Annotated in this window: 56 protein-coding genes and 3 tRNA genes (1 of these 59 running past the window's edge); 25 read left to right on the top strand and 34 right to left on the bottom strand. The window is 61.7% G+C overall.

All coding sequences use genetic code 11. The annotated features are described in order from the left end of the window. A protein-coding gene (locus HD842_RS09640; protein WP_183553860.1) for a zinc-binding metallopeptidase family protein crosses the window boundary here: on the bottom strand, positions 1-68 show its start. Its footprint begins 1,084 nt before the window's first position; 68 of the gene's 1,152 nt are visible here — the first part of the coding sequence; the start codon lies at positions 66-68; the stop codon falls past the left edge of the window. Between the two features lie 251 nt (positions 69-319). Beyond that, on the bottom strand, positions 320-1,105 hold the full coding sequence (gene aqpZ / locus HD842_RS09635) for an aquaporin Z (RefSeq protein ID WP_183553858.1): 786 nt from the start codon (positions 1,103-1,105) through the stop codon (positions 320-322). Between the two features lie 343 nt (positions 1,106-1,448). On the opposite strand from aqpZ, the gene HD842_RS09630 reads away from it, so the two are divergent. Then, positions 1,449-3,017 carry a PKD domain-containing protein gene (locus tag HD842_RS09630; protein ID WP_183553856.1) on the top strand — a complete coding sequence of 523 codons (1,569 nt, stop codon included), beginning with the start codon at positions 1,449-1,451 and terminating at the stop codon, positions 3,015-3,017. Here HD842_RS09630 and HD842_RS09625 read toward each other — a convergent pair. Further along, positions 2,950-3,111: a DUF2256 domain-containing protein gene (locus tag HD842_RS09625; protein ID WP_183555257.1), complete on the bottom strand. Its 162-nt coding sequence runs from the start codon at positions 3,109-3,111 to the stop codon at positions 2,950-2,952. The two genes, HD842_RS09630 and HD842_RS09625, sit on opposite strands and share 68 nt — an antisense overlap. Before the next feature lie 93 nt (positions 3,112-3,204). Further along, positions 3,205-3,675 carry a hypothetical protein gene (locus HD842_RS09620; RefSeq protein WP_183553854.1) on the bottom strand — a complete coding sequence of 157 codons (471 nt, stop codon included), beginning with the start codon at positions 3,673-3,675 and terminating at the stop codon, positions 3,205-3,207. 319 nt (positions 3,676-3,994) lie between these two features. Between HD842_RS09620 and HD842_RS09615 the strand changes: the two genes are divergently transcribed. Genes HD842_RS09615 through HD842_RS09605 form a run of 3 tightly spaced genes read left to right on the top strand, consistent with a single transcriptional unit; the run spans position 3,995 to position 6,665 of the window. Further along, on the top strand, positions 3,995-5,128 hold the full coding sequence (locus tag HD842_RS09615; protein WP_183553852.1) for a toxic anion resistance protein: 1,134 nt from the start codon (positions 3,995-3,997) through the stop codon (positions 5,126-5,128). A gap of 37 nt (positions 5,129-5,165) precedes the next feature. Further along, the gene (locus HD842_RS09610; RefSeq protein ID WP_183553850.1) at positions 5,166-5,753 is read left to right on the top strand and encodes a TerD family protein; all 588 of its coding nucleotides are present in this window, start codon (positions 5,166-5,168) and stop codon (positions 5,751-5,753) included. A gap of 36 nt (positions 5,754-5,789) precedes the next feature. Continuing rightward, positions 5,790-6,665 carry a hypothetical protein gene (locus HD842_RS09605; RefSeq protein ID WP_183553848.1) on the top strand — a complete coding sequence of 292 codons (876 nt, stop codon included), beginning with the start codon at positions 5,790-5,792 and terminating at the stop codon, positions 6,663-6,665. Positions 6,666-6,672: 7 nt separating this feature from the next. On the opposite strand, the gene HD842_RS09600 is transcribed toward HD842_RS09605, so the two are convergent. After that, positions 6,673-8,454 (bottom strand): DUF885 domain-containing protein, encoded by a 1,782-nt coding sequence (locus HD842_RS09600; protein ID WP_183553846.1) that lies wholly within the window; start codon positions 8,452-8,454, stop codon positions 6,673-6,675. A 175-nt stretch (positions 8,455-8,629) separates the two neighbouring features. On the opposite strand from HD842_RS09600, the gene HD842_RS09595 reads away from it, so the two are divergent. After that, positions 8,630-9,325 (top strand): SDR family NAD(P)-dependent oxidoreductase, encoded by a 696-nt coding sequence (locus tag HD842_RS09595; RefSeq protein ID WP_221290497.1) that lies wholly within the window; start codon positions 8,630-8,632, stop codon positions 9,323-9,325. Positions 9,326-9,331: 6 nt separating this feature from the next. Here HD842_RS09595 and HD842_RS09590 read toward each other — a convergent pair whose 3' ends face one another. The 7 genes from HD842_RS09590 to HD842_RS09560 all read right to left on the bottom strand — a co-directional run bounded on the left by HD842_RS09590 (position 9,332) and on the right by HD842_RS09560 (position 15,426). After that, on the bottom strand, positions 9,332-9,904 hold the full coding sequence (locus HD842_RS09590; RefSeq protein ID WP_183553841.1) for a histidine phosphatase family protein: 573 nt from the start codon (positions 9,902-9,904) through the stop codon (positions 9,332-9,334). A gap of 61 nt (positions 9,905-9,965) precedes the next feature. After that, positions 9,966-10,508: a hypothetical protein gene (locus tag HD842_RS09585; RefSeq protein ID WP_183553839.1), complete on the bottom strand. Its 543-nt coding sequence runs from the start codon at positions 10,506-10,508 to the stop codon at positions 9,966-9,968. Between the two features lie 120 nt (positions 10,509-10,628). After that, complete coding sequence (locus tag HD842_RS09580) at positions 10,629-11,096, bottom strand: hypothetical protein (protein WP_183553837.1); 468 nt, start codon at positions 11,094-11,096, stop codon at positions 10,629-10,631. Between the two features lie 129 nt (positions 11,097-11,225). Next, the gene (locus HD842_RS09575; protein WP_221290427.1) at positions 11,226-12,476 is read right to left on the bottom strand and encodes a DUF819 family protein; all 1,251 of its coding nucleotides are present in this window, start codon (positions 12,474-12,476) and stop codon (positions 11,226-11,228) included. 224 nt (positions 12,477-12,700) lie between these two features. Beyond that, on the bottom strand, positions 12,701-13,657 hold the full coding sequence (locus tag HD842_RS09570; RefSeq protein ID WP_183553835.1) for a fasciclin domain-containing protein: 957 nt from the start codon (positions 13,655-13,657) through the stop codon (positions 12,701-12,703). Between the two features lie 195 nt (positions 13,658-13,852). Continuing rightward, a complete protein-coding gene (gene msrA, locus HD842_RS09565; RefSeq protein WP_183553834.1) occupies positions 13,853-14,368 on the bottom strand; it encodes a peptide-methionine (S)-S-oxide reductase MsrA in 516 nt (171 codons plus the stop codon). A gap of 188 nt (positions 14,369-14,556) precedes the next feature. Beyond that, on the bottom strand, positions 14,557-15,426 hold the full coding sequence (locus HD842_RS09560) for an alpha/beta fold hydrolase (protein WP_183553832.1): 870 nt from the start codon (positions 15,424-15,426) through the stop codon (positions 14,557-14,559). Between the two features lie 345 nt (positions 15,427-15,771). Here HD842_RS09560 and HD842_RS09555 point away from each other — a divergent pair, with 345 nt between their 5' ends. Together HD842_RS09555 and HD842_RS09550 are read left to right on the top strand one after the other, a co-directional pair. Continuing rightward, positions 15,772-17,001 (top strand): hypothetical protein, encoded by a 1,230-nt coding sequence (locus HD842_RS09555; protein WP_183553830.1) that lies wholly within the window; start codon positions 15,772-15,774, stop codon positions 16,999-17,001. Between the two features lie 117 nt (positions 17,002-17,118). Beyond that, positions 17,119-19,146: an acyltransferase family protein gene (locus HD842_RS09550; protein WP_183553828.1), complete on the top strand. Its 2,028-nt coding sequence runs from the start codon at positions 17,119-17,121 to the stop codon at positions 19,144-19,146. A gap of 72 nt (positions 19,147-19,218) precedes the next feature. Here the strand turns inward: HD842_RS09550 and HD842_RS09545 are convergent, their stop codons facing one another. Then, positions 19,219-20,019, bottom strand: coding sequence for an HDOD domain-containing protein (locus tag HD842_RS09545; protein ID WP_183553826.1), 801 nt, complete (start codon positions 20,017-20,019; stop codon positions 19,219-19,221). 525 nt (positions 20,020-20,544) lie between these two features. Next, positions 20,545-21,885 (bottom strand): MFS transporter, encoded by a 1,341-nt coding sequence (locus tag HD842_RS09540; RefSeq protein ID WP_183553824.1) that lies wholly within the window; start codon positions 21,883-21,885, stop codon positions 20,545-20,547. Positions 21,886-22,102: 217 nt separating this feature from the next. Here HD842_RS09540 and HD842_RS09535 point away from each other — a divergent pair, with 217 nt between their 5' ends. Both HD842_RS09535 and HD842_RS09530 read left to right on the top strand, forming a co-directional pair. Continuing rightward, entirely contained in the window at positions 22,103-24,169 is a 2,067-nt protein-coding gene (locus HD842_RS09535; RefSeq protein ID WP_229424698.1) for a sensor histidine kinase, read from the top strand. Then, complete coding sequence (locus tag HD842_RS09530) at positions 24,166-24,768, top strand: response regulator transcription factor (RefSeq protein WP_308638315.1); 603 nt, start codon at positions 24,166-24,168, stop codon at positions 24,766-24,768. The genes HD842_RS09535 and HD842_RS09530 overlap by 4 nt, the downstream gene beginning before the upstream one ends. Before the next feature lie 135 nt (positions 24,769-24,903). On the opposite strand, the gene HD842_RS09525 is transcribed toward HD842_RS09530, so the two are convergent. The 5 genes from HD842_RS09525 to HD842_RS09505 form a co-directional block, all read right to left on the bottom strand. Continuing rightward, a complete protein-coding gene (locus HD842_RS09525) occupies positions 24,904-25,377 on the bottom strand; it encodes a type VI secretion system amidase immunity protein Tai4 (RefSeq protein WP_183553820.1) in 474 nt (157 codons plus the stop codon). Beyond that, positions 25,374-25,874, bottom strand: coding sequence for a type VI secretion system amidase effector protein Tae4 (locus tag HD842_RS09520; protein ID WP_183553817.1), 501 nt, complete (start codon positions 25,872-25,874; stop codon positions 25,374-25,376). Before HD842_RS09520 ends, HD842_RS09525 begins: the two co-directional genes overlap by 4 nt. Positions 25,875-25,910: 36 nt before the next feature. Further along, positions 25,911-27,206, bottom strand: coding sequence for a vanadium-dependent haloperoxidase (locus HD842_RS09515; protein WP_183553815.1), 1,296 nt, complete (start codon positions 27,204-27,206; stop codon positions 25,911-25,913). 331 nt (positions 27,207-27,537) lie between these two features. After that, complete coding sequence (locus HD842_RS09510) at positions 27,538-28,299, bottom strand: ice-binding family protein (protein WP_183553813.1); 762 nt, start codon at positions 28,297-28,299, stop codon at positions 27,538-27,540. A 248-nt stretch (positions 28,300-28,547) separates the two neighbouring features. After that, positions 28,548-28,623, bottom strand: a tRNA-Phe gene (locus HD842_RS09505). A gap of 220 nt (positions 28,624-28,843) precedes the next feature. On the opposite strand from HD842_RS09505, the gene HD842_RS09500 reads away from it, so the two are divergent. Continuing rightward, positions 28,844-29,455, top strand: coding sequence for a hypothetical protein (locus HD842_RS09500; protein ID WP_183553811.1), 612 nt, complete (start codon positions 28,844-28,846; stop codon positions 29,453-29,455). Positions 29,456-29,516: 61 nt separating this feature from the next. On the opposite strand, the gene HD842_RS09495 is transcribed toward HD842_RS09500, so the two are convergent. Together HD842_RS09495 and HD842_RS09490 are read right to left on the bottom strand one after the other, a co-directional pair. Beyond that, positions 29,517-29,592 (bottom strand) — tRNA-Phe (locus HD842_RS09495). 58 nt (positions 29,593-29,650) lie between these two features. Then, a complete protein-coding gene (locus HD842_RS09490) occupies positions 29,651-30,136 on the bottom strand; it encodes an acyl-CoA thioesterase (RefSeq protein WP_183553809.1) in 486 nt (161 codons plus the stop codon). A gap of 182 nt (positions 30,137-30,318) precedes the next feature. On the opposite strand from HD842_RS09490, the gene epsC reads away from it, so the two are divergent. Both epsC and HD842_RS09480 read left to right on the top strand, forming a co-directional pair. Beyond that, complete coding sequence (epsC, locus tag HD842_RS09485) at positions 30,319-31,260, top strand: serine O-acetyltransferase EpsC (protein ID WP_183553807.1); 942 nt, start codon at positions 30,319-30,321, stop codon at positions 31,258-31,260. Positions 31,261-31,269: 9 nt separating this feature from the next. Then, positions 31,270-31,998, top strand: a complete 729-nt coding sequence (locus HD842_RS09480; protein ID WP_183553805.1) for an alpha/beta fold hydrolase — start codon at positions 31,270-31,272, stop codon at positions 31,996-31,998. Here HD842_RS09480 and uvsE read toward each other — a convergent pair. From uvsE to HD842_RS09455, 5 genes are all read right to left on the bottom strand, one after another. Beyond that, positions 31,979-32,893, bottom strand: coding sequence for a UV DNA damage repair endonuclease UvsE (gene uvsE, locus HD842_RS09475; protein WP_183553803.1), 915 nt, complete (start codon positions 32,891-32,893; stop codon positions 31,979-31,981). The genes HD842_RS09480 and uvsE overlap by 20 nt on opposite strands. 94 nt (positions 32,894-32,987) lie before the next feature. Further along, positions 32,988-33,845: a CAP domain-containing protein gene (locus HD842_RS09470; RefSeq protein WP_183553801.1), complete on the bottom strand. Its 858-nt coding sequence runs from the start codon at positions 33,843-33,845 to the stop codon at positions 32,988-32,990. 22 nt (positions 33,846-33,867) lie between these two features. After that, entirely contained in the window at positions 33,868-34,452 is a 585-nt protein-coding gene (locus HD842_RS09465; RefSeq protein WP_183553799.1) for a lipocalin family protein, read from the bottom strand. An 80-nt stretch (positions 34,453-34,532) separates the two neighbouring features. Further along, positions 34,533-34,874: a zinc ribbon domain-containing protein YjdM gene (locus HD842_RS09460; protein WP_183553797.1), complete on the bottom strand. Its 342-nt coding sequence runs from the start codon at positions 34,872-34,874 to the stop codon at positions 34,533-34,535. A gap of 63 nt (positions 34,875-34,937) precedes the next feature. Continuing rightward, positions 34,938-35,013: transfer RNA gene (locus tag HD842_RS09455), tRNA-Phe, on the bottom strand. Between the two features lie 174 nt (positions 35,014-35,187). Here HD842_RS09455 and HD842_RS09450 point away from each other — a divergent pair. From HD842_RS09450 to HD842_RS09430, 5 genes are all read left to right on the top strand, one after another. Beyond that, positions 35,188-36,417: an FAD-dependent monooxygenase gene (locus HD842_RS09450; protein ID WP_183553796.1), complete on the top strand. Its 1,230-nt coding sequence runs from the start codon at positions 35,188-35,190 to the stop codon at positions 36,415-36,417. 12 nt (positions 36,418-36,429) lie between these two features. Next, positions 36,430-37,164 carry a DsbC family protein gene (locus HD842_RS09445; protein ID WP_183553795.1) on the top strand — a complete coding sequence of 245 codons (735 nt, stop codon included), beginning with the start codon at positions 36,430-36,432 and terminating at the stop codon, positions 37,162-37,164. A gap of 5 nt (positions 37,165-37,169) precedes the next feature. Beyond that, positions 37,170-37,772 (top strand): nucleotidyltransferase family protein, encoded by a 603-nt coding sequence (locus HD842_RS09440; RefSeq protein ID WP_183553794.1) that lies wholly within the window; start codon positions 37,170-37,172, stop codon positions 37,770-37,772. A 51-nt stretch (positions 37,773-37,823) separates the two neighbouring features. Then, the gene (locus HD842_RS09435; RefSeq protein WP_183553793.1) at positions 37,824-39,644 is read left to right on the top strand and encodes a M61 family metallopeptidase; all 1,821 of its coding nucleotides are present in this window, start codon (positions 37,824-37,826) and stop codon (positions 39,642-39,644) included. Positions 39,645-39,746: 102 nt separating this feature from the next. Beyond that, entirely contained in the window at positions 39,747-41,072 is a 1,326-nt protein-coding gene (locus HD842_RS09430) for an amidohydrolase (protein ID WP_183553792.1), read from the top strand. 39 nt (positions 41,073-41,111) lie between these two features. Here HD842_RS09430 and HD842_RS09425 read toward each other — a convergent pair whose 3' ends face one another. Next, a complete protein-coding gene (locus HD842_RS09425) occupies positions 41,112-41,498 on the bottom strand; it encodes a Fur family transcriptional regulator (RefSeq protein ID WP_183553791.1) in 387 nt (128 codons plus the stop codon). A 163-nt stretch (positions 41,499-41,661) separates the two neighbouring features. Here HD842_RS09425 and HD842_RS09420 point away from each other — a divergent pair, with 163 nt between their 5' ends. Both HD842_RS09420 and HD842_RS09415 read left to right on the top strand, forming a co-directional pair. Next, on the top strand, positions 41,662-43,758 hold the full coding sequence (locus HD842_RS09420) for a TonB-dependent receptor domain-containing protein (protein WP_183553790.1): 2,097 nt from the start codon (positions 41,662-41,664) through the stop codon (positions 43,756-43,758). A 154-nt stretch (positions 43,759-43,912) separates the two neighbouring features. Next, a complete protein-coding gene (locus HD842_RS09415) occupies positions 43,913-44,377 on the top strand; it encodes a MerC domain-containing protein (protein WP_183553788.1) in 465 nt (154 codons plus the stop codon). A 150-nt stretch (positions 44,378-44,527) separates the two neighbouring features. On the opposite strand, the gene trpC is transcribed toward HD842_RS09415, so the two are convergent. The 6 genes from trpC to rpe all read right to left on the bottom strand — a co-directional run bounded on the left by trpC (position 44,528) and on the right by rpe (position 50,165). Beyond that, the gene (trpC, locus tag HD842_RS09410; RefSeq protein WP_183553786.1) at positions 44,528-45,328 is read right to left on the bottom strand and encodes an indole-3-glycerol phosphate synthase TrpC; all 801 of its coding nucleotides are present in this window, start codon (positions 45,326-45,328) and stop codon (positions 44,528-44,530) included. 16 nt (positions 45,329-45,344) lie between these two features. Further along, on the bottom strand, positions 45,345-46,382 hold the full coding sequence (gene trpD / locus HD842_RS09405) for an anthranilate phosphoribosyltransferase (RefSeq protein ID WP_183553784.1): 1,038 nt from the start codon (positions 46,380-46,382) through the stop codon (positions 45,345-45,347). A gap of 144 nt (positions 46,383-46,526) precedes the next feature. Further along, entirely contained in the window at positions 46,527-47,090 is a 564-nt protein-coding gene (locus HD842_RS09400; RefSeq protein ID WP_183553782.1) for an anthranilate synthase component II, read from the bottom strand. Between the two features lies 1 nt (position 47,091). After that, positions 47,092-48,588: an anthranilate synthase component I gene (gene trpE, locus HD842_RS09395; protein ID WP_183553780.1), complete on the bottom strand. Its 1,497-nt coding sequence runs from the start codon at positions 48,586-48,588 to the stop codon at positions 47,092-47,094. Positions 48,589-48,786: 198 nt separating this feature from the next. Next, a complete protein-coding gene (gph, locus tag HD842_RS09390; protein WP_183553778.1) occupies positions 48,787-49,494 on the bottom strand; it encodes a phosphoglycolate phosphatase in 708 nt (235 codons plus the stop codon). Beyond that, positions 49,494-50,165, bottom strand: a complete 672-nt coding sequence (gene rpe, locus HD842_RS09385; RefSeq protein ID WP_183553776.1) for a ribulose-phosphate 3-epimerase — start codon at positions 50,163-50,165, stop codon at positions 49,494-49,496. The genes gph and rpe overlap by 1 nt, the downstream gene beginning before the upstream one ends. Before the next feature lie 192 nt (positions 50,166-50,357). Here rpe and apaG point away from each other — a divergent pair, with 192 nt between their 5' ends. After that, a complete protein-coding gene (apaG, locus tag HD842_RS09380; RefSeq protein ID WP_183553774.1) occupies positions 50,358-50,732 on the top strand; it encodes a Co2+/Mg2+ efflux protein ApaG in 375 nt (124 codons plus the stop codon). A 2-nt stretch (positions 50,733-50,734) separates the two neighbouring features. Here the strand turns inward: apaG and HD842_RS24275 are convergent, their stop codons facing one another. After that, entirely contained in the window at positions 50,735-50,860 is a 126-nt protein-coding gene (locus HD842_RS24275; RefSeq protein WP_258837389.1) for a hypothetical protein, read from the bottom strand. 19 nt (positions 50,861-50,879) lie between these two features. Between HD842_RS24275 and mltA the strand changes: the two genes are divergently transcribed. The 5 genes from mltA to HD842_RS09355 all read left to right on the top strand — a co-directional run bounded on the left by mltA (position 50,880) and on the right by HD842_RS09355 (position 55,897). Next, positions 50,880-52,091, top strand: a complete 1,212-nt coding sequence (gene mltA, locus HD842_RS09375) for a murein transglycosylase A (protein WP_183553771.1) — start codon at positions 50,880-50,882, stop codon at positions 52,089-52,091. 126 nt (positions 52,092-52,217) lie between these two features. After that, a complete protein-coding gene (locus tag HD842_RS09370) occupies positions 52,218-52,661 on the top strand; it encodes a hypothetical protein (protein WP_183553769.1) in 444 nt (147 codons plus the stop codon). A gap of 115 nt (positions 52,662-52,776) precedes the next feature. Then, positions 52,777-53,475 carry a DUF2145 domain-containing protein gene (locus tag HD842_RS09365; protein ID WP_229424697.1) on the top strand — a complete coding sequence of 233 codons (699 nt, stop codon included), beginning with the start codon at positions 52,777-52,779 and terminating at the stop codon, positions 53,473-53,475. A gap of 103 nt (positions 53,476-53,578) precedes the next feature. Then, entirely contained in the window at positions 53,579-54,355 is a 777-nt protein-coding gene (locus HD842_RS09360) for an enoyl-CoA hydratase (protein ID WP_183553765.1), read from the top strand. 3 nt (positions 54,356-54,358) lie between these two features. Then, a complete protein-coding gene (locus HD842_RS09355; protein ID WP_183553763.1) occupies positions 54,359-55,897 on the top strand; it encodes a phospholipase D family protein in 1,539 nt (512 codons plus the stop codon). The last annotated feature ends 334 nt before the right edge of the window (positions 55,898-56,231 follow it).

The following is a 56,231-nucleotide window of genomic DNA, read 5'->3' as shown; positions in this document are numbered from 1 at the left end:
CAATTGAAGCAAAGGGTGTTCTCGAAGAAGATCTGATGCGAACATTTGTCGCAGTGAAAGGTTTTCATAGCAGCACTGATAGAAGGGTTGGGGGTGAAGGTGTATTAACAATCTAACAGTAAATGCAATGTGGGTTTAATCATGTAAGACAATGCCTCATATCGTGTGCGCCCCCTAGGATACGCGCCTGCTACGCCCCTGGCGCGAGCACCAGGGACTTCAATAAATGTGCAGAAAAAACAACAAACCGCGCCGCCGAAAGACGGCGTGATTCGGCGGCCCGGCGTTCCGCCGCTCCGGTCGGTCAGGTGCCGGGACGTCAATGCTGGGCTTGCTCGCGACCGACGCCGCTGCCCCGTACCTGCCGCTGGCGCCGCTCCACATGGCCGTAGGCGGGCGCGTCGACCGGTTCCGACACGGGCGCCTGCGCGCCAATGACGCGGTAGAGCGCAGCGCCAAGTAATGCGCCGGCGATCGGTGCGATCCAGAACAGCCATAGCTGCCCCACGGCCCAGTCGCCGGCAAACACGGCAACGGCCGTGCTGCGCGCAGGATTGACGGACGTGTTGGTCACAGGGATGCTGATCAGGTGAATCAGCGTCAGCGCGAAACCGATTGCGGCCGGCGCAAACCCTTTGGGCGCACGCTGGTCGGTCGCCCCCAGGATAATCAGCAAAAAGAACGTGGTCATGACCACTTCGCTCAGCAGCCCGGCAAGCAGCGAATAACCGCCTGGCGAATGATCGCCGTAGCCATTGGCGGCAAAGCCGTTGGCGCTGTCAAAGCCGGGGGCGCCGCTGGCAATCACATACAGCACGCCGCCGGCAAGGATGCCGCCGGCGACCTGCGCCACGATATACGGAAACAGCTCGCGCGCGGGAAAGCGGCCCCCGGCCCACAGGCCGATCGAGACCGCCGGATTCAGGTGGCAACCCGAGATGTGGCCGATCGCGTACGCCATCGTGAGCACGGACAAGCCGAAGGCGAGGGCGACACCGTGCAGGCCGATGCCCAGTTCGGGAAATGCGGCAGCCAGCACCGCGCTGCCGCACCCGCCCATCACCAGCCAGAATGTGCCGAGAAACTCGGCGCCGTAGATTTTCATCGTGGTCTCCTTCGGATCACTATTGCAATGTGAAACAGCAGCCGACAGCAGTTGACAGCAGCAGATACCAGCGGATACCGGTGGAGAACGTGGTGGCAGTGTCGACGGCCGCAGGTGTTGATAGGACACCCTGCGCCGCGCGAGGTTCCATAAGCGGCGCATCTCGTGTCTGCAGAAAATTGACCGCCCCCGCGTACATTGGCGCTGCACAAACCAGCGCGAGATTCCAGCGTGCGCCGTACCGTGCGTGCGCGGCGCCGTGCATGATTGGCGCGCTGCCCGACCTCGCCGATGGTGCCGGGTCTCGATCGATTGGCGCTGCTTAACATTGACTGGAGAAATCATGCATTGGATCTGGGGGAAGGTGGTGTCGGTTGCCAGCGCCATGCTGTGGCTGGCGTGCATGGGCTTGCGGGCAGGGTCGCTGGTACTCGCGGCAACCAGTCCCGCGCTGGCGCAGCCGGCACCAGCGTCGATCCATGCCGATGGCAGCGCGGGCGTATCGCCTGTCGCCTACCGCGTGATCAATCTGGGCATGGGCGCGATCGCGACCTATCCACGCATCAATGCGTCCGGGCAGGTCGCGTTCTCGCTGATCCATGGCGATCGTACGGATGGCTACTTTTACGATGGCAATATCGTTCAAGAGATGGGTTCGCTGGGCGGCCGCACCGTGTATGTGAACGACCTGAACGATGCCGGGCAGGTCGCCGGCACCTCGCTCAATGACGCTGGCGTCGAGAATGCGTTCGTCTGGAGCGCACGCGGCGGCATGCTCGACCTGCGCGCCGCCCCATCCCATGGTCGTTCGTATGGCTGGGCCATCAACAACCGCGGTGTCGTCACCGGTGCAATGGGCGATGCGGCGCATCCGTTTCGCTGGAGCGTCGCCAGCGGCGTGGAAGACCTGGGCGTCACGCCCGGGATCCCGGCGCCGGCAGCCGGCCGCATTCTCAACGACGCCGGCCTGGTTGCCGGCGTGACGACGATCGACGACGAATTCACGCGCACCTTCGTCTGGACACGTTCGGATGGGCTCATCGACATCGATACGCTGGGCAGCGCCGAATCGTCACCGGTGGCCGTCGGAGCTGGGGGCGAGGTGGCCGGTAACCGGCTGGCGTCGTTCGACGGCGGCGGCGAGCGCCCGTTCCTGTGGACGCGCGCCACGGGTATGTTGGATCTTGGCACCGGTCGCGGTTCCACGGCATCGGTCATTGCGATGACGCCTGGCCTGCACATTGCCGGGAGCATCGGGTATCCGGATGGGCGTCAACGAGCGATGTCGTGGACGCGTCAGGGCGGCATGCGCGAACTCGGCACGCTGGGCGGGCGGACGTCATCCGCGCGCAATGTTAACACCCGGGGCCAGATCGTCGGTTTGGCCGAGGACCGGCTTGGTGCCACGCGCGCCTTCGTCTGGAGCGCCGCAGGCGGCATGCTCGACCTGAACCGGGCGCTGCGTCACGCGCCACCGGGCCTCTTACTGGACCAGGCGCTGGCGGTCAGTGACAACGGCGCGATCGTCGCAGGCTCGAATGCGGGGCTGGTGCTGCTGAGGCCAGATCGGGAATGCATGTGTGGTCACACGCTGGGGCCGCTGGTCCTGCCTGCGCAGGCCGAGGCCGGCGTGCCTCTACAGGCATTGGTCAGCTTCGTCGATGGCGACCGGACCGGCACGCGCAGCGTCGAGTGGGCGTGGGGTGACGGCAGTAGCGGGGCGGCGCGCAAGATCGTGGAGGCGGATGGCGTCGGCAGCACGAGCGCCAGTCATAGCTTTTCAACGCCCGGCGTGTATGCGGTCACGGCGACGGTGGTGGGGCGCGACGGGCGCAGGACGACCGTCAGCCAGACTGTGGTGGTGACCGGTCCGGCGGCGCCGCACGGCGGCACCGCTCCGAGCAGTATTTGACCTGCTCCCAGTCGCGCGCCCACTTCTTGCGCCAGGTGAACGGCAGCGCGCAGTGGGCGCAGATCTTTGTGGGCAGCTCGGATTTCTTGCGCATTTTCATGGAGGGATTGTACGCACCGCTGGCGCAAGGCGATGCTCTCTTGTGCTGGTCTCGTGCCAGAACGGTATAAAACGATGCGTGATTAATCTACTGAATCCATCCGGCCGCGTCGTTATTCGCGTACTGGCAACCCACAAGGAGCTTGTTTTCCAGCTCCTTGTGGGATAGTTGAAAGGCTACAACGCTGACTGTTGGGCGAATTTCACGACTGGCCGGTGAATACGCTTCTTCTATCAGATTCAGTTTATCAACCGCTTGACTCACTGTCTGCGCAGGCACCGCCAAGAGAACGCGAGCCGGTGTCACCACAACTTCGTCGGACGAATAGCCCAGGGCGCTCACTGGTTTTGGTAACCGGTAAATGTCGGCGGACGGGGCACCAAATTGCTGTGAAGGTTTGACGAAGGCAGGCTGCTGAAGTGCGAGGTCGCGCATCAGCGATGCAATCTGTTCATCCTTGAGCTGGCAGGACAACGCCGTTTCGAGAAGCGTGGGTTTTGTTGCAAAGGCGCTTGCTGAGCAAAAAACCAGGAACACTGCAGTGACGTTCTTCATCATTTGTCCCGAGCGTGGAGGTTGGAAAATAGCGTCTTGACGAGAGCAATCCGATCGGTCGCTAGCCAAGAGCTTCATGATCTGCAAGAAGACCCTTTAGCCAATCCAGGGGCATCCAGCTTCGCCGATGGTAAATGGTTTTGATTCGATTGCGCGATGCGCAGGCCAATTTCATCCATCGAGGGCATCTCATCGGCATCGATACGCATGCTGCATTGGCACAGCCAATTGGAAGCTGGTCCGGCAGCCAACCGATGCGTGCTAGGTGGGTTTAACCGGTGGTAAGCTATCAACATCGTCACCTCACACCTGAAGGATTGCCATGAAGCCGCTGTTCTCCGCCGAAGAAGAAGCGAACGCAGCATCCGCAGTGCCAGCAACACCGGCGCCGGCGCTGCCGCCATTGTTCAGTCCCGCCGGCACCGACACGCTGCCGGCATTGCGGCCCGAGGCGAGCGCGGCGCCGCTGGCGCGCGTTGATATCTCGGGCATTGACGACAAGGCCATCGAGTCCCTCGGCGGCGCCACCGGTGCCAGCGTGGCCAAGGTGTCGGCCAAGCTGCTGGGCACGGTGCGCGCCTCCGACGCCGACGTCTTCGGCGCACAACTGAACGAACTGATTGCCACCGCCAAGGGCCTCGATCCTGCCAAGCTGCGTTCTGGCGGCCTGATGGCACGCGTGACTGGCATGTTCGGCTCGGTCAAGGAAAAGATGCTGTCGCAGTACCAGGTGGTCGAATCGCGCATGGACACCTTGGTGACCGAAATGACGCGCCATGCCAACGTGCACCGCGGCCGCATCAATGATTTCGACGAGATGTACAAGGGCCTGGAAATCTACTACCAGGGCCTGGACGCCGACGTCAAAAAGGGCGAAGCATGGGCCGCCAAATTGCAGCAGGCTGTCGCGCAGCAGGCGGCGCCGGCCAACGCGTTCGAGGCGCAGCAGGCGATCGAACTGCGGCGCCGCCTGGAGCGGCTCGAAAAGCGCATCGATGACCTGCGCCGGGCGATGCTGATGGCCACGCAGATGGTGCCGCAAATCCGGCTGTCGCAGGACAATGCGCGCGCGCTGACCGACACCTTCACCGATATCGTCAACGTGTCGATCCCGGCCTGGCGCAACGTGTTCTCGCTCTACCTGCTGCAGCTCGAAGCCAAGCAGAGCGCAGCTGTGGCCAACGCCGCCTACGATGCGACCGACGCGGCCTTCCGCACCCAGGCCGACATGCTGCTGGAAAACACCGAGACAGTGGCCCGCGTCAAGCAGCGTTCGATCGTCAGCCTGGAAACCGCCCAGCACGTGCAGACGCAGCTGATGACCGCATTCGACAAGCTCGAGCAGATCTCGAACGAAGGCCAGCAGCGCCGCAAGGACGAGTTGCCGAAGCTGCAGGAACTCGAGCGCGAACTGATCACGCGCTTTTCGTCGGCATCAACGCCCGGCGCGCAGTAATCACGACCTGACCCATCACATTCATAAAGGAATATCCATGTCGACCACGCTCGAAACCGGCCACCGCATCAACCTCGAAAAGACGGCGCCGGGCCTGAAGCGCGTTCGTATCGGCCTGGGCTGGAAGGTCAATGCGGCCGAAGGCCAGGCGTTCGACCTCGATTCATCCGTCTTCCTGTGCAGGAAGGACGCGGACGACCACCCGGTCATGATCAGCAACGCCCATTTCGTCTATTACAACCACACCACGTCGCCCGACGGCGCGGTGGTGCACTCGGGCGACAACCGCACGGGCGACAAGGATGGCGACGACGAAGTCATCATCGTCGACCTGGCCAAGGTCGAAGCGGCCGTGGTGGAAATGCCGATCGTCGTCACGATCCACGATGCCGAGGTGCGCAAGCAGAATTTTGGCCGCGTCAGTGGCGCGTACGTGAAGGTGTACAACGACGACACCGGCGAGACGATCGCGCAATACGACCTGAACGAAGACTACTCGGACAAGACCGCGCTGCAGTTTGGCTCGCTGTACCGCCGGGATGGCGAGTGGCGCTTCCAGGCGGTCGGCGCCGGCTTCAAGCTCAATCTGGCGACGTTCATCCGCAAGCTGGGTGGCACGGTCTGAGGCCGACCCCGCGCGCTGCTCGCCCACCGTTTGCTGATGCCCAAGCCATTTGATTTCGGTGAGGCGGCCGAGGCGCCTCCCGATCCGGTGGAGGCGCCGGCCACGCCGCGCGCGCTCGATTTCGGCGACACGCATGCCGAATCGGCGCCGCCCGTGCGCCACAGCCCGCCCAGGCCGCTGTCATTCGACGACCTGCCAGCCGTCCCGGCGGCGTCAGGCGCTACTGCGAAGGCTGCGCCCAGGGCGCTGTTCGACAGTGAAGATCACCCGGCGGTGCGCGACGCGCTGGCCATTACCAGGGCCGACTATCCGGTCTTGTTTGCGCACGCCGAACAACGCTTTGCCGCCTTGTTCCGCCGCATCCTGCCGGTCAAGCTCTCTTTGGTAACGGAATGGGGCGAGGCGCCGCTGATGGAGCAGGCTGCATTGCTGCGGCCCGTGACCGAGCTGGTGCTGTCGTTCACGCAGATGGCGGTGCCGGCGTTGCTCGATGCTGCGCTCGAGACCACCCGCGCGCCGGCGGGCATGTTCGGCAAGCTGTTTCGCCGGGCGACGTCGCCCGTCGAATTCAAGCCGGCCTTGACGTCTGCCCGCGCGCAACTGGTGCAGCTGATCGCCGACAGCGATGTCGCCACGCGCAATCTGGAAGCGTCGGCGCAGAACCTGAGCCTGCATTCGGCCACGCTGGCTGTGGTCTCGACACTGGCCGGCGATTCGGCCGATGTTGCCTTGCTCGACGCGCTCGTGCAGCGCCGCACGCTGCTCCAGCAGGCAGTGCGCCAGGCCGAGCTGTCGATCCTGCAGATGGGGCAAGTCCGGCAGCAAGCTGCCGAACTCATCGGGCAGGTGTCGTCATTTCTGACGGTCACCTTGCCCGCGATCGAGATGGCCCAGGCGCAGGGCGGTAACTAGCCGCAGCTCAGCTTTTCTTCTGCGCCGCGATCCAGCGATCGGTCGCCGCTTCCAGCACGTCGAGCGGCACCGCGCCGTGCGACAGCACCTCGTTGTGGAAGGCGCGCAGGTCGAAGTCCTTGCCCAGCGTCTTTTCAGCGCGGGAGCGCAATTCGCGCAGCTTGAGTTCACCGATCTTGTAGCTCAGCGCCTGGCCCGGCACCGCGATATAGCGCTCGACTTCCTGCACCGCCGTCACTTCGTTCTGCGGCACGTTGTCCATGAAGTAGGCGATGGCCTGTTCGCGCGTCCAGCCTTTCTCGTGGATGCCGGTGTCGACCACCAGGCGCACGCCGCGCCAGATTTCGGCCGTCAGGCGGCCGATCCACTGCCACGGGTCGTCGTACATGCCGATTTCCTGGCCCAGCATTTCGCTGTACAGGCCCCAGCCTTCCGAAAACGCGGTGCTGCCGCCAAAGCGGCGGAAAGCCGGCAGGCCGGTCGTTTCCTGCGCCAGGCTGCGCTCGAAGTGGTGGCCGGGAATCGCCTCGTGCAGGAAGAACGCATTGGTGGTGAAGCGCGTGCGCGTCTCGGGCTTGTAGGCGTTGTAATAGAAGATGCCGGGCCGCTTGCCGTCGACCGAGCCGCGCTGGTACGACGCCGGCGCCGCGCTCACTTCGCGGAACGCTTCGACCGGGCGAATCTCGAACGGCGCTTTCGGCACATTCGCGAACAGCTGGCCTACCTTGGCCTCGACCTGCGGCCGCACGCCTTCATAGGCCGCCTGGATTTCTTCGCGCGACTTGAAGCGCAGCTCGGGCGCATTGTTCAGGTGATCGAAAAACTGCCTGAGCGTGCCCTTGAAGCCCACGCGCACCTTGGCTTCTTCGAACTGGGCGCGGATGCGCGCTACTTCGGACAGGCCAATGTCGTGGATCTGCGCCGGCGTCAGGTCGGTCGTGGTCGACTGGCGCGCGCGGAAGGCATACCATTCCTTGCCACCGGGCAGGGCGCCGATGCCGGCCGTGGTGCGGCCTGCTGGCAAATAGGTGTCGCGCATGAACGCGAGCAGCTTGCGGTTGGCGGGCGCGAGTTGTTCGCGCACCAGCTTGCCGTACGCATCGGTCAGGCGCGCCTTGTCGGCGGCGCTGAACGAAGCCGGGAATTTCTTCACCGGGCCCATGTAGGTGCTGGTCGCCAGATCATCGCTGCCGACACTCTCGAGCTGCGGCAAGACGCGGCTGATCAAGGCCTTCGGCATCACGATGCCCTGCTTGATCCCGAGGCGCATGTCGGCAATCACGTTGTCGACCGCCGGGGCATAGCCAGCAGCGCGCGCCAGCCAGTTGTCGTAATCCTGAACGGTCTGGAACGGCTGCGTCGAGGCGCCGGAACCCAGTTGGGCCATCATCAGGTGCAGGCCCGAGAACTGGTCCACCGGCACCAGATCGGACGGGAACCGCAGGCCGTCGAGCACCTGCTGCAGGCGATAGCGCAGCAAGTCGTAGCTGATGCGGTCTTCGGCCGGCAGCGGCGCCGGATCGAACTTGGCGCTGGCAGCGAGGTATTTTTCCGACAGCGCGCGGCTTTGCTTGCGCTCCTCGGCCGACGAGACAGGGCCGAAGCGATCGTTGTAGCGCGCGTCGCCGTTGAAGGTCGCGGCGATCGGATTTTCGCGCAGGTAGTCTTCCCAGTAGGCAGCGTACAGCTGGTTCATTTTTTCCGGCGTGGCCGGCGTCTTGACTTGGGCAATGGCGGGGAGGGCGGCGCACAGCAGGGTGCACAGGAGCAGGGGAAGCGAGCGGGTCATGGGGTCTCGTGGTGGTCGGGGCGATGCAAGAATAGCATGGGGCTGGCAGGGAATGACCGCGCAGCAGCGCGGGTCAGCCCGCGTATTGACCCGTCGTTATCGTCGCATGACGGTGATGGCACGACCTGCTTTCGGTACACTCGATGCACGTACAACCGCGGAGCACGACATCATGATGAACAGTTTGCCGGATCAATTTCATGCGCTGGTCATCGGCGCCTCGGGGACGATCGGCGCGGCCTTTGTCGATCTGCTGGAACAGTCGCCACGCTGCGCTTCGGTGCGGGGGCTGCATCGCCAGTCGACGCCCGCGATCGACTTCGCAAACGAGGCCAGTGTTGCCGACGCGGCGCAGGCGCTTGCCAACGGGCCGCGCTACCACCTGATCGTGAATGCGACCGGTGTGCTGCACGACGGCGCAACGATGCCCGAGAAGCGCCTGGCCGACCTGAACTATCCGCAGATGCAGGCAACCTTCATGGCGAACACCTTTGGTCCGGCGCTGGCCATGCGCCATTTTGCGCCGTTGCTGGCAGGCGAGCGCGCCATCATGGCCATGTTGTCCGCCAAGGTGGGCAGCATCGGCGACAACCGCCTGGGTGGCTGGTACAGCTACCGCGCTTCGAAGGCGGCCCTGAACATGCTGATAAAAACCGCGGCGATCGAAGTGGCGCGCACGCAGAAGAACAGTGTGCTGGTCGCCCTGCATCCGGGGACCGTGAATTCACGGCTGTCGAAACCGTTTCGTGGTGAGATTATCGGGCGACCGGCCGAGGCCGCTGCTGCCGACATGCTGCAGGTACTCGATGCGCTGACGCCGGCCGACAGCGGCTCGTTCAGGTCGTACAACGGCGCTGAATTGCCCTGGTAGGGAAGGTCAGCCCGTCAGCTGTGCCACCGGCACTGTCGTCTCGATGCGCAAGGCACCATCGGGGCTGCGGGTAGCGATGACGACGTCGCCCTGTTCGACGTACTTGCCAACCAGTGCGCGGATGTTTACGTCATGGGTCACCAGCACCAGGTTGCCGGGATCCTTGTACTGCGCCAGATAGGTGCGCAGCTGCGCCAGCTTGCGCTCGCGCGCCGCATCCTCATCCTGGAACATTGAGTCAACCATCTCGCTGGGCTCGACCCGGCCAAACGCAAGCCGGGCGGTATCGACGCAGCGGCACCAGTGGCTTGACAGCACCGGGCCAAGCGGCACCCCATGCTTGCGAAAGGCTGCGCCGATTTTGGTGGCATCCGCGCGACCCGACTGCGACAGGTTGCGCTGGGTACTGCACACGCCGAGCTTGAAACCGGGCGGATCGCCGATACCCGGCACCGTCGCGGCATGGCGCATCAGGATGACGTAGCCACCGCGCTGGAGCAGCGGCCATGGTGATGTGGCGGCACCGGCAACGGGCGCTGCGCATGCCGCCAGTGCGGCCAGAAAGTGGCGTCGGTCCATGGGGGCTCTCGGTGGCGGGGCCGGTTGAATGATCAGATGGTACGCATCACGCTGTTAAAAATCACTTTCCTGGCGCATCCAGGAAGAAGATGGCGTAGACCTTGGCGCCGGATTTCTCGGTCGGCTTGTCGATCTGGATCTGCGCGCAGTCCTGCGCCACCAGGCTGCGCCAGTTGACGACGCCTGCATTGGCAAACACCGAATTGACCTTGCACGCCAGGCTCATGTCGAGCGCCAGGCGGGCATTGCGCTGCTCTGCTTTTGCGTAGTTGACGCCGCGGATTTCGATGCCGAAGGCGCTCATCCATGGTTCCCACAAGCCCAGTTCCACACCTTGCGCCATGCGGCCCAACATGGTCTCCAGCGACAAGCCTTTCTTGACGACGGCGCGCAGCAATTGCAGTGACGGCGCCTCGCGGATGTCGGTGCTGTGCTTGCCTGCGCCGCTGTCGCCGATGGCCTTGAGCTCCTTCGAAAAGGCGGCGTCGCGCTCGGTGTAGTCGCGCATGCGCTGGTAGAACTCGACGTCGAGGAAGGGATTTTCAGTCCGGCCGGCGGGCGTCTCGGCTGGCTGGCGGGCGGAAGGCTGTTTTTTATTGGTCATGGCATTGGCTTCGGAGTTTAAGGGCGCAGCATACCACTGAGCGCCATCCGGCTTGCATGCAGAGCGATGCGATTGCACCTTCTGCACGCGTCGCCGCCCGTTGTCGGCGGCGCTCAGCCCTTACTCTTTGCGTTCCTTGAATTCACCTTCGATCACCATATCGTCGCTGCGTTCAGGCGGGCGTCGGCCAGGCATGAACTTGAAGAACGACGAGGACACCCGATCGAACAGGGTCTTGCGCAACCACGGGAAGGCAACGAGAAAGGTCGTTACAAACCCGGTGAACAGGGCTGGCACGTACTCGCCTTGCCACACGAAGTACAGCAGGCACAGTGCAACCAGAGTGATGATCAGTGGCCGGCGGACAGGCTTGGGCAGCAGGCCGACGAGGCGCAGCTTGCCCTGGCTAACCGAAGGAAACCTGGCGAACAGAATACCAAGCAGCAAGCCGGCCAAGAACCGGCCCGTGCCGAGATACTCGGCCACGACCCCGATCACGAGGTAGCCGGTATAGGTGATCGTGCCAGCCAACACTGCCAGCAGCGCCACTACCAGGGCAAGCACCAGTTTTGGCTTGCCGATTGCCATTTTGACGAGAAAGCCGAGGATTTGAATACTCCTGCAAATAAATAGGGAAAGAACAGGGAAAGATTGTCGCAAATTCTAACAGCCTGCTGGCGATGTCATCCTTAAGCCGCGCGCGCCAGCGGCCCGTGCTTATCCGCCAGCAATCGCGCGCAGGGAAATCCCCGTGATGTAGGCGCCATAGGTGCCCAGTGCATAGCCCAGCACGGCAAGCAACACGCCTACCGGCGCGAGCGCCGGGTGGAAGGCGCTGGCAACCACCGGCGCCGATGCTGCCGCGCCGATATTGGCTTGCGAGCCGACCGCCATCATGAAGAGCGGTGCCCGGATCAGTTTGGCCATCAGGATCATCAAGCCGCCGTGGAACGCGATCCAGATCAGGCCCAGCAGGAACAGCCAGGGGCGATCGACCAGAGCACTCAGGTCCATCTGCATGCCGATCGTGGCGACCAGCACGTACAGCATCACTGAGCCGATACGCGAAGCCCCAGCGCCTTCGAACGTGCGGGCCTTGGTAAAGCTGAGCAGCAAACCGATGGTGGTGGCGATCACGACGATCCAGAAAAAGCCCGACGTCAGGCTGTAATCCTGCAGGCGCCATTCGGCGGGCAGGGACGTGATCCACCCGACCAGCAGCTCCGACAGAAAATGGGACAGGCCGGTTGCGCCCAGGCCAATGGCAAGAATCACCATGATGTCGGCCAGCGTCGGAATCCGCGCATGCTGCGCCTGGTATTGCTCGATGCTGTCCCGCAAGCGGTTCAGCGCCGTGAGGTCCGCGCCTGTCCAGCGATCGAATACCCGGGCGCGGCTGGCAAGGAACAGCAACACGGCCGTCCACAAATTACCTACCAGCACATCGACCGCGACGAACTGGCCGAACATCGTGGCATCGACGTCGAAGACCTCGCGCATGGCGGCCTGGTTGGCGCCGCCGCCAATCCAGGACCCGGCCACCGTGGTCATGCCGCGCCAGGTGTCACCGGCCACTGTCTCGGGATGGATCACGCGCATGGCCTCGAACGACACGAGGGCGCCAAGCATGACGCCAACCGTGCCGGTCAGGAACATGATGATTGCCTTGGGACCGAGCCGCACGATCGCCTTGAAGTCGATTGCCACGCACAGCAGCACGAGAGAACTGGGCAGCAGATAGTCGCGCGCCATCGGGTAGAGGCTTGAGGCCGCACCGTCGATGATGCCAAGCGTGTTCAGTAGCGAAGGCAGCAGGTAGCACAGCAGCAGGGCGGGTACATAGCTGTAGAACTTTTTCCAGAAACCATCCGGGCGCGCTGCGGTCCACAGGACGGTACCGAGTATGGCGGCAAGCATGCCGAACACGACGGCATCGTTGGTAATCATGGCAGCAGAAACAGGCGGCATGCGCGCTCCAGGTTATTCGCGTCAGGGACCGATGACGAGCATGCAACGTGCATCGTATTGGTCGAAGAGCAACGAGTATCGCCGGGTGCAAGGGTGTCGTCAACGTCATGGACGCTGGCAGCCGGTAGTGTCAGTACAGGCATGCCGCTTAGTCTGTATTGCCTGGTTGGTCTGCGCCCGGTCCTGAACTAGTCGCCGCAGCGCTGCCATGGCTGGACGTGCACCTATCTAGGAATCAACACCTTTCCGATGACATGAATGACGCCGTTGCTGGCGCGGACGTCCGTTGCCAGGATGGTGGCCGGCACCGCCGTAGTGTCGGTGATCGTCAGATTGCGGTTGATGGTGATGGTCTGGGCCGGGACCGTTGACCCGTCGAGGGCTGTCGTCGCCAGAGTCGCCACCGGCGTGCCGAACGGTATGGCAGTAGACAGGACCTGTGCCGGCAGCACGTGATACGTCAGGACCGACGTGAGCTGTGACCTTGTCAGGCCCGTGGGTGCCGAGGCGAATGCGGCATTGTTGGGTGCGAAGACGGTAAAGGGGCCGCTTGCACTGAGCGCAGGTGCCAGACCGGTTGCCACGACTGCGCCGACGAGCGAGCTGAAAGATGCCGGATTGGTCTGGGCCATCTGTACGACATTGAGCACGCCGGGTGGTATCAGGACCTTGTCGATCCCGTGGATGATGCCGTTGTCGGCGTACACATTGGCCGTCGTCACGCTGGCCCTGGCCAGGACGGCGTCGGTGAATGCCACGCCGGATGACGTGTTCAGTGCGAGCCGGGCAGCTGCGCCGTCGAAGACGTAGGCTGTTGCGAGGGTTGCGCCGGCAGTGCTTAGCGCCGCCGAGGACCTGGCCCCGGGGATCACATGGTAGCGCAGTATCTTGCCCAGGTCGGCCGCTGGCAGTGCCGCCACCATGGCGCCGGCGTTGGCAAAGCCGAGCTGTGTCGCCAGTGCGCCGAAGGCCGCGTCGGTGGGGGCCAGAACCGTCAGGTCGGCATTCGCCGCGGTCAATGTACTGGCAATGCCTGCCTTGTCGACTGCCGCCAGCAATGCTGTGAAACCATTTTTTTGAGCGACCTCGGCGACGTTGCCGAGATCGTCGTCACTGCTTCCACAGGACGACAGAAGAACCGCCAGACTCAACGCACCCAGCCACTTCAAGACAGATCTCATGGTTGCACCTCCGGAATGAACGTCCTTTTTGGACTGGAGTTCATCCGTTGGAGTTCCGCTTCAGCGTGCAACCGATGGTCGGGATCAAGCAGATACGGTGTAACTTGACGTCGCTACATCAGCTTTTCCATGGAGTTACCGGCCCGGGGATATTGCATCCTCGTCTGGCAACCCCATGCCCCGGCGGTACTGGGATTACGTCAATTCCTGGCGCGCCGGCAGCTTCCAGTCCGGGCGGATGAAGTGGCAGGTGTATCCGTTTGGAATGCGCTCCAGATAATCCTGGTGTTCCGGTTCGGCTTCCCAGAAAGGCCCCGCTGCAGCGATCTCGGTGACCGCCTTGCCGGGCCAGAGGCCGGAGGCATCGACGTCGGCAATGGTCTGCTCGGCCATCTGCTTTTGTGCATCGTCGAGATAATAGATGGCGGAGCGATAGCTCATGCCCCGGTCATTGCCCTGGCGGTTCGGGGTAGTCGGATCGTGGATCTGGAAGAAAAATTCGAGAATCCGGCGATAGCTGATCTTGCTTGGATCGAACACCAGTTCTAGCGCCTCAGCGTGCGTGCCATGGTTGCGGTAGGTCGCGTTGGGCACGTCGCCGCCGGTGTAGCCGACGCGCGTGGACAGCACGCCAGGCATGCGGCGCAGCAGATCTTCCATGCCCCAGAAGCAGCCTCCGGCCAGGATTGCGGTTTCAGTTTGCTGTGTCATTGAGTTCCTTTGCTTGGATAATCGTGAGTCGATAACGTCTATCTTCCCACGTTGACGCGTTCGTCGTCGCACCTGCCTTCATTTTGAAAAATGACAGCGTCGCAGCCCAGCGGCGTCGTTGCATTCAACAGGCCAGGCAACGACGCAGGCGACGCTGCTTGCCACATCGACGTACCGGGCCTTAAACATCAGCGAGCAGCCAATTGCAGACTCAGGGATTGTTCAACGTGGCGCTCATCGCGCGCATAGGAAAGTCCGGTCGCAGCAGTGGTGCGTGCGCCGCCCAATGCGCTCAAGATCAGTTGCGCGGCTTCCGCTGGCGCATCCCAGTGTGGAAAATGGCCGCAGCGATCGAACCAGTGCAGTTGAGCGTCCGGGAACATGGCCAGTGCCCGCTTGGCCTGCCAGGGGAAGCAAACCCGGTCACGTCGTCCCCAACCAATGACGAGCGGCTGCGTGATGCTGTTGCGGGGCGCACCTTGCTGCTCTTCGCCATAGGCAAGCTGAGCGAGCATTTCGTCAAACACCGGCGAGGCCACATAGCTGCACAATTCATCGGTCACGATGTCCGGGGCCAACTTCGTTGGCCGGGAAGAGAATTGCGCCAGCAGCAAAGCGCGGCAGACTGGATTGGCGCAGACCGCCGGCAACACGGGGCGCAGCAGCCGCAGCAGCCGGATCGACAGGTAGATCGAGCTGAAGAACGCGTGACGCTCCCATCCCTGCCAGAACCCGCCCGGATTGAGTGCCACCGCGCCGCCAATGATGCCACCGCGCCGCGCCAGTTCCAGCACCAGCCGCGCACCCATCGAGCTGCCGACTGCGTCGATCCCCGTCAAGCCATGGGCCTGGAGAAAGGCAGCGGTTTCATCTGCCAGGGTGCCGATCGAGGTTTCGCCAGCCAGTCTTGGCGTCTGGCCAAAGCCGGGGAGGTCCACCGCAATGACTTCGCGCTTGGTCGCAAGATCAGCCAGGATGGGATTCCAGCTCTGCCAATGACCACCGAGGCCATGAATCAGTAGCAAGGGCTTGCCGGTACCGCAGCGAATGTAATGCATGATCGATCTCCCATCGCACGGGTGTGCGTACGAGGCAAGCGTACCGCAGCGTGCAGGACGACTGCGCCCGTTAGGAATGCTTGCCGGTGTTGATCTGCTGGAAATGGACCGGGGCAAAGAGTGCCGCATCCACAAACAACAACGCCACCGGCAGCGGGGTGGCGTTCGTGAATGATGTCCTTGGTAACTCGCACCGGCATCAAAGCACCGACGCAAGGGAAAGATTGTTCGCAATGTTAAAAATTAACCTTGATCTCAAACAGAGAGTTGATCTACTTGCAGCGTCAGGGGAGGCATATGATGAACTCGATGATCACCCAAAGAGAGGACAGGTAGGTAGCGGCTATGGCTGACCATTCTGCCCGGCGACGGTCTCTTCTGATCAGCAGCGTAGCGGCCGGCACCGCAATACTGGTGCCGGCGCAGATCGATGACGCTCCGCCAAGAATGGAAAGACGCGGCAAAGTCGGCGATATCGGTGACGCCGTGGTACCGCCTGCCATCGTCAATCTCGCTGAATTTGGCGGCACACCGGGCGCGGGCAGAATCCGCCTGATCGACGCATTCAACCAGGCTTTCGCTGCGCTGACAAAGAGTGATGGCGGCACACTGCTCGTCCCGGCCGGCGTCTATGATTTCGGCAGGTACGCAGAGCACGCTTATATTATCTTGTGCCGAAATCTGCGTAACGTCGCCATTTCAGCCTACGGTGCCACCTTCATGGCGACGACGTCGGCCAAGGTTACACCTAATATGTTTTATTTTTCCAATTTCTATAACATCACCATAGCGGGAGCAAGCTTTATCGATCCAGGCTTTAATGCGTCGACTAACTGGCAAGGCATGTACTGTGTTGGCATTCAGGCGGACCGGGCAAGTAGCGGATTCAGGCTGGTCGACTGCTATGCCGAGAGGGTGGTTGGGTTATTAGGCTCGAATAACAATGCGGCGAGCCGGAACTATCTGTCGAATGTCAGTGTGCAAGGTGAGGTTCGTTATTCGTACTATGGCGTCGGCGTGAGTTTTATAAGAGAAAACGTCAATGTCGGGCTGGTTTGCCACAATGTAAGACGCGCACTCGTTGCCTCATCATTGAAAAACGCGAACTTCGTGATTTTCGCGTCCAGCAGTTCCAATTGGCCTGGGAGCAATGGATTGGTTTCGCTGGCGACGAGCGGCGCCAGTTCAGGTAACGTGGAAAACGTTCGGGTTCAGGTGGATGTCTCTGGCGCATGCATACACAGCGCCTATATCCATTTCTATCACCAAGGTCACGAAGTTGCCGGGTATATGCGCAACATCGATGCGACAGTCAACGTGATCGATTCGGATTCGACAGGAACGCTGTTTTTGTTTGATCATGAAATCGATGGTGTTCAATCAACGACCCGACGTACCTGGGATCGCATCTCGCTGCATGGAACGGTTTCGCGAAATTTCAGAGGATGCATCATCGTCAATACGTCGGTGCCGATGTCGCCTGGCGTCATCTATCTGGATCGTCACCTCGCGCAATCCCGAAACTGCAAGGGCCTTGGTTCAGGTTGCAACACCTCATTTGTTTTATTGAAATGAAATCAGCCAGTTACGCGCAGATTGACATTAAATAAGGGCCCGTCCTTCCAGCTAAATAAGCTGGTGCCAAAGAGATCTCGATATTGCGATGTAACCGCTGATGAGTGGAATTCCGGCTTGCGTCGTCAGCAAATAAAAAACAAAGTTCTGGCCTTCTGGAAGCGTGGCATGGATAGTGTAGATAAACCACATTACAGACCTGACATCGACGGCTTGCGCGCAATCGCCGTGATTTCGGTCGTTTTGTTCCACTTGGATAAAAAGCTCGTTCCAGGTGGCTTTGTCGGGGTAGATATTTTTTTCGTAATCTCCGGCTACCTGATCACGTTAATTTCTTATAGAAAAATACGGGAAAAGCGCTTTACATTTTCTGACTTCTACCGGCGCCGCATCAATCGAATTATTCCCGCGTTAGTCACAATGCTGATTTGCGTCGTGATTGCAGGCTTGATTGTTCTTTCGCCAGCAGATTTGACAAGATTGGTTAAAGGCGCGGCGGCGGCGATCGCTGCCGTGTCCAACGTGTATTTCTGGCGTGAATACGGAAACTATTTCAGCAGCGGAATCAGTGAGGCCCCGCTGCTTCACACCTGGTCCCTGGGCGTCGAGGAGCAGTTTTATATTGTTTGGCCAATGATCCTGCTCTTGCTGGCACGCTTGAGGGGGCTGGCAAAGTTGATCATAATCCCGCTCAGCCTGGCAGGTGCTGTTGTGATTTCCGAAATCGGTGTCCGGACTGCCGCTTCAGCATCGTATTACCTGCTGCCTACTCGGTTTTTTGAACTTGCAATCGGTAGCTCACTGGCTATTTTCGTTGTCGAGCAGGGCGCATTCATTACACGTCGAGGGGCAAATCTCTGTGGAATTGCCGGTCTCGTACTGATGTATATCAGCCTGTTCGTTCTATCAGACGTCACACCATTCCCTGGAGTTAACGCGCTGTACCCCTGTATCGGTACTGCGCTACTAATCGCAGCAGGTGCAGAGTCGACGAGTTTGACTACGCGCATACTTTCCACCAAGCCCTTCGTGCAAATCGGGCTCATCTCTTATTCCCTTTATCTTTGGCATTGGCCACTGATCGCGTATGCCAATTACCTGGAAGTCAAGATCACTTTATTTTCCGGCGCGATCATTTTTCTGTTCTCGATCATCCTGGCATGGCTGACATGGAAGTTCGTCGAAGTTCCATTCCGCCATACCGGTGCGTCCATGAGCTGTTTCAGGACCACACTGACTCGTTATGCGGCCCCGTTTTCTGCAATTGCGTTAGCATCATTCATTGTGATCGCGAACAATGGCTTTCCCAGCCGTGTCGACTCCCGCGTGGTTGCATATGAGAATATCATCGGTACGGCACCAGAGAAATTGCATGAGCGATGTCATTCGTCAAACTTCTTTTACCGGCGCGAACCCCATCCATCATGTCTTCTTGGCGTTCTGGATAAGCGCGCCGATCTTCTTCTGATCGGTGACTCCTATGCAAACCATTTTACGGGCATGGTGGATGTGCTGGCAAAGCAAGACAGGCTGACAGTGATGCACTATACGATGGATGGATGCTTGCCTGTCAAGGGAATGGGCTTCGGATCGGGTTCTTCTTATATCGAAAAATGTCGGTCGAGGAATAATGTTAGCTATGAATTTATTGCATCCCATCGATTCAAGTACGTCCTGCTTGGGGCATCGTGGCCGAATAGTGGGACGGCTGAAGATTTTGCGCGGCTTCACAAGGGCCTGCAGGATTCGCTAATCAGTATTTTCTCGGCTGGCGCCAAGCCGATTGTCATACTGAATAACCAGGGAACAATGAATGCACAATGTCCGATACGACGCCTGCTGACGGGGAGCACAAAAAATTGTGAAAAGGCACCAGAGCCGAACGGCAAACAGTGGCAGATGTTTCAGGCACTTAAACGTGAATTTCCTGATTTGGTGTATATCGATCCAAACAAGGTAATTTGTGGCAAGGGGATTTGTCATGCGATGATCGGCAACGTGCCGCTGTATCGTGACCGCGGACACTTGAACGACATTGGTTCCCGGCTCATTGGAAAAATACTGGTCGAGAAGGGGATACATTTAACACTGGGCGATGCATCGCCCAGCTTGTTTGAATCGACTGAAACGATGACCACCAATTAATAGGACAACCTGCCCAAGCTGCCGGTCGCACGCATCAACAGACCGCTTTGCTGGTGAGTGCGGGCAGGCCAGTCATGGCGCGGCCGAGAAGGAAGCGTGGGATGGAAACTTTTTGTGCATCCACTCGCGGTTCAGCTGCAAAGCGGTGACGACGTCTTGCGGCAAGCTCTCAAGAATGGCCGGATCGTCGCTCGGTGTGTCGGCCAGCAGGCTGGCCAGGTGGATGATTGCACCGAGTTTGCTGAACGGGTGGGCGGCCATTGGGTCGGATGCGCTTTCTAATGCGCTCACAATGACGACTGGGAAATTCCAGCGACGACAAAGTTCGGCGGTAATGTGCCCCTCCGAAAAGCCCAGCAGTCGCGTTTCGCGTTCCCATCGTCCGCCCGGCAGGTGGGGCTGCTCCTCGATCTCGGCAAAGGTTGCCGGCGCCGCCTGGTAGATCAGCAGTTCGCCAAGCCGCATCATCATGCCTGCGAGCCAGGCATCCTGGCCATCGTCGCCCAGGCAGAATGCCAGCCACTTGGCGTAGCCGGCGCACGCCATGCTGCTTTTCCAGAACTCGTCGGTATCGAGGCCCGGCAGGTCCGGGAAGGTTTCGGCGAAGCAGGCAGCCAGGGCCAGGGTGCGCACGTGCCCAAGGCCCGCCATGGCGATGGCATCGTCGAGTGACGTGACACCACGCGCAACGCCGAAGCGGGCGCTATTGGCCAGGCGCATTAGTTTGGCGGTGAGGGCGGGGTCGCGCGCAATGATCGCGCTGATTTGGGTGGCCGACGCATCCTCATCATCAAGAGTTTTGATCAATGCATGGGCAACTTCTGAAATGACGGGCAATTTTACTGCATGAAAAAACGACGATAACTCGCTCATGACAATTCTCCAACAGAACATCGCCGCTGCGACAGGTTGACGGTCGCGCGATGGAATGGCATTGAAATTTCACGATAGCATAGTTGTTTCTCTTGGGAACTAGTCCAGGAAATTATTTCCTGGACCGGACACAAGGATTGCGGATGCCAGAAAGCCCGCTTGGTCTAGTCTATGCGGTAAGGGCCTTCGCGGCCAGCGTCGCCGCGAAAACGCGGACGATTTCCTGGGGATTTTGCCGATCCAGTGCAGTGGGATGGGGCGAGGAAACCGCCCTGTGTCGTTAGCGAAACAGGGACTGAAAGCCGCTGCAAATTCTTCGGAGCACGCCGCCAGAACGTGGCTTGCAGCGCCAATGTCGATAGCGCCACCCGCCACACCAAAGCCTTCTTTCACCATCTTCGTACCAGGCATGAGACCTCACCATCGGCGGGACAGGTAGTTGCATCCATATGCTACGGAGTGTTCACAGGGAAATTAGCCATGGCTCACTGGTACGTGCGCTTTGTCGCCCCTTGCATTCGCGATTCAATGATCACGTGCCTCCTCATCGATTTTTGAGCTGGAAGCAGTGTCGCGCATAAACCAGCAAACGACCAACGTGCAAGCAATAACGCTGGTGACATACCAGTAGAAGCCGCTTTCCAGATTGATCGACTTGAACCACAGTCCCACATATTCCGCCGTCCCGCCGAATATGGAGACAGCGACTGCATACGGTACGCCGACACCAGTGGCACGAATGGATGCGGGGAACAGCTCGGCCTTCACCAGGGCGTTGATCGACGTATAACCCGAGACGATGAGCCAGGCACATGCGAGTAGGGCAAATGCTTCCCATGGGCCGGACGCATTACGGATAGCGGTCAACAAGGGCACTGTGAAGATCGTTCCGAGCAGGGCAAAGGTTACCAGAAGCGGACGGCGGCCAATCCGGTCCGAGAGCGCGCCGTACAGCGGCTGCAGGCACATGGCGAAGAGCAGCGAGCCGGCGGAGACGGCAGTGGTTTGTCCATCGGTGAGTCCAACCGAAAGTCGCAAGAACTTCTGCATGTACACGGTGTACACGTAGAAGGCCAGGGTACCGCCCATCGTGAGTCCGACAACCAGCAGCACCTCTTTTGGATGCTGTGCCAACTGCTTCAGACCGCCCATTTGCTTGCCTTTCTTGCGTGCGGCCTCGAACGACTGGGTTTCGGGCATGTCATGGCGCATTAACAGCGCGACGAGAGCAAGCAGGGCCCCGATCACGAACGGAATACGCCAGCCCCATGCACGCAGCTGTTGATCGTCGAGAAAGTAGTTTTGCAGGACCAGCAGCAGGACCAATGCCAGAAGCTGGCCACCGATCAAGGTGACATACTGGAAGCTTGCATAAAACCCCCGTCGTTTTGAATCTGCCATTTCGGAGAGATACGTCGCGCTCGCACCATATTCGCCCCCCAGGCTGAGGCCTTGCAACAGACGCGCCAACAGCAAAATGCATGGGGACAGAATGCCCGCCGTGGCGTAAGTCGGCGCACAGGCGATCAGCAGGGAACCCGCGCACATCAGCAGCACGGACGCCATGAGCGCAACCTTGCGGCCATGCCGATCACCGAGATGACCGAAAAGGACACCACCAATCGGACGCACGAAGAAACCCAACGCAAAAATGCCCGCAGTGGACATCATCTGGGCAGTGGGATCTTGCGAAGGAAAGAATGAGTTTGCGAAATACAATGAAAAAGCGGCATAGCAGTAAAAGTCGAACCATTCGACCAGATTGCCTGACGAACCAACGAAGATAGCGCGCAGCCTCGCGCCGGAAATTTTCTCGACGGAGTGAGGGAGGGAGGTGCCACCCGGCTTGCTTGTGACTGTGTTCATGGATTGTCTCCTTTATTATGAAGAGTCACAGTGTGGTCATCCACCTGGCGTCGAGCATCCGCAATTCCATCGTGTGCTTCTGCGTAGAATTACGGATGGATTTTTATGCGGTTCGTGCAACCGTGAATGTCCGCTGTTCAGAGAGTTATAGTCTGCGATGGGAATCTGGTTGAACCGACGTCGAGTGTTTTACTTCCTCGCAGCGATTGGCGCGATCATGTTGATCGTCGCCTCGGGACGCTGGGCCGAACGGCTTGAGCTGGAAGTCAAAACCAACGCACTGCGGCAGGCTGCAGCAGCGCAAGCGCTGGGTCTGAGGGGGCTGGTAGAGAAGCATGATTTTCTACCCCACGCAGCCGCGCGCCATCCTGATGTGCGTGATTTGCTGCGCGCGCCTGAGGATGCAATGTTACGAAGCAGAGTCAACGATTATTTCGCTGACATGCAACGAACGACTGGTGCTTCTGCGCTGTATTTGATCAACGACGCAGGACTGACAATCGCTACCAGCAACTGGAATTTGCCGTCGAGCTTTCTCGGCCACTCGTATCATCAAAGGCCGTATTTCGAAGATGCAATGCGGGGAAAACGCGGCATATTCTACGGGCTTGGCATGACGACGGGTCAGTCAGGATTATTCATCGCCGAACCTGTCACGTCGGCTGGCAAGATTCTTGGTGTCGTCGTTGTTAAAATCAGTCTGGAGCCACTGCAGAGCACTTGGATCGCCAGCAGTGATCCCGTCATGTTGCGAGATCGCCATGGCATCGTTTTCCTGAGCAGTATTCCGGACTGGCTGTTCCATAGCACATCCGCTGTCTCTGCTGCCAACGTGCGCTGGATCGCGGAGCACGTTCAATATGGCAATCGAAAACGTTTTGACGTCTTGCCATGGCGCGTCGAAGCGTCACGAGACAAGGATAGTTTTGTCCTGCACACGACGCTGAAGGGGCAATCCGCAAGGCTGCTGGCGGTGGATACGCCTCTGCCCGAGCTGGGGTGGACGCTGACGGTCACGTCCAGTATGAAGGAAGTGATCCAGGCACGTGAGGCCGCAGTGATGCTCACGGCACTCATTGTCACGCTTGTTTTTGTCGGCACCCTGTACTGGCGCCTGCGAGAAAACCGTTTCGCGGAACAACAATCGGCGCGGGTGGAGCTTGAGCGCCGCGTCGAAGAGCGTACCCGTGACCTGCAAAAGGTACACGCATTCCAAAAAGCCATGGAGAACTCTCTGCTTGTCGGCATGCGGGCACGCGATCCCGAAGGCAAGATCATCTACGTCAATCCTTCCCTTTGTGCCATGACTGGATATAGCACTGAAGAACTGCTTGGGTGCCGGCCGCCATATCCTTACTGGCACCCCGATGACCTGGAAAAACAGGCACGAGAGAGCGCTGCTGCGCTGCAAGGGCAGGCGACCCCGCACGGATTCGAATCGCGGATTCGGCACAAGGACGGGCACGATGTGATCACGATGGTCTACACCGCCCCGCTTGTCGATGCACAGGGGTTGCACTGCGGCTGGATGAGCTCGGTCGTCGACATCACCGAGCAAAAGCAGGCTGAAGCGCGCCAGCGCGAGCAAGACCTGCGACTCCAGCGCAGCGCCCGGCTGGCAAGCATCGGCGAAATAGCATCCACCTTGGCCCATGAACTCAATCAGCCACTGATGGCACTCTCCAATTTTGCCATTGCAGCGCGGGCGCTTGCTGCACAGGGATCGTCCGACATGCTTGCTGACGCGCTAAACGAGATCGTCGGCCAGTCGACACGCGCCAGTGAAATCGTCAAGCGGGTACGTACTTTTATTAATCCGCAACGGGCGCTTTATGAGAAGGTATCCATCCTGACCATCATTTCGCACGCAGAAACGTTGTTGAAGCCAGAATTGCAACGTAATGGCGCGTACCTGTCCATATCGCCAAGCGATTCTGGAGCATTGGTACGGGGAGACCAGGTTCTGCTCGAGCAAGTGATCGTAAATCTGATTCACAATGCCGTCCAAGCCATCTGCCATCTTCCGACGCAGTATCGCTGCATCGAACTGGCCGTCGAGCATACTGGGCAGGCGGTACGCCTTACCGTTTCAGACCAGGGCCCTGGTATTCCGATCGAGCGCCTAGACCAGGTTTTCACACCTTTCTACACCAGCAAGCCAAATGGTCTGGGACTCGGATTAAGTATCTGCCGTACGATTGTTGAGGCCCACGGCGGTACCATCACTGCCGAAAACAGCCCAGGCCGCGGTACTGCATTTTCTGTGACACTACCAACCGTATGATGAAAGATATTCCACTTACCCTATACGTGGTCGATGACGATGAAGCTCTACGCCGATCCCTGCTATTGCTCCTGTTTTCACAAGGATTGGCGGTGCAGGCGTTCGACTCTGGCGAGTCATTTTTTGATGCGATCGATATGCGTCAACCCGGCTGTGTGATACTTGATTTGAGAATGGGTGGCATGAGCGGCTTGTCTGTCTTTGAACGGCTATCGGCCGGACATAGTCCGCTTGTGACATTGTTTCTATCGGCTCATGGGGACATCTCGACTGCGTTGGAAGCAGTGCGGCGCGGCGCCTACGATTGGGTGGAGAAGCCAGATACTCAGCAGCTCCTCGAAAAGCTTCCGGCTGCGATAGGACTTGCCCGATCCCGCGCCCAGGCATTGGGACAATGGGCGCAACTAACGCCTCGCGAACGCGAGGTCGCTCGCTTGGTTGGCGTTGGCGAACAAAACAAAAAAATCGCGCGCGTTCTTGTTCCACCGTGTAGTTCACGTTCTGTCGAAACCCATCGGGCGAATATCTTCAGTAAATTGAACTGCCAAAACGATAACGAACTGGGCCGATGGTTATCAGCACATCCCTGGCTCGATTAACCGACAGCGTCCACTGGTTGCGCATGGTCACGACTGTCGTTAAGCAGTCATTTCGTATGGTGTTTGGAATATTTCGGCACGCGTTAAATTATTCGCCAACGCCGCATTATGACGGTGTTCGTAGCCAGCCAGTTGTTACCTGGCGGCTGCGCCTAGAGCCGTTGCCCGCGAAGGATTTTCCTGTCTGTAAGTACGCTTCGGGTGAATGACCAACCGCTTGACCAGATCTTCCAGCGCTTTGCTATGGTACAGGTCCATGCACTTCAGGAAATCGAACCTGACTCCCTTGATGTCTGATTCGACGAGCGGATTAGAATAGTCCCGCGCCAGATAGCGGTTCACCAGCGACTTGACCGCATTGGGACTCTCCTCCATATCGAAGTAGGTCCAATCACGCAAGGCATTGGCACTGCTTCCAGCATCAGTGGCCGCACCCGTGTCATTCTGGTAAGCCTGTGTCATACAGGTTGCCAGCACCATGTCCTTATAATTTTGTGCATAGGTACGGGCGCCAGCCTGTGGAGAAATGAGGGCTTGATCGGCGGCGTGGACTGTGAATGACAGCAATGTGGAGGTCACCAGCGCCAGGCACAACGGGATCGACTTCATCGCAGGCCCCAGAAGTTCGCACGGTCCGTGCGATATTTCGCTTCCGGCTCATTGAAGTAACAGTGGTCATAGCAGGATTGGCCGTTGAAAAGGGTGGCATGCCCCTGCGCATCCGACCAGCCAGATACCTCAAACAGAATGACACCTTTCTTGCCAACCAACGCGCCGCCGCCGGAAGCAGGATATTTCACAACCTCAGCTTTGCCCCATTGCTGTTTCAGAAAACCAATCAGGTCCCGTACACGGAAGAAGTATTTTCGCCCGTCCGCCCCGGATACTGTCTGTCCGAGAATGCTCGGAATCATCAGGCCTGCCTCGCCAAGGAGATAACTCATCCGCACGGCGCAGGTGTTATTCCAGCGCTGTTCAGCAGTGGAATGATTAATATTCTTCTCAACATTTCCTCCTATCACCTTTGCGACCCTGGCGCCCGAATTGACGGGGTCATAAATTCGATGCGAAGCTGCCCATGCAGCAATAAAGGAGGGGCGAGGCATTTTGTTTATCCTTGTTTGAGATTGCTGTGCGCGTGATCAATTGCGTTTGCCAAACTGATGCTGGAGTGTCCAGTTCGCAACTTGCTTACCGAGCTCGGCTCCAGCGAGCGTCGAGTAGCGGAAGTGCATGCCGCCGTAAATGCGGGCGATCCTGCTTTCTTCGGCGAAGGCGTCGGTCTTCGTGTAGGTACGCGTGGTGCCAGTCACGGTGCTGTCGAAACTGAAGCTGACTTTCTCGGTTCCATAGTATTGGCGCAGCAATTCTCCCAGTGCGCCGGCGGTGCAGGAGTGCGCGGCCGGATATTCTGGGTGGTTCGGCGTCGGCATGCTCGGCATCCAGCCAGGATCGGGGACGGTGGCGGGATTGTTGTCGGTATCGGCCAGCGGGATCGCGCTGAGCGGGCGCCAGGCCTCATAAAAATATTTGGCCTCGAAACAGGCTCCGATTGCATCGGCATAACCGACGTAGATGATCGCCATCAGGCGCGCGGCATCGGCAACGTCTGGGGTGGTACGGGCGAATTTACCGAAATTGCGCGTCAGGAAAATTGCCGGCGCTTCGGTATGGAAGCGCGCTGTTTCGAACTGGGCGGATGTGCGCGTGGCACTGACAGCGCCGCCCAGTGCCTTGACCTCGTTCAGGTCGGTCGCATAGGCCACGCTGTCGAGCGCGGGCGGCGCCGGTGGGCGGAACTGCGAGGTACTGGTCAAGGTGAAGGGACGGATAGAGGGGAAGAAGCGGCTGACGGGATTAAGCCCGCGAAATGCTCCTGGTGCGGTGCCAGGCACGTACGGGGCGAGGGCGATCGCACGGCCGTCGTTGCTACGGTTGGCAACGATCGCCGCAGCCACCTCGGCTCCCAGCGCCAGGCCTCTTGTTTTCGCTTCGCCGGCGGGGATGGTCGCGACATAGCTGTCGTAGGCCGCCTGGTACTGGGCGGTGCGGTTGGGAAACAGGGCGCGCAACACGCCGTAGGAGGCGGCGCTGACGGCCGCGTCCATCGATGCGCCGGGCGCCGTCGACATCGACGTCCCCTGCAGGAAAGGCTTGTAATGCCCGTCGATGGCGCTGACCGCATCGTAGATCGCCAGGTGCATGGTGGCCAGATCGGTGGCGAAACTCGGACGCTGCTCCTCGGGCGTCGTGGCGACGGCGGCGCTGGCGTTGACGGTGGCGGCGCCGACGTCGTGCCAGTACGACACGGCATGATTGTTGGTCGGATCGAGGATGATGTCGTCCCGCTCGTTGTGGCCGCAGGCGGCGAGCAGCGCGACGAGCAAGGCGGCGCGGGCAAAAAGCGTTAGATTGGGGCGGGCGCGAAGGATCAGCATGACGTTCTCCTTGTTAAGTATCTGGAGAGCTCGCAGGGGTCGCTTGCTTGATGCCGTCACAATTGGTGAGCTCTATTCATCATAGCGCGACGATATTGCGGTCACCATGCCGAACGTAGTACGCAATGACGCAGCGTAGGGAAGGTCGAAATAAGTTCTACGACGGGGAGAGGCGGACGATTCGGTCGAAACGTCGCAGTCCGGGACCGTTTGTTTCGAGTACCGAAATGGACCGGACGCAAGGATTGCGAACCGAAGAAACGACAACGCCAACCTGCATCGGTTGGCGTTCGATTTGAGACTGTTCCTGGCGCTTGCCAGGCGCGTGTTATTACGGGGTTGGCTGGGTGATGCTGTTCTTTTGAAGGGTAACGGCGGTCTGGGCCAGCAGGCGTCCGTTGACCGATGCGCCGGTTTTCACAGCGACCATTGTCTTGGCCAGCATCACGCCTTCAAAGTGGGCGGTGGTGCCGATCGACACCGCGCCGGCCGACTGCCAGAAGACGTTCTTGGCCAGTGCGCCGCCCTTCAATGTGACACGGGTTGCGCTGGCCTGCTGGATGCCACCGGCAACCTGGAAAATCCAGACGTCGTTTGGACTGCCTGCCAATGTGACATCGGTCGAGATCTTGACATCGGTACCCCATTTGTACAGGCCCGGCCCCAGCGTCTTGCCGCCAATTTCGCCGGAACCCAGTTCAGTAAAGTCAGGATTGACCCGGCCGGCCGCATCGGTGTAGGCCGCTTCCATGTCGCTCACCGCCGCAGTCAGCAGGGTAGCTGCCGTCACGCTGCACGGCAGCGGACCGGCGGCATCGACAGTGTAGAGGATGCCCGCGGCAATTTCTCCACAGGTCAGTCCGATTGCCGCGCCGGTAATCGGGCTGGCGCCAATGTCGCCGTTAATCACCGAAGCGTAGACATTAGTGATGCCAGTTTTGCTCAGAAGCGCAAACGTCCCCGCCGAGCCGAGCTTGACTGGTGCCTGAATACGGGACGAGTCGCCCGCGCTTGCAATTCCCGGCGCCGCCAGCAGGGCGCTCAGGATCGTTGCCATCAGGATGGCTTGCGGCTTGGTAGCGAATCGTTTCATTGTTTTTCCTTTTTATGATTTGCGCATTCAGAGCCTGGTTTTTCAGGGCAGAGTGAATTCGCCGGCGCTAAGACCGTTTGCATACAGCCGTTTATACAGTTCCTATCAGCAATCCCTGTGACTTAGCGTACATAGTTACAATTATTCCAAATGGAGGTTACGGCGTTTGCCGGGCGTCGGCTGGGATGTCGTACCTGAAAGCAAAAACGCCAACCTGCATGGGTTGGCGTTTTGTTTGACACTGATCTTGGTGGCCCGGGGCGGAATCGAACCACCGACACAAGGATTTTCAATCCTCTGCTCTACCAACTGAGCTACCAGGCCAAGGGCGGCGAATAAACCAAACTTTTTGCTTTTTGCAATCCCCTGTTAGTTTTCCAGATGCCTATACCTGACTGACTGATCAGCGAAACTCTGCATTGAGAGAGGAAATTTTGCTTTAAGGCAAAACTGTTTTTCCGGGCCGATCCAGAATACGCTTTCCCCTGCCTTTGTCGACACATCAGCTACTGCAGATTAATAAAGTCAATCTCAAGGAGGTAATGTGCATCATCACTACAAGTTGATCGGCCAATTCCGTTGGTACCGGGTGTGGGTAGCAATGATGGTATTGCTAGCAATGGGCTGGAGCGCTGCAGCTGGTGCTGCGGTTCCTGCGCTGTTACAGGTGGCGGAAAAATACATATCATGTAGCAAACCCATCTTGCGAGAGCACGGACATTACACTAGCCAGGGAAGAGGGGGATTTGGCGCAGTCATCCAAGGCGAGCCCGTTTACTTTGATCTGGCTGACCGCATTCTTGTCGCGTTTGACTCAGTTAACCATGCTGAGACCGTGGTACATCTCAAAATCGATCGGCCCTTAGTAAACGAGTTCAACGAGCAAGCAGTCTGGCGCGAACGCATGCTTCAAGATGTCGCAGATCGTTCAGGGGTTGTCTTAGACCGTAGCTCGCCCCGTGCGGGAATAACGCTCTTCACCATCAATAAGACTAGTTTGACTGGCAAGTTTGCTGGTCAGTCCATGCTGATAGATCAAGATCGGAACGTCATGGTCGAATGGGACTGGAACATCCTTGAGCGCTATCGTGGACCCAACGATGTGAAAGCCTTGCAAACGGAAGTGTGGAAGTACCTGATTCCTTGCCTTGACTGAGGGCAGGGCGCGAAGTCCCATAACAAAAAACGCCACCCGAAGGTGGCGTTTTTTTTGTTCTTGGTGGCCCGGGGCGGAATCGAACCACCGACACAAGGATTTTCAATCCTCTGCTCTACCAACTGAGCTACCAGGCCAAGAGCGCGCAATTATAGCAGCGTTTGTGGCAAGCAGACAATCCTTCCGCGCCGACCCTCAAGCCTTGCTGCTGATCCGCTGCGCATGATCGCGCTCGAGCGCCAGGCGCAGGTCGCGGCGTCCCTTGGCTTCTTCAAAGCGGCGTACTTCGTCCGGCGTCGCCGGCACCAGCGGCGGGATCGAGGCCGGCTTCTTGTCGTCGCCCACCGCCACCATCGTGAAGAAGCAGCTGTTCACATGGCGCACGGCCTTGCTGCGGATGTCTTCGGCAATCACCTTGATGCCGATTTCCATCGAGCTGCGGCCGGTATAGTTCACCGCAGCCAGAAAGGTCACCAGTTCGCCGACATGGATCGGCTGGCGGAAGGTCACCTGGTCGACGCTCATCGTCACCACATAGCGCCCGGCGTAGCGGCTGGCACAGGCATAGGCTGCCTGGTCGAGCAGTTTCAGGATGGTGCCGCCGTGCACGTTGCCGGAGAAATTGGCCGTGTCGGGCGTCATCAGCACTGTCATGCTGAGCTGGTGGGAGGGCAGGTTCATGGTTGAATCAATGCAAGTGGCTGGCTGAGTGCTGATGTTGCCTTAGAAACTGCCGCGCGGCAAGGTCAGCCGTGGCCGTCGTGATCTGCTGACCCGGCGACAAAAAGATAGCCCGACAAACGCGCTGACCGAAATACCCATAAAATCGTGGCATCACCATGCAAACCCGCTAGGCTCGGCAAATGAACAGCGAACTCCCATACCAAGGTGGATCGGTGCAGTGGCACCTTGGTCCCGTTATCGATGCATTGCGCACCTCGCGCGAGTCGACCCACAATATCCGGCATCAGGGCCGCGTGCGCGAGCTGCCGTCGCGCGATGTGCTGCGCCAGATCGTCGATGGCCTGTCAGCCGCGCTGTTTCCCACGCATTACGGGCGGCCCGACCTGAACGATGAGAGCATCGACTACTACGTCGCCGATACGCTCAACGTGGCGCTCGATCGCCTGGTCGAGCAAGTGCGGCGTGCGCTGCGCTTTTCGCCGGCGGCGCCGTCCGAATTGACCGGTGCGGACGCCCAGCGTGAAGACCTCGTGCTGGCCGAGCGCGCCCGTGCGATCACGCGCGAGTTCGCGGCCCGCCTGCCGGCCTTGCGCGCATTGCTGGTGTCGGACGTGCAGGCCGCGCTCGCGGGTGACCCGGCCGCCACGTCGGTGGCAGAGATCATGCTGTGCTATCCCGGCACCATCGCCATCCTGTACCACCGCATCGCGCATTGCCTGACGCGCCTGGGCGTGCCGTTCCTGGCGCGCGTGGTGGCCGATATCGGCCACTCGCTCACCGGTATCGACATCCACCCCGGCGCGCAGATCGGCGGCAGCTTCTTCATCGACCACGGCACCGGTGTCGTGATCGGCGAAACCGCGATCCTCGGCGAGCGCGTGCGGCTGTACCAAGCGGTCACGCTGGGCGCCAAGCGCTTCCCGGTCGACGACAGCGGCGCCCTCGTCAAAGGCATTGCACGGCATCCGATCGTCGAGGACGACGTCGTCATCTATGCCGGCGCCACCATCCTGGGCCGGATCACCATCGGCGCCGGGTCGACCATCGGCGGTAATGTCTGGCTCACGCAGAGCGTCCCGCCGGGCAGCAATGTGTCGCAGGCGCAGATGCGCAATACCTGAGCCTCAAGGATGACGATTCTGCTGGTACCCGGCTACATGGCCGATGACACGCTATGGGCCGATCTGCGCGCGCCGCTCTCGCCATTCGGCCCGCTCGTGCATGCCGACCTGCGTCACGACGCATCGCTCGAAGCAATGGCGGCACGCGTGTTGCGCGATGCGCCGCCGTCGTTCATCCTCGTCGGCTTTTCGATGGGTGGCTACGTCACGCGCGAGATCGTGCGCCAGGCGCCCTCACGGGTGGAAGCGCTGGCCCTGATCGCCAGCTCGACCCGGCCCGATACCGATGCGGTCAGGCAGGGCAAGCGCGCGGTGGCGCGCTCGGCGCCGTCGGTGTCGTTCGCGGGCCTGAGCCGCACGGCGATTGCTACATCGCTGCATCCTGAAAATGCGGGCGATGACGCGTTAATCGAACGTGTACGCCAGATGGGTGTGCGGCTGGGCGCGGAGGCGTTTCGCAACCAGTCAATGGTCGAGCGGCCGGGCGACCTGCATCTGCTGGAGCAGATCCGGTGCCCGACGCTGATCGTCGCGGCTCAGTACGACCGCTTGCGCAGCCTGGAAGAATCGCAGGAACTGCATGCGGGGATTGCCGGGTCCACGTTTGCCATCATCGAGGACAGCGGCCACATGATCCCGATCGAAGCGCCGCAGGCGCTGGCAGACGTGCTGGTGCCGTGGCTGGAAAGCGTGTCAGCCTTGCGCGCCGGCCGAACGGCTACGTTGCGGCGGGCGTGATTTTCTCGCACCAGCCGTGCAGGCCGCGGATCGCGTCTTCCTTATGCTTGGCCTCGATCTCGATCCAGGGCGCTTGCAGGTAAGACGACGGCATCACCGAAATCAGGTCGGAATGCTGGCGGTCGTTGAAACCTTCGCGGCCGTTCGAGATATGCACCAGCTGGTGCGCCGGATCGGGCCAGGTGGCGCGGGCCTTGGCCAGCGTTTCGGCGACGCTCGGGTGGTCGTAGCTGTCGAGCTTTTCATGAACGATGTGGTGGTGGGCGTCGAACACCATCGGCACACCCGCACGCACGCAGACGGCGTGGATTTCGTCGGCGCTGTAGGCGTATTCGTCATTCTCCAGGCACAGGCGGCTGCGGATTGCCTCGGGCAGTTCGGCGATGCGGGCCACCAGCTGGTCTTCGCGGTCGGATTTGCCACCGTGGATCTCCAGCAGCGCCCAGGGCGAACGCGGTTGCTCCAGCAAATCCATGATGTCGGCGTGCATTTGCAGGATCTTGACGCTGTTGGCAACGACGTTCTCCGAGTCCGAACTGAGTACCACAAACTGGTCGGGATGCATCACCAGCCGGATGCCGCGTTCGGTCGCGCGCCGGCCCGATCGGCCCAGGGTGTCCTTGAATTTTTCCAGAACCGCCAGGCCGAACGGCTCGTCGGCGAACGGGAAGATCGACGACGGCATCCGGTACAGCTTGATACCTTCGCGCTCGCAGTAGCGCAGGGCGTTGTCGAGCGTCTGGATATTGTCGCGGTAGATGTCTTCCAGCGCGCGCTGCTGGCCGTCTTCGGACAGGTCGAGCAGGCGCTTGCGCGTGATCGTGCGATACCGCACCTCTTTCGAGACGGTGATGCAGACAAGGCCGAGGTGTGGTTGGGTGGCGATCAGGGTCATGGTGCAGGCAAGTCTAGCCGAAGCAGCGTTGACGAAGAGCGCGCCTGGGGTTGGAACCAGGGTCGAAAGCGGGGCAGGGCGCGTTTTTGTCACCTTACCGCGGCGTGCCGAACACCTGGGTCCAGTAGATGATGCCAGCCTGCCGGTCGGCCGTGACGCCATAGGCCGCGCCCATTTCGGTGAAGTCCGCTTGCATGATGTTGGCGCAGTGCCCCGGGCTGTCGATCCAGCCGTCGACCGCTTCCTGTGGCGAGTGCTGGCCGAAGGCGATGTTTTCGCCCAACCGGTGCCAGCGATATCCGGCGCGCGTGGCGCGATCGGCCGGGTCGCTGCCGTCCTGTGCGTAGTGGTTGAAGTAGCGGCGGGTGGCCATGTCTTGGCTGTGGGCCAGCGCGGCCTCGCCCAGCACCGCGTTCCACTGCAAGGGCGGCGCCGGCGCAAATGCGCGGTCGCCGCACATGCGTGCGCTGGCGCGTGCAAGATTGACCGCTTCGAGGATGGCGCGGCCGGCATCGCGCCAGTCCGGGTAGGTAGTCGATGGCAAGGGCGGCGCCGGGCGAGCCAGCACGACGGTCCAGGTTGCGCCTTCGCGGTAGCTGCCCACGGCCGAGAATTGTTCGCTGCGCAGCACCTTGCAGTACTTCTGCTGCAGCACGCGCATGGCGGCCACGGCATCTTCCGGACCGGTAACGTCGACGGAATCCGCGTTATCGGCAGCGTAGCCGGCCTGCGCCAGCGCTGATTCGATGAAGGTCCCGAAGCCGATCCGGATCTGCGCCAAAGCCGGCTCGGCGACCAGCGCGGTCACCGGCGCGACGGGTGCGCCATCGCAGTCAGCCGGGTTGGCGCGGTAGGCATTGATCAGTGCTGCCAGTGGATCGGCAGCAAGGGGCTGGGCCCAGGCTGGCGCGATCGATGTCAGCAGGCCGAGCCCGAAGAGGGCAGCACGCATGACTGATCGCTTCACCAGATGGTCACTGCCCGGATTGCGGCGCCACCGTATGCGGGGTGAGCACGAGTTTCGAGGTGTCCAGGCCTTGGGCCTTCAGGCGTGCCAGCAAGGCGTTGTATTCGGCCGGGGCGACCTGGGGCGTGCGCGACAGGATCCACAGGTATTCGCGCTTGGGTTCGCTCACGGCGGAGAGCTGGTACTTGTTGTCCAGATCGATCACCCAGTAATCGCCCCATACCATCGGGATGAAGGACAGGATGGCCGGTGCAAAGCGCACCTCGAGCTTGGGCGACGTGGCCGCGCCCGGCTGGCGCGCGACGCCTTCGGCGGTATCGACCTTGCCGTCGGCTGTGCGGCAGCGGTTGATCACCTTGACCCGGCCGTCCTTGTCGAGGTTATAGGTAGCGCTGGTGTCGCCCACGCATTTCTTCTGGAACTCGTTCGGGAACTTGGCGATTTCGTACCAGACGCCCATATAGCGGGGCACCGCGAGCGATTCGATCGGCTGCAATGGCTTGGCAGCGTCAGCAGCCAATGCCGACCCGGCGCAGAGGCCAGACAGGGCGAGCGTGGCGCACGCGGCAAGGAACGATGGCTTGGCAAACATGGGAACCTCTTGTGATCTTCAAGGTTCACAGAATAATGACAAAACCGCCATGATGTCGCATGGTTTACAGCGCCACGCTATTACACCTTGCGCACGAACTCCGTCTTCAGGCTCATGGCGCCGAAGCCATCGATCTTGCAATCGATATCGTGGTCAGCGTCGACGAGGCGGATGTTCTTGACCTTGGTGCCCTGCTTGATCACGCCGCCCGAGCCCTTAGGCTTGAGGTCCTTGATCACGGTGACGGTGTCGCCGTCCTGCAGGATGTTGCCCGACGCATCTTTGTAGACACGCGCGGTCTCGGCGGTAGCCGCACCCGCGATCGGCCACTCGTGCGCGCATTCCGGGCAGACATACTGGCCGGCGCCGTCGTCATAGGTATAGGCCGATTGGCAGAGAGGGCAGGGCGGAAGGGTATGCATGAGTGGCCTTGGAATGCAAAAACGCCACTCGGTGGTGGCGTTTTTTGCGTGTTGCTGAATTCTTGGTGGCCCGGGGCGGAATCGAACCACCGACACAAGGATTTTCAATCCTCTGCTCTACCAACTGAGCTACCAGGCCAAGAGAGGCACGATTATAGCCAGCGTTTTTCAGTTGCGCAAGTGCTCTTGCGCGCGCGATCGCGCAAACGTGGTCTGCAGGTGGCTGCCCAGCGCATCCGCCTGTCCCGCTCACCTGCGCGGGTGCGAGTCCGCCGCCCGGCCCCCGGCACCGGCATATCGCTATAATGTCCCCATGACCACGCCCTCGACTTCTACCATCCGGACCGACGTCTGCATCGTCGGCAATGGCGCCATCGCCAAGACGGCAGCCCTCGGCTTCGCCCAGGCCGGCCACAGCGTGACGCTGCTGGCGCCGCCGGCCCGGCAAGCGCCCGCTGCGGCCACTGCACCGGCCGTCGAGCGACCGTGGGACGTGCGCGTGTATGCGCTCAACCACACGGCGCACGACCTGCTGGCGTCACTGAAGGTATGGGACGCCCTCGACATGGCGCGCATCGCGCCGGTCGATGAGATGGACGTGCATGGTGACGGCGCCGATGGCGGCAGCCTGGGCTTTGATGCCTTCGGCGCACGGGTCGGCACGCTCGCATGGATCGTCGAAGACCAGAACTTGAACGGCGCGCTCGATGCCGCGCTCCGCTTCGCGCACAATGTGCAGCGCGTGGAGGGGCGCGCCTGCGAACTGACCTGCAGCGACAGCGGCGCCGCCGTGCGCCTCGAAGACGGCCGCCGTGTCGAGTGCGCGCTGCTGGTCGGCGCGGACGGGCGCGAATCGTGGGTGCGCGGGCAGTGCGATATCGGCGTCGACTACCGCATGTATCACCAGAGCGCCATCGTCACCAACTTCGCCTGCGACAAGCCGCACCACGGCGTCGCGCACCAGTGGTTCACCGGCTCGGACGGGATCATCGCGCTGCTGCCGCTGCCGGGCAACCGCGTCTCGCTCGTATGGTCGGCGCCGGAAACGCTGGCCGCCACACTGATGGAAGAGTCGCTGGGCGAGCTGGCGATCCGGCTGGGCGCGTACGCCGACGACATCCTGGGCACGCTGCGCCCGTTGCAGCCGGACGCCGTGGCTGCACTGCCGCTGGCGCTGGTCAAGCCGCATGCGATGGTGGCGCCGCACGTGGCGCTGGTGGGCGACGCGGCGCACGCCGTGCATCCGCTGGCCGGCCATGGCATGAACCTGGGGTTTGGCGACATCGTCGACTTGCTTGCGATCGTGCGTGACCGCGAAGAGCGGCGCGCCATCGGCGACGAGCGGGTGCTGGCGCGCTATGCCCGCAAGCGCAAGGAAGAGGTGCTGCTGATGCAACTGGCCACCGATGGACTCGAACGCCTGTTCGGCGCGAACCTGGAACCGCTGCGCGTGGTCCGGAATATCGGCCTGAACCTGCTCAATAACATGCCGGCACTGAAGCGGCGCCTGATGGCCCATGCCATGGGCAAGTCATCAATCTAAGGAATTACAAGCATGCTTAAAATGAAGCTCGCCGTCCTGCTGGCGACTGGCCTTCTCGCCTCGTGCGTCGATGCGCAGACCAATGTCGAATCGACCATCAAGAAGGCGCTCGAGCCAAGCTTGAGCGGCGCGAAGATCGAGTCGGTCAAGGAAACCCCCTATTCGGGCCTGTACGAAGTGCGCGTCGCGGGCGACATCCTGTACACCGACAAGAAGGGCGAGTACCTCGTCATCGGCCAGATCTACGACGTGAAAAGCTCGCGCAACCTGACGCGCGAACGCATCGATGACGTCAACAAGATCAAGTTCTCCGACCTGCCGCTCGAGATGGCGCTCAAGCAGGTCAAGGGCAACGGCAAGCGCGTGATCGCGGTGTTCGAGGATCCGAACTGCGGCTACTGCAAGCGCCTGCGCCAGACCACGCTCAAGGAGATCGACAACGTCACGATCTACACCTTCATGTACAACATCCTGTCCGAGGATTCGTTCGTGAAGTCGAAGAACGTCTGGTGCGCGTCCGACCGCAACAAGGCCTGGGACGACTGGATGCTCGCCGGTAAAGTGCCACCGACCGCACCGGCTGCGTGCGAAACGCCGAACGACAAGATCGTCGCGCTGGGCCAGAAGCTGCGCATCACGGGCACGCCGGCGATCTTCTTTGCGGACGGCTCGCGCATCCCGGGCGCGATCGACCTCAAGGCGCTCGAAGGCAAGTTCGATTCGCTCGAAGGCAAGGGCGGGAAGTAACCGGCGTGCCGCCGCGCGAGGGCAGCACGCTCACCGGCATCCTGCTGGCCGCAGGGCGCGGCCGGCGTTTCGATCCGGCCGGCGTGCAGAACAAGCTGCTTCAGCGTTTGCCGGGCGGCGACTTCGTCGTCGTGGCCAGCGCGCGCAGGTTGCTGGCGGTGCTGCCGCACGTGGTGGCGGTGGTGCCACCACACGATGGCGGCGTGGCCGATGCGCTGCGCGCGCTTGGCTGCACCGTCACCGTGTGCGCGGATGCCGACAGCGGCATGGGGCTGTCGCTGGCGCATGCGATCCGCCATGCGCCGCTTGAGACGCATGGCGCCAGCGGCTGGCTCGTGGCGCTGGGCGACATGCCGTTCGTGGCCGAAGCGACGCTGCAGGCGCTGGTGCGCGCGATTGGCGACGGTGCCGGGATTGCGGCGCCGCTGTTCGATGGCCGCCGTGGCAATCCGGTTGCGTTTGGCGCCATCCATCACGCCGCCTTGCTGGCGCTGGACGGCGACCAGGGCGCGCGGCGCCTGCTCGCGAGCAGCCCGGTGACCACGATCGCCGTGCCGGATCCTGGCATCCTGCGCGACATCGATACACAAGGCGATCTGCCAGCCTGAATCCGCTTACACTATTGTCCATACGGCGCGACCCGAGACCAACCCCAGATCATGAAAAAGCCATCGCAAAAAAAACAGAGCGCAATTTTCTACACCATCGTCCCGCGGGACCTGGCCGGTCACCTGTTCAACGTCACGCTGACGGTGGCCAATCCCGATCCTGACGGGCAGATCTTCGCGCTGCCGGCCTGGATCCCGGGCAGCTACATGATCCGCGAGTTCGCGCGCAATATCGTGCGCATCCGCGCCGAGCAGGCCGGGGCCGCGGTGGCACTGACAAAACTCGACAAGCACACGTGGCGCGCAGCACCAGGCGCCGGCCCGCTAACGCTGCATTACGAGGTGTATGCGTGGGACCTGTCGGTGCGCGCTGCGCACCTGGACCAGACCCACGGCTTCTTCAACGGCACCAGCGTGTTCCTGCGCGTGGTGGGGCAGGAAGCGACGGCGCACCAGGTCGACATCCAGCGGCCGGCCGATGCGGCTGCCCGCACCTGGCGCGTGGCGACCTCGATGAAAGAAGCGGGCGCCAAGCGCTATGGCTTCGGCACCTATGGCGCGGCCAACTACGATGAGCTGATCGACCACCCGGTCGAAATGGGCGATTTCGAACTGGCCACGTTCGAGGCGCACGGCATCCCGCACGACATCGTCATCACGGGCCGCGTGCCCAACCTGGATATGGCGCGCCTCCAGGCCGACCTGAAAGCCATCTGCGAAACCCAGATCGCGTTTTTCGAACCACTGACCAAACGCGCGCCGCTGGAGCGCTACGTGTTCATGACGATGGCCGTGGGCGACGGTTACGGTGGCCTGGAACACCGCGCCTCGACCGCGCTGATCTGCGCGCGCGCCGACCTGCCCACCACGGCAAACCAGAAACCCGGCGAGCCGGGCGAAGGCTATCTGCAGTTTTTGGGCTTGTGCAGCCACGAGTACTTCCACACCTGGAACGTCAAGCGCATCAAGCCGGCCGTGTTCGCGCCATACGACCTGCAGGTCGAGAACTACACGCCGCTCCTGTGGCTGTTCGAGGGTTTCACTAGCTACTACGACGACCTGATGCTGGTGCGCGCCGGGATCATCGGAGAAACGACGTATTTCAAATTGCAGGCCAAGACCATGTGCGGCGTGCTGCGCGGCAGCGGGCGCCTGAAGCAGAGCGTGGCTGAGTCGAGCTTCGACGCCTGGAGCAAGTACTACCGCCAGGACGAGAATTCGCCCAACGCGATCATCAGCTACTACACCAAAGGTTCGCTGATCGCGCTGGCGTTCGACCTGACGATCCGCGCCAAGACAGGCGGGGCCAAGTCGCTCGACGACGTGATGCTGGCGCTGTGGGACCGCTACGGCCGCGACTTTTATCCGAGCGTCGGGCGCGGCGTGACCGAGCACGAAGTCGAAGCGCTGTTTGATGAAGTCAGCGGCCTGAAACTCAGGAACCTGTTCGAGCGCTACGTGCGCGGTGTGGAGGACCTGCCGCTGGCCAAGCTGTACGCGCCGTTCGGCGTCAAGCTGGTCGACGAACGCAAGACCGGCAAGGCCTCGTTTGACGCCGGCATCGGGCGCGATCCGCTGGGCGCCAAGCTCACGCAGGTGCACGAAGGCGGCGCCGCGCATTTGGCCGGCCTGTCGGCGCTCGACGTGGTCATTGCGATCGACGGGCTGCGCGTGAACGGCAATCCGTCGAATGTCGATGCGCTGCTGGCGCGCTACCGCGTCGGCGACCGGATACCGGTGCACGCGTTCCGGCGCGACGAACTGATGGCGTTCGACGTTACGCTGCAGGGCGACCGCGTGCCGGTCATCACGCTGTCGCAGGCAGCGGCAGGGCGCAAGCCGGCAGCGCTCAAGCGGCCGAGCGCCGTCTAGCCCGTCTAGCCATACCGGGCGGCGGGCACGACCCGCCGCCCGCATCGGATCGCAGCGCAGCATGCTATCGTTGTGGCTTGTTCAACACGACCGCAAGAGCCCATGCCGATCCTGACCCGCATCGCCGCCGCAGCCTGTGCGCCGCTCCTGGCACTGTCCGCAACCTCCGCCCTGGCCCAACCGGCCGCGCCGCTCAAGAACGATGTCGTCACGCGCGTGGACGCCATGTATCCGTGGCTCGACACGATCTACAAGGACCTGCATGCGCATCCCGAGATCGCGTTCCAGGAAGTGCGTACCGCCGGCAAGCTGGCCGCCGAGATGCGCAAACTCGGCTTCACCGTCATCGAGAAGGTCGGCAAGACCGGCATCGTCGCGGTGCTCAAGAACGGCGCCGGCCCCACGGTCCTGGTGCGCACCGACATGGATGGCCTGCCGATGGAAGAAAAAACCGGCTTGCCGTACGCCAGCCGCGCCCGCGCCACCAGCGAAGGCCGCGACAGCTTCGTGACCCACAGCTGCGGTCACGATATCCACATGACCAGCTGGCTCGCCACCGCGCGCACGCTGGTTGAACTGAAAGGGCAGTGGAAGGGCACGCTCGTGTTCATCGGCCAGCCGGCCGAAGAAATCGTTTCCGGCGCCAAGGCCATGCTGGACGACGGCCTGTTCAAGCGCTTCCCGAAACCCGACTACGCGTTCGCGCTGCATTCGTGGCCACTGGCGTATGGCACGATCGGCTACAACGACGGCCCGGTGTCGTCCAATTCCGACTCGCTCGAGATCACCTTCAAGGGCCGTGGCGGCCATGGTTCGGCGCCCGACAAGACCGTCGATCCGATCGCGATTGCGGCGCGCTTTGTCGTCGACGTGCAGACGGTCGTCAGCCGCGAGAAGGACCCGAAGGAATTCGGCGTTGTCACCATCGGTTCGATCCAGGGCGGCACGGTGGGCAACATCATCCCCGACAGCGTCCAGGTGCGCGGCACTATTCGCTCATACAGCCCGCAGGTACGGGCCAAGCTGCTCGAGGGCGTGCGCCGCGTGGCGGAAGGATCGGCCGCAATGGCGGGCGCACCGAAGCCCGAGATGCTGATCGGCGGCGGTGGCCAGGCGATCGTCAACAGCACGGAGCTGGTCAACAAGACCGAAGTGGTATTCAAGGAAGCGTTCGGCGCGGACAAGGCCCATCGCATGCCGGCCATGACGGCCAGCGAAGACTTTTCGCTGTACGCCAACGAAGGCGTGCCATCGATGTTCTTCTTTACCGGCGTGTATGACCCGAAGGATGTCGCCGCAGCCGAACAAGCAGGCGGCAAGCCGATCGCGTTCAACCATTCGCCGTTCTACGCGCCGGTGCCGGAGCCATCGATCAAGACGAGCGCCCAGGCGATGACGCTGGCGGTGCTGAACATGCTGGGTAAATAGAGAGCAACAACGCGCGGCCCTTCACGGGCCGCGCTGCTGTTACGGCGAGGCCTTGATGCAATCGGCGCAGCGGCCGTACAGCGTGAGTTCGTGGCGCTCGACGCTGAAGCCTTTCGGGGCCATGTGGTCGATGTCGCCCGGGCAGGCGTGCACGTCGAACACGCGCTGGCAGTTGGTGCACTGGAAGTGGTGATGATGGTGCTCGGCCACGCTGGTCGATTCGTAGCGGGCGCCGTCGCCCGGCAATGTGACGACCTTCAGCGCGCCGTCGTCCACCAGCGACTTGAGGTTGCGGTAGATCGTGGCCATGCCGATCTGGCTGACGGCCTGGCTGGCTTCGGCCAGGATCTCTTGTGGCGACAGTGGACGGCGCGCATGCTCGATCGCGTGCAGGATGGCTGATTTTTGGCGTGTATTGCGTTGCATAGCCGAAGAATACCTGAAAGCGCGACCCTTCGGCCAGAAGGGGGTTGAATCCTTATTGATAATGGCCTATCATCTCGACGTTAATGATAATGGCTTATCACTAGACGCGACTGCGCCCGGTGACCTGCCGCCTGCCGTTCATCTCATCACCAAGGATTTCACCATGTCGCATTTCACCTGCAAGCGCACGCCACTGACCCTGGCGCTGATGCTGGCCTTCGGCGCGCCGCTGGCCGTCCATGCCCAGACGACGACGGGCCGCATGGCGGCCGATCCGGACAGCGTACCGACCGTGGTGGTGTCGGCCAGCGCCCTGGGCGTGGTGCACGACGACATGATCACGCCGGTCACCTCGCTCGGCGGCGCCGAACTGGTGCGTGCGCGCGAATCGACGCTGGGCGAAACGCTGGCCCACCAGCCGGGGATCACGTCGAGCCACTTCGGCGCCGGCGCGAGCCGCCCGGTGATCCGCGGCATGGATGGCCCGCGCGTGAAAATCCTGTCGGACGGCGCCGAGATCCAGGATGCCTCGACCATCAGCCCCGATCACGCTGTCGCATTCGAACCCGTGCTGGCCGAGCGCATCGAAGTGCTGCGCGGCCCGTCCGCGCTGGCCTACGGAGGCGGCGCAGTGGGCGGCGTCGTCAACATCATCGACCGCAAGATCCCGACGGCGATGCCGGAAAATGGCCTGGAAGGCAGCGCGGAAATCCGCGCCAACTCGGCCGCGCGCGAAAAGACGGGCGCTTTTGAATTCACCACGGCCGCCGGCAGCAACGTCGCGCTGCACCTGGAAGGCGTCAAGCGCGATGCGGGCGACTACCGCGTCGGCAAGGACTGGGTCGATGGCCGCCGCGTGCTGGGCAGCTACAAGGAAGGCGAGACCGGCACGGTCGGCCTGTCGTGGATCGGCAAGAATGGCTACCTTGGCGCGGCCTTCACGAAAGAGCGCACCGAATACGGCATCCCGGGCCACAACCACGAATTCGAAGGCTGCCATCCGCATGGCGTCCAGCTGCATTGCGGCGGTCATGAAGAAGAAGAGGGGCACGACCACGACGAAGAAGGGCACGAGCATGAGCACGAGCACAGCGACGTCCCGGTCGTGAAACTCGACAGCAAGCGCTGGGACGTGCGCGGCGAGTACCGCAATCCAATGGCCGGCATCGAGCGTGTACGCATGCGCGCCTCGTTCACCGAGTACGTCCACGATGAGCTGGAAGAGAACGTGGTCTCGACCTCGTTCCGCAACAAGGGCATTGATGCCCGCCTCGAAGCGGTGCACGCGCCGATTGCCGGTGTGCGCGGCGTGTTCGGCCTGCAGACCACGCGCCGCGATTTCTCGGCGCTGGGCGAAGAAGCGTACGTGCCGCCGACCCTCACCAAAAAGCATGCGGCGTTCCTGACCGAGGAATACAAGCTGCAGGACTGGCGCTTCGAGGCCGGCCTGCGCCACGAGTGGCAGGACATCGAGGTCGATGCACCTGGCCTGGCCAACACCGATGCGCGCGGCACGTCGGCATCGGTCGGCGCGGTGTGGAAGCTCACGCCAGGCTATTCGCTGGGCACGTCGCTCTCGCGTAGCCACCGCCTGCCGACCGCCGAAGAACTGTACGCGGACGGCGCCCACCTGGCCACGTCCACCTACGAGATCGGCAACCAGAACCTGGACAAGGAAACCTCGAACAACGTCGACCTCACGCTGCGCAAGTTTGACGGCGACACGACGTTCTCGGTGAGCGCGTTCCGCAACAAGGTCGACAACTACATCTATGCGCGCACGCTGGACAGCCAGGACGGCTTCCAGCTGGTGCAGTACACGCAGCGTGACGCGCTGTTCACCGGCGTGGAAGGCGAAATCCGCCAGAAGCTGTCGTCCAGCCTGAGCGCAACCGTGTTCGGCGACTACGTGCGCGCCCGTTTCGATGGTGGTGACGGCAGCCGCAACCTGCCGCGCATTCCAGCCAGCCGCATCGGCGTGAAGTTCGACGGCGACTGGAACGGCTGGCACGGCATGGTCGAGCTGTACCGCGTCGGCAAGCAGGACAAGCTGGCCGAGTACGAGACCGAAACGGGTGGCTACAACATGCTCAATGTGGGCACCCATTACTCGACCCGCATCGGCGGCGTGCCGACGCAGTTCTATGCGCGCCTGAACAACCTGACCGACGAACTGGCGTTCAGCCACACGTCGTTCATCAAGAATGCGGCGCCCCTTACCGGCCGCAATATCACGGCAGGGATTCGCGTGATGTTCTGACGCTGATTGCAGACTCTCTAGCGGCGCACGGCAGATTCTGTCGTGCGCCGTTTGTCTTTTGGGGCCTGATATCGCATGCACGATTCGTCATGTGCGTTGAATCACTAACGATAATGGGTTATCATTAGATTCTAATGATGATTGGAACAGGGCTATGAATCACCCAGGCAAGAACGCTCTGACCAAAACTGCACTGATCAAATTCGGCGATATCGCCGGCATGACGGCATCCGTCCTGTGCCTGCTGCATTGCCTGGCAATGCCGCTCGTGATCCTGGCGTTTCCGATGCTGGGGCTCGCCCACGCGCACGACACCTTCCACGACACGTTGATCGCAGCGATCACGCTGCCGGTGCTGCTGGCGCTGGTGCCTGGCTATCTGCGGCACCGTGACAAGACAACGCTGCTGATCGGCTGCGCTGGCCTGGCGCTGTTCCTGGCGGCCGTGTTCATCGTCAGCCCGCTGCTGGGCGAGCACGCCGAAGCGGCTGTCGCTGTCCTCAGCGGTTTCATGCTGCTGTACGCGCACCTGCGCAACCGCCGGTTCTGCAAGCGCTGCACGACGCGTACGCAGCATGACGGCTGCCATGCGGCGCCTGCGCCGTGCAATGTGCGTTAAGCGCTTATCGTTTAGTTGAACGCGTGGACGGGGGACCCGTCCACCCTACGCGAACAGCTCGTAGGGTGGGCGGCTGTGCCGCCCACGCGTTTGATTGAGCCTGATTCGTGGCGCACCAAATTTCGTTGAACCCGTCCACCCAACAATTTTTTACGCGAACAGACGCGCCAGCTCTTGGCCAGGGTTTTCAGCGCGCATGAAGGCTTCGCCAACGAGGAAGGCATGCACGTTGGCGTCGCGCATGCGCTGCACATCCTGCGGTCCGAGGATGCCCGATTCGGTAACCACCAGGCGCTCTGGCGGAATCGCTTGCAGCAGGCCGAGCGTGGTGTCGAGCGTGACATCGAACGTGCGCAGGTTGCGGTTGTTGATGCCCACCAGCGGGGTACGCAATTGCAGGGCCGCGTCGAGTTCTGCGCCGTCGTGCACTTCGACCAGCACGTCCATTCCCAGCTCCAGCGCGCATGCTTCCAGTTCGGCCATCAGGCCGTGGTCCAGCGCCGCCACGATCAGAAGGATCGCATCGGCGCCCATCGCGCGCGCTTCATAGACCTGGTACAGGTCGACCATGAAATCCTTGCGCAGGATCGGCAGCGTACACGCGACGCGCGCCTGGCGCAGATACTCGCTCGAACCCTGGAAGAAATTCACGTCGGTCAGCACCGACAGGCATGCTGCGCCATGTTCGGCGTAGCTCTGCGCAATCGCGGCCGGCTGGAAGTCGGCGCGCAGCACGCCCTTCGATGGCGAGGCTTTCTTGACTTCGGCGATCACGCCGGCCTGGCCCGCGGCGATTTTCGCGCGCAAGGCTTGCTCGAAGCCGCGCAGGCTGCGGCGCGCGTCGCCATCGCTTTCCACTTCGTGGCGCAGGCTGTACAAATCGCGGTGCTTGCGTGCGGCGGCCACTTCGTCGGCCTTTACGGCCAGGATCTTGTCGAGGATGTCGGACATGCTGGTGCTTTCGGTATCAGTTGGCCGCGCCGAGCTGGCGCGTGACCTGGACGAACTGTTCGAGCTTGGCGACTGCCGCGCCCGAGGCGATGGCGGCGCGCGCCTGCTCCAGGCCTGCGCCGATCGAGTCGGCCACGCCGGCGGCGTACAGTGCGGTGCCGGCGTTGAGCGCGACGATGTCGTGCGCCGGGCCAGGCTCGCCGCGCAGGGCTTCGAGCACGCGCGCCTTGGATTCTTCAGCGTTGGCCACCTTCAGGTTGCGGCTCGAGACCATTTGCAGGCCGAAGTCTTCCGGGTGGATTTCGTATTCGCGGATCTCGCCGTTGACCAGTTCACCGACGATGGTGCCGGCGCCCAGCGAGACTTCGTCCATATTGTCGCGGCCCCAGACCACGACCGCATGCTGGGCGCCGAGGCGCTGCAGCACGCGCACCTGGATGCCGACCAGGTCGGGGTGGAACACGCCCATCAGGATGTTCGGCGCGCCGGCCGGATTGGTCAGCGGGCCCAGGATGTTGAAGATGCTGCGCACGCCCAGCTCGCGCCGCACGGGCGCCACGTGCTTCATCGCCGCGTGGTGGTTCGGTGCGAACATGAAGCCAATGCCGGTCTGCGCGATCGATTGCGCGATCTGCTCGGGCGTCAGGTCGATGTGGGCGCCGAAGGCTTCGATCAGGTCGGCGCTGCCGGACGATGACGAGACGCTGCGCCCGCCATGCTTGGCCACACGCGCACCGGCAGCGGCGGCGACGAACATCGCCGCGCTCGAGATATTGAAGGTGTTAGCGCCGTCGCCGCCGGTGCCGACGATGTCGAGCAGGCCGGTGGTGTCGGCCATCGGCACCTTGGTCGAGAACTCGCGCATCACTTGCGCGGCGGCGGTGATTTCGCCGATGGTTTCTTTTTTCACGCGCAGGCCGACGGTCAGCGCCGCAACCATGGTCGGCGACACATCGCCCGACATGATCTGGCGGAAAAGCGACAGCATTTCGTCGTGGAAGATTTCGCGGTGTTCGATACAGCGCAGCAGCGCTTCTTGTGGGGTGATCGCCATGGCGGGGTCCAGTATGGTGTCAGTATTCGCTCGTACGTCGTTCCCGCGCAGGCGGGAACCCAAGTTTGTTGCGTGTCCGGGGTGCTGATGACGGACAGGCTGCGGTGCTGACTTGGATTCCCGCCTTCGCGGGAATGACGTGCATCAGCGCGTCAGGAAGTTCTTCAGCAGCGCGTGGCCGTGCTCGGACAGGATCGACTCGGGGTGGAACTGCACGCCCTCGATGTCGAACGTCTTGTGGCGCACGCCCATGATCTCGCCGTCGTCGGTCCATGCGGTCACTTCGAGGCAGGCCGGCAGCGACGCGCGCTCGATCGCCAGCGAGTGGTAGCGGATCACCGTGTAAGGGCTCGGCAGGTCCTGGAACACGCCTTCGCCGATGTGCGCGATGGTCGACGTTTTACCGTGCATGACCTGCTTGGCGCGAATGACCTTGCCGCCGAATGCTTCGCCGATGGCCTGGTGGCCGAGGCATACGCCCAGAATTGGCAGCTTGCCGCCGAATTCGCGCAGCACGTCGAGCGAGATGCCGGCATCCTTCGGCGCCTTCGGGCCCGGCGAGATGCAGATGCGGTCGGGCTTCATGGCCGCGATCTCTTCGAGCGTTATCTCGTCGTTGCGCACGGTGCGTACGTCTTCACCCAGTTCGCCGAAATACTGCACGATGTTGTAGGTGAACGAGTCGTAGTTGTCGATCATGAGCAGCATGTCAGAACTCTCCATCCAGGCCATCTTGCACTTGCTCGGCCGCGCGCAGCACGGCGCGCGCCTTGTGTTCGGTCTCTTGCCATTCCATCTCGGGGATCGAATCGGCGACGATGCCGGCGGCGGCCTGCACGTACAGGTTGCCGTCCTTGATCACGCCGGTGCGGATCGCGATCGCCACGTCCATCTCGCCGCCAAAGCTCAGGTAGCCGCAGGCGCCGCCGTAGATGCCGCGCTTCACGGGCTCCAGCTCGTCGATTACTTCCATCGCCCGCACCTTCGGCGCGCCGGTCAGGGTGCCGGCCGGGAAGGTCGCGCGCAGCACGTCCAGGTTCGACATGCCGTCTTTCAGCTTGCCCTCGACGTTCGAAACGATGTGCTGCACGTGCGAGTATTTTTCGATGACCATGCGGTCGGTGACCTTGACGCTGCCGGTATCGGCGATGCGGCCGATGTCGTTGCGCGCCAGGTCGATCAGCATCACGTGTTCGGCCACTTCCTTTGGATCGGCCAGCAGTTCGGCCGCCAGTGCGGCGTCGCGTTCCGGCGTCGCGCCGCGCCCGCGCGTGCCGGCGATCGGGCGCAGCGTGACCTTGCGGCCGCCTTCAGGCAGCGTCTCGTTGCGCACCAAAATCTCGGGCGACGAGCCGACGATCTGCATGTCGCCGAAGTTGTAGTAGTACATGTACGGCGACGGGTTCAGCGAACGCAGCGAGCGATACAGCGACAGTGGCGAATCGACATACGGCTTGCGGATGCGCTGGCCGATCTGCACCTGCATCAGGTCACCGGCCATCACGTATTCGTGGGCTTTGGCGACGGCCTTCAGGTAATCCTCTTTGCTGAAGTCGCGCACCGATTCGGTTCGCACCGAGGCCGACGTCACCGGCGCATCGACGCTCCGGCGCAGCATCATGCGCAGGTCTTTCAGGCGCTGACGCCCGCGCGAATATGCTTCGGGCTGGCCCGGGTCGGCGTACACGATCAGGTACAGCTTGCCCGACAGGTTGTCGATCACCGCCAGTTCTTCGGTCACCATCAGCTGGATGTCGGGCAGGCCCAGCTCATCGCGCGGGGTGCTCGCGGCCAGCTTGTGCTCGATGTGGCGCACCGTGTCGTAGCCGAAGTAGCCGGCCAGGCCACCGCAGAAGCGCGGCAGGCCAGGGCGCAGCGCGACCTTGAAGCGCGCCTGATACGCTTCGATGAAGTCGAGCGGATTGCCTTCGTGCGACTCGATCACTTCGCCGTTCTTGACGATCTCGGTCAGGTTGCCGGTCGTGCGCAGCAGCGTGTGCGCCGGCAGGCCGATGAACGAGTAGCGGCCAAAGCGTTCACCGCCCACCACCGATTCGAGCAGGAAGGTGTTCTTGCCGGTGTTCTGCGATTGCGCCAGCTTGAGGTACAGCGTGAGCGGGGTTTCGAGGTCGGCGAAGGCTTCCGCGATCAGGGGGATGCGGTTGTAGCCCTGGTTTGCCAGGGACTTGAATTCGAGTTCGGTCATGTTTTCTCCAGACCGCCACGGGGAAGAGGGCGGTGGTGTGCTTCAAAAAACCCGCCGGTGGCGTGCAGTCGCACGCACACCCGGCAGCAATCGGTACGGCTTAGTCAGCCCAGGATTGCCAGCGTCGCCAGACCCAGGCCTCAGGGGCGCCGGTTTGGTTGACAGTGAGTTTTTTGGTGAAAAACATGGTGAGAAAAGTTAGTTGGTTAAGCTGGCCGTTGCATTGTGCGCGCCGATGCGGCGTGCTGCATCCAGCAGCGAATCCACTATACCATCGGATTGAATTTCTTGTACAGGACGCCCGTGGTTGTAGCCGTACGGGACCGTGAGTACGAAACAGCCGGCGGCGCGGGCGCTTTCGGCGTCGTTCGACGAGTCGCCAATCGCCACCACCTGCGCTGGCGGGATGTCCAGCGCCGCGCAGGCGCCCAGCATCGGCATGGCGTCCGGCTTCTTCTTGGCGAACGAGTCGCCGCCGAACACGTGCTCGAAATACGGCGCGAGGCCTTTCTGGGCCAGCAGAGGCAGTGCGAATGCAATTGGCTTGTTGGTCACGCAGACCAGGCGCAGGCCCAGCGCCTGCATTGCGGCCAGACCATCGAGCACGCCGTCATACAGCGTGCTGCGATCGCCATTGATGGCCAGGTAATGCCGCTGGTAGCCGGCCATCGCATCGGTATAGGCCGCGTCGACCCGCGCCGCATCCCAGTCGAGCAGCAGCGCGTCGCGCACCAGTTTTTCGGAGCCCTTGCCGACCAGCGGCTTGATGATGGCCTGGCTGATGGGCGCCAGGCCAAGGTCATGGCGCATGCCGTTCAGCGCCGCCTCGAAGTCGGGCACCGTGTCGAGCATGGTGCCATCGAGGTCGATGATGACGGCCCGGATACCTGCTGAGCCGGCCCGCATCAGCGCGCGACCGTGGCCAGTTCGGCGCGCATGGCGTCGATCACGGCTTTGTAGTCAGGCTTGCCGAAGATGGCCGAGCCGGCCACGAACGTGTCGGCGCCGGCAGCTGCTGCGGCGGCGATGTTCTCGGCCTTGATGCCGCCGTCGACTTCGAGCAGGATGTCGCGGCCCGATTCGTCGATCAGGCGGCGCGCGATGGCGATTTTCTTGAGTGCTTCGGGGATGAACGACTGGCCGCCGAAGCCCGGGTTGACCGACATGATCAGAATCATGTCGATCTTGTCCATCACGTGCTCGAGGTAGTGCATCGGCGTGCCCGGATTGAAGACCAGGCCGGCCTTGCAACCGTGATCGCGGATCAGCTGCAGCGTGCGGTCGATGTGCTCTGACGCTTCCGGATGGAAGGTAATGATGTTGGCGCCGGCCTTGGCGAAATCGGGAATGATGCGGTCGACCGGCTTGACCATCAGGTGCACGTCGATCGGCACGTCCACGTGCGGGCGGATCGCCTGGCAGACGAGCGGGCCGATGGTCAGGTTCGGGACGTAATGGTTGTCCATCACGTCGAAGTGGATGATGTCGGCGCCGGCGGCAACGACATTGCGCACTTCTTCACCCAGGCGGGCGAAATCGGCGGACAGGATGCTGGGAGCGATGCGGTAGGTGGTCATGGGGCGACGATGCGTGTTTTGGTGGGAATCCGCTATTCTACGCCGGTCGCGCTGGCGCCTCCAGCGTTGGCGATGCCATGGCGCGTCGGCGCTTGGCGGCCACAGGCGGTATGATTGTTATTTGCGCCACATGGCGCGCCGGCCCCTGCGAATGGCGCAGCGGCCGAGTCCACGATCACGCAAGGAACCTCGATGCCCGCCTACGATTTCGCTGTCACCGTCAGAACGCAATACCTGGCGGAGCAGTCCGACCCGGACCGGAGCCAGTTCGTGTTCAGCTACACGATCACGATCAAGAACACCGGCAGCATTCCTGCCCAGCTCATTTCCCGTCATTGGGTGATTCTCGACGCCAATAACCAGATGCAGGAAGTCAAAGGGCTGGGCGTGGTCGGTCACCAGCCGTTGCTGGCGCCGGGCGAGCAGTTCGAGTACACGAGCGGCACGCACCTGGGCACCGCGCAGGGCTCGATGCGCGGCGAATACTTCTGCGTGGCCGAGGATGGCCATCGCTTCGAGGCGACCATTCCCGAATTCGTGCTGTCGCCGCCGCGCTCCCTGCACTGAGCCTACGGGGCGGGGGTGTCGTCGCCGTCGTCCCGGTCGCTGTCTTTGCGGCCGGCGAACATGGTCCACCAGACGATGAACACGAACAGGAACAGCGCGACGCCGGCTTCCACCATCAAGATCCACATATCGGTTCCCATGGTTCCCATGTATACAATACGCCGCAGTGTACCCGTCCTGATCGCGCTCGTCAGCCTGCTGAGCGCCTGTTCGACCGAACCAAAGCCCACGGCGCCCTCCGCGCCGCCGCCGGTCACGATGCCGCCGCCGGTCGGCCCGGTGGTGGTGCCGCCGCCGGTTCAGCCGCCAGCACCGACCGCGCCGACAGCGCCGCTCACGCCTGCCACCTTTGCCGCGCTGCCGGGCTGGCAGCAGGACGACGTGCGTCAGGCCTGGCCGGCCTTCCTCCAATCGTGCAGCGTACTGGCGTCGCGCCAGGCGCCGTGGAAAGCCCCGTGCGCGGCGGCCGGCGCGGTCGACGCCAAAGACGTCGTTGCCGTGCGCCGTTTTTTCGAGACGTATTTCGTGCCGAACCAGTTGCGTAATCCTGATGGCGCCGACACCGGATTGATCACCGGCTATTACGAGGCGATGCTGTATGGCGCGCGCAAGCGGGGCGGGGCGTTCCAGACGCCGCTGTACCGTGTACCGGACGATCTGGTGACGGTCGACCTGGGCAGCATCTATCCCGATCTGCAGAACCGGCGCCTGCGGGGCCGGCTGTCCGGCAAGACCGTGATCCCGTATCAGAGCCGCGCCGACATCGACCGCGCGCCATTGAGCGGCAAGGAGTTGCTGTGGGTGAGCGATCCGGTGGATGCGTTCTTTCTCGAAGTGCAGGGATCGGGCCGCATCAAGCTCGATACCGGCGAAACGGTGCGCTTGGGCTATGCCGACCAGAACGGTCATCCCTACAAAGCCATCGGGCGCTGGTTCGTGGAGCAGGGGATCATGACGCCGGACCAGGTATCGGCCCAGTCGATCCGGGCCTGGATTGCGGCCAATCCGTCGCGGCGCCAGGAACTGTTGAATGTGAACCCGAGCTATATCTTCTTCACGGAGACCAAAGTTTCTGACCCGGGCGTCGGGCCGCGTGGCGCGCTCAATGTGCCGCTGACGCCGGGCCGCTCGATTGCCATCGACCGCACCATCCTGCCGTTGGGGGCGCCAGTGTGGCTGTCCACGACTCTGCCGAAGGATGGCGCACCATTGCAGCGGCTGGTGATGGGGCAGGATGTGGGCGGTGCGATTCGCGGCGCGGTGCGGGCCGATTTCTTCTTCGGCTTCGGGCCGGAAGCGACGGAAAATGCCGGACTCATGAAGCAAAGTGGGACGATGTGGGTGTTGTTGCCGAAGTGAACCTTCGTTGCATTAATGAGAGAATCGGGCTACTCTGACTTTTGATTCAATTTCCACGTTGCAATTTTCCGCTGTGATTGATGCGCGGTGACGTGGTGGTGCTTTCATTTTTGACAGGTTCTATTCATGCGTCTGCATTCCCTTCTTGCCATTACCCTTGCCGCTGCGATTGCCGCGCCCAGCCAGGCCGCCGCGCCTGGTCCTTCCGATACCGTACTGTCGGTGGGCAGCATCGTGCTGCTGGTGCCGTTCAGTGTGGTTTATCTGAGCGCGAAAACAGTGTCAGAAGGCTCGCAGGCTGCAATCGACGTTTCCAAGCGCTGGAGCGTCGTGACGGTCCGGCCCGAGGGCGACAAGACTGCGCTCGAACTGCACAGCAACGACCAGCAGTTGAAGATCGATATGGCGATCCAGACCCGGATCGCGCAGAACGAGGCAATCAAGGCTGGCGATCGCATTGATATCGAAGCAATCGGCAAGGCTGGCTATGCCGTCAAGAAAGGCAAGGCGACGATTGCCCTGCTGGCCGAACCAGGCACCGGCATGGCCCACTCGCGCCCGCGCAGCTAGGATGCGCCGCGCCGTTGCTGCGGCCGCACTGGCGTTGGCGGTGCCGACGGCCTTCGCCGGCACCCCCTGCGAGGAGCAGGTCGCCTCTCCAGAGCTATTGGTCCGAAGCATGCAAATGGCCGATCTCACGCGCACGGCGCTGGAAGGCATCGGCGACGATGTCGTGCTGATCGCGCGCGTGGGGCAGGATCTGTCGGCCTACCGGCTGACCTATTCGCACGCGGCATTTGCCGTACGCACACATCCGGCTGGCGCCTGGTCGGTGGTGCACAAGCTCAACACGTGCGGCACGGCGACGTCGGCACTGTACGACGAAGGGTTGATCAATTTCTTCTCTGACGCGCCAGTGCGTTATCAGGCCGGGATCTGGCGCTTGGCGCCTGCCGTGCAAGCCCGGCTCAAGAATGCGCTGCTTGGCAACAAGGCGCGCGACTACCACGAGCCGCACTACAGCTTGGCTGCCTATCCGTTCAGCACGCGCTATCAGAATTCGAACGGCTGGGTGCTGGAAATGCTGGCCTACGCCATCGCACCCGAGGGCGCGGCAACGACCCGCGCCACGGCGCAGACCTGGCTGGCGTCGACCGGTTACCAGCCAACCGAGCTGGCGTTGGGCACGATGACGCGCCTGAGCGCGCGGATCTCGAAGGCGAATATTGCGTTTGACGACCATCCGTCCAGCTTGCGCTGGAAGGGCAGGATCCAGACCGTGTCGGTGGAGTCGATCGTGACTTGGCTGCGAACATTGCCCAATGGTTGCCAGGCCATGGGCTGTCCCGAACTACCAATCGTGCTGCCGCCGGCAGGACCGTAATGGGCGGCGTCGCATGCATGTCGGCCGATCGGGGCGCTCTACTTGACGTGCACGGAAAGCGCTACAATCGCGACGATACTATCCAACCAGATGAGGGTGTCCCATGGAATATGCTGACCTGTTGATCGAGAACCACGGCAAGGTCGCCGTGGTACGGCTGAACCGTCCGAAGGCGATGAATGCGCTCAACGACAATATGATGAATGAGCTGGGCCATGCGCTGCGCGCGTTCGACCAGGATCTGGCCATCAACGTCATCGTGTTGACGGGTAGCGAGAAAGCCTTCGCTGCCGGCGCCGACATCGCCGCCATGGCACAGTACGATTACCAGGAAACCTACGGCAATAACTATATTGGCCGCAACTGGGAACACATCCTCGACATCCGTAAGCCGGTCATCGGCGTGGTTTCGGGCTATTGCCTGGGTGGTGGTTGTGAGCTGGCGATGATGTGCGACTTTTTGATCGCCGCCGATAGCGCGAAGTTCGGGCAGCCCGAGATCAAGGTTGGCGTGACACCGGGCGCCGGCGGCACCCAGCGTTTGCCGCGCGCCATTTCCAAGTCGAAAGCAATGGACATGCTGCTCACCACGCGCATGATCGACGCCGCCGAGGCAGAGCGGACCGGGCTGGTCTCGCGCGTGTACCCGGCGGCCGAGGTGATGGACGAGGCGATCAAGATCGCCCAGGGCATTGCCGAGATGCCCGTATCGGTTGCCATGCAGATCAAGGATTGCGTCAACCAGGCCTATGAGATGACGCTGAGCCAGGGCGTGGCCTACGAACGCCGCTACTTCCATGCCGGTTTCGGCACCCCTGCGCAGAAAGAAGGCATGTCGGCATTCCTTGAAAAACGCAAACCTGACTTCGAAGGACATTGAACCATGAAGAAGCGCGCCAAATTATGGCTGCTCTTGCCAACGGCGCTGCTTGCAGGCGCATTGACGCTGTCGAGTTGCTCAACGCTGCCACCGCTTGAGGGGCGCGTTGCCAGTACCGCCTTGACTGATACGGACAATACCCGGCTCGGCCAGGCGCTGTTGCCACTGACCACGGCGCATCCCGGCCTGGTCGGCATTCACAGCCTGCCCGATGGGCGTGACGCGTTCGCCGCGCGCGCCGTGCTGGCGCAGGCGGCCGATCGCAGCCTGGACGTTCAATACTATATCTGGCGCAACGACACGACCGGCATGCTGATGTTCAACGCCTTGCGCAAGGCGGCGGACCGTGGCGTGCGGGTGCGCCTGCTGCTGGACGACAATAACACGGGTGGCCTGGACGCGATCTTGGCCCAGCTCGACGCCCATCCACAGATCGAAGTGCGGCTGTTTAATCCGAACGGTATTCGCTCGATGCGTCCGCTCGGCATGGTCGCCGATTTCTGGCGCATGAACCGGCGCATGCACAATAAATCGTTCACCGCCGACAACAAGGCCACGATCATCGGCGGCCGCAATGTGGGCGACGAGTATTTCGGCGCAGCGGGCGATATTTCGTTTGCCGACCTCGACGTGATCGCTACCGGTCCGGTGGTGAAAGAAGTTTCCGCGGATTTCGACCTGTATTGGAATTGTCCGTCGGCGTATCCGCTGGCGCTGATGGTCAAGGATGCGAAGGCGCCGCCGCCGGCCACGGTCGATGCCGAGACCAAAGAATATCTGGATGCGATCGGACAATCGGCATTCTTGAACAAAGTCATGAGCGGGACGCTGCCGCTGGAATGGGCGCATGCGCGTTTCCTGAGCGACGATCCGGCCAAGGTGCTGAACCAGTCGTCGCCGGATGAGAATATTGCAGCCAGACTCGCGGTGTTGTTCGGTCAGCCCGAGCGCAATCTGGATCTGGTTTCGCCGTACTTCGTGCCGGGCAAGGATGGGGCAGCCGCAATGGTCGAGATGGCCAAGAAGGGCGCAAAAATCCGGGTACTTACGAATTCGCTTGAGGCGACTGACGTTTCTGCCGTCCATGCGGGTTATGCAAAGTGGCGCAAACCGTTGCTGGAGGCCGGCGTGGCGCTGTATGAACTGCGCCGTGCGTCGACCGACGAACCATCGCGCAAGAAGAAGCGCAGTGGCCCCGGCTTTGGCAGTTCAGATGCGAGCCTGCATGCCAAGACATTTGGCGTGGACGGTAACCGGATCTTCGTCGGCTCGTTCAACTTCGACCAGCGGTCGATTCACCTGAATACCGAAATGGGGATGGTGATCGACAGCGTCGAGCTGGCCCACCGCCTGAGTACAACGCTGGACGAGACCTTGCCGATGCGTGCCTATGAAGTGTTGCTGGATGAGAAGGGGAATGTCTACTGGCTGGAGGGCCGCGACGGCAAGATCATCCGGCACGATGTCGAGCCTGGAACGACGTGGTGGAAGCGGGCCGTCGTACATGGTCTGGGTTGGCTGCCGATCGACTGGCTCTTGTAGGACAAAATCTTTTCCTTGTAGTCCCTTGCGGACTGCGTGGCAGGTTTGGTATAGTTCGCCTCCGCTTCGGCACTGACCGAAAACGTTAACGTAATCAAGTGGTTACGAGAACAGGTCCCCAGAGAAATCTGAGACGAAGCGAAAAGAAGGGGTTGACGAGATTGTAGGATTGCAGCATAATCTCTCTTCTCTGCTGCAGCGAACAAAACGATTCGCACCATGCGGCAAGGCAGTGCCAGATAAAGTTCTTTAAAAATTAACAGTCGATAAGTGTGGGCGTTTGATGAAGGTGCCAAGAACTTCGGTTCTTGATTACTTAAATTATCAAATGTTC

Source organism: Massilia aurea (genome assembly GCF_014200505.1).
GTDB lineage: Bacteria > Pseudomonadota > Gammaproteobacteria > Burkholderiales > Burkholderiaceae_D > Telluria > Telluria aurea_B.
Note: the sequence above shows the minus strand (reverse complement) of the source record. Positions and strands in the feature narration are given on the sequence as shown.

Coding starts and splice junctions, on each gene's coding strand:
- aqpZ (WP_183553858.1), bottom strand. CDS start 1,105: ATGAAAATCTACGGCGCCGAGTTTCTCGGCACATTCTGGCTGGTGATG.
- HD842_RS09630 (WP_183553856.1), top strand. CDS start 1,449: ATGCATTGGATCTGGGGGAAGGTGGTGTCGGTTGCCAGCGCCATGCTG.
- HD842_RS09625 (WP_183555257.1), bottom strand. CDS start 3,111: ATGCGCAAGAAATCCGAGCTGCCCACAAAGATCTGCGCCCACTGCGCG.
- HD842_RS09620 (WP_183553854.1), bottom strand. CDS start 3,675: ATGATGAAGAACGTCACTGCAGTGTTCCTGGTTTTTTGCTCAGCAAGC.
- HD842_RS09615 (WP_183553852.1), top strand. CDS start 3,995: ATGAAGCCGCTGTTCTCCGCCGAAGAAGAAGCGAACGCAGCATCCGCA.
- HD842_RS09610 (WP_183553850.1), top strand. CDS start 5,166: ATGTCGACCACGCTCGAAACCGGCCACCGCATCAACCTCGAAAAGACG.
- HD842_RS09605 (WP_183553848.1), top strand. CDS start 5,790: ATGCCCAAGCCATTTGATTTCGGTGAGGCGGCCGAGGCGCCTCCCGAT.
- HD842_RS09600 (WP_183553846.1), bottom strand. CDS start 8,454: ATGACCCGCTCGCTTCCCCTGCTCCTGTGCACCCTGCTGTGCGCCGCC.
- HD842_RS09595 (WP_221290497.1), top strand. CDS start 8,630: ATGAACAGTTTGCCGGATCAATTTCATGCGCTGGTCATCGGCGCCTCG.
- HD842_RS09590 (WP_183553841.1), bottom strand. CDS start 9,904: ATGGACCGACGCCACTTTCTGGCCGCACTGGCGGCATGCGCAGCGCCC.
- HD842_RS09585 (WP_183553839.1), bottom strand. CDS start 10,508: ATGACCAATAAAAAACAGCCTTCCGCCCGCCAGCCAGCCGAGACGCCC.
- HD842_RS09580 (WP_183553837.1), bottom strand. CDS start 11,096: ATGGCAATCGGCAAGCCAAAACTGGTGCTTGCCCTGGTAGTGGCGCTG.
- HD842_RS09575 (WP_221290427.1), bottom strand. CDS start 12,476: ATGCCGCCTGTTTCTGCTGCCATGATTACCAACGATGCCGTCGTGTTC.
- HD842_RS09570 (WP_183553835.1), bottom strand. CDS start 13,657: ATGAGATCTGTCTTGAAGTGGCTGGGTGCGTTGAGTCTGGCGGTTCTT.
- msrA (WP_183553834.1), bottom strand. CDS start 14,368: ATGACACAGCAAACTGAAACCGCAATCCTGGCCGGAGGCTGCTTCTGG.
- HD842_RS09560 (WP_183553832.1), bottom strand. CDS start 15,426: ATGCATTACATTCGCTGCGGTACCGGCAAGCCCTTGCTACTGATTCAT.
- HD842_RS09555 (WP_183553830.1), top strand. CDS start 15,772: ATGGCTGACCATTCTGCCCGGCGACGGTCTCTTCTGATCAGCAGCGTA.
- HD842_RS09545 (WP_183553826.1), bottom strand. CDS start 20,019: ATGAGCGAGTTATCGTCGTTTTTTCATGCAGTAAAATTGCCCGTCATT.
- HD842_RS09540 (WP_183553824.1), bottom strand. CDS start 21,885: ATGAACACAGTCACAAGCAAGCCGGGTGGCACCTCCCTCCCTCACTCC.
- HD842_RS09535 (WP_229424698.1), top strand. CDS start 22,103: ATGTTGATCGTCGCCTCGGGACGCTGGGCCGAACGGCTTGAGCTGGAA.
- HD842_RS09530 (WP_308638315.1), top strand. CDS start 24,166: ATGATGAAAGATATTCCACTTACCCTATACGTGGTCGATGACGATGAA.
- HD842_RS09525 (WP_183553820.1), bottom strand. CDS start 25,377: ATGAAGTCGATCCCGTTGTGCCTGGCGCTGGTGACCTCCACATTGCTG.
- HD842_RS09520 (WP_183553817.1), bottom strand. CDS start 25,874: ATGCCTCGCCCCTCCTTTATTGCTGCATGGGCAGCTTCGCATCGAATT.
- HD842_RS09515 (WP_183553815.1), bottom strand. CDS start 27,206: ATGCTGATCCTTCGCGCCCGCCCCAATCTAACGCTTTTTGCCCGCGCC.
- HD842_RS09510 (WP_183553813.1), bottom strand. CDS start 28,299: ATGAAACGATTCGCTACCAAGCCGCAAGCCATCCTGATGGCAACGATC.
- HD842_RS09490 (WP_183553809.1), bottom strand. CDS start 30,136: ATGAACCTGCCCTCCCACCAGCTCAGCATGACAGTGCTGATGACGCCC.
- epsC (WP_183553807.1), top strand. CDS start 30,319: ATGAACAGCGAACTCCCATACCAAGGTGGATCGGTGCAGTGGCACCTT.
- HD842_RS09480 (WP_183553805.1), top strand. CDS start 31,270: ATGACGATTCTGCTGGTACCCGGCTACATGGCCGATGACACGCTATGG.
- uvsE (WP_183553803.1), bottom strand. CDS start 32,893: ATGACCCTGATCGCCACCCAACCACACCTCGGCCTTGTCTGCATCACC.
- HD842_RS09470 (WP_183553801.1), bottom strand. CDS start 33,845: ATGCGTGCTGCCCTCTTCGGGCTCGGCCTGCTGACATCGATCGCGCCA.
- HD842_RS09465 (WP_183553799.1), bottom strand. CDS start 34,452: ATGTTTGCCAAGCCATCGTTCCTTGCCGCGTGCGCCACGCTCGCCCTG.
- HD842_RS09460 (WP_183553797.1), bottom strand. CDS start 34,874: ATGCATACCCTTCCGCCCTGCCCTCTCTGCCAATCGGCCTATACCTAT.
- HD842_RS09450 (WP_183553796.1), top strand. CDS start 35,188: ATGACCACGCCCTCGACTTCTACCATCCGGACCGACGTCTGCATCGTC.
- HD842_RS09445 (WP_183553795.1), top strand. CDS start 36,430: ATGCTTAAAATGAAGCTCGCCGTCCTGCTGGCGACTGGCCTTCTCGCC.
- HD842_RS09435 (WP_183553793.1), top strand. CDS start 37,824: ATGAAAAAGCCATCGCAAAAAAAACAGAGCGCAATTTTCTACACCATC.
- HD842_RS09430 (WP_183553792.1), top strand. CDS start 39,747: ATGCCGATCCTGACCCGCATCGCCGCCGCAGCCTGTGCGCCGCTCCTG.
- HD842_RS09425 (WP_183553791.1), bottom strand. CDS start 41,498: ATGCAACGCAATACACGCCAAAAATCAGCCATCCTGCACGCGATCGAG.
- HD842_RS09420 (WP_183553790.1), top strand. CDS start 41,662: ATGTCGCATTTCACCTGCAAGCGCACGCCACTGACCCTGGCGCTGATG.
- HD842_RS09415 (WP_183553788.1), top strand. CDS start 43,913: ATGAATCACCCAGGCAAGAACGCTCTGACCAAAACTGCACTGATCAAA.
- trpC (WP_183553786.1), bottom strand. CDS start 45,328: ATGTCCGACATCCTCGACAAGATCCTGGCCGTAAAGGCCGACGAAGTG.
- trpD (WP_183553784.1), bottom strand. CDS start 46,382: ATGGCGATCACCCCACAAGAAGCGCTGCTGCGCTGTATCGAACACCGC.
- HD842_RS09400 (WP_183553782.1), bottom strand. CDS start 47,090: ATGCTGCTCATGATCGACAACTACGACTCGTTCACCTACAACATCGTG.
- trpE (WP_183553780.1), bottom strand. CDS start 48,588: ATGACCGAACTCGAATTCAAGTCCCTGGCAAACCAGGGCTACAACCGC.
- gph (WP_183553778.1), bottom strand. CDS start 49,494: ATGCGGGCCGGCTCAGCAGGTATCCGGGCCGTCATCATCGACCTCGAT.
- rpe (WP_183553776.1), bottom strand. CDS start 50,165: ATGACCACCTACCGCATCGCTCCCAGCATCCTGTCCGCCGATTTCGCC.
- apaG (WP_183553774.1), top strand. CDS start 50,358: ATGCCCGCCTACGATTTCGCTGTCACCGTCAGAACGCAATACCTGGCG.
- HD842_RS24275 (WP_258837389.1), bottom strand. CDS start 50,860: ATGTGGATCTTGATGGTGGAAGCCGGCGTCGCGCTGTTCCTGTTCGTG.
- mltA (WP_183553771.1), top strand. CDS start 50,880: ATGTATACAATACGCCGCAGTGTACCCGTCCTGATCGCGCTCGTCAGC.
- HD842_RS09370 (WP_183553769.1), top strand. CDS start 52,218: ATGCGTCTGCATTCCCTTCTTGCCATTACCCTTGCCGCTGCGATTGCC.
- HD842_RS09365 (WP_229424697.1), top strand. CDS start 52,777: ATGGCCGATCTCACGCGCACGGCGCTGGAAGGCATCGGCGACGATGTC.
- HD842_RS09360 (WP_183553765.1), top strand. CDS start 53,579: ATGGAATATGCTGACCTGTTGATCGAGAACCACGGCAAGGTCGCCGTG.
- HD842_RS09355 (WP_183553763.1), top strand. CDS start 54,359: ATGAAGAAGCGCGCCAAATTATGGCTGCTCTTGCCAACGGCGCTGCTT.